The 55970-nt window shown below is 67.8% G+C and carries 56 protein-coding genes and 3 pseudogenes (1 of these 59 cut by a window edge); 33 read left to right on the forward strand and 26 right to left on the reverse strand.

The features are described 5' to 3' along the window. Positions 1–1927 carry the 5' portion of a transglycosylase domain-containing protein gene (locus tag CIW48_RS05805; RefSeq protein WP_149309902.1) on the reverse strand. The gene continues 1094 nt to the left of window position 1, outside the view, so 1927 of the gene's 3021 nt are visible here — the first part of the coding sequence; it begins with the start codon at positions 1925–1927; its stop codon lies beyond the left edge, outside the window. 152 nt (positions 1928–2079) lie between these two features. Between CIW48_RS05805 and CIW48_RS05810 the strand changes: the two genes are divergently transcribed. From CIW48_RS05810 to gyrB, 5 genes are all read left to right on the forward strand, one after another. Then, on the forward strand, positions 2080–3747 hold the full coding sequence (locus tag CIW48_RS05810) for an alpha-amylase family protein (RefSeq protein WP_149309904.1): 1668 nt from the start codon (positions 2080–2082) through the stop codon (positions 3745–3747). 67 nt (positions 3748–3814) lie between these two features. After that, the gene (locus tag CIW48_RS05815; RefSeq protein WP_149309906.1) at positions 3815–4198 is read left to right on the forward strand and encodes a hypothetical protein; all 384 of its coding nucleotides are present in this window, start codon (positions 3815–3817) and stop codon (positions 4196–4198) included. An 89-nt stretch (positions 4199–4287) separates the two neighbouring features. After that, positions 4288–4932: an MBL fold metallo-hydrolase gene (locus CIW48_RS05820; RefSeq protein ID WP_091777362.1), complete on the forward strand. Its 645-nt coding sequence runs from the start codon at positions 4288–4290 to the stop codon at positions 4930–4932. A gap of 5 nt (positions 4933–4937) precedes the next feature. After that, a complete protein-coding gene (locus CIW48_RS05825) occupies positions 4938–5900 on the forward strand; it encodes an aldo/keto reductase (protein ID WP_149309908.1) in 963 nt (320 codons plus the stop codon). Between the two features lie 179 nt (positions 5901–6079). Continuing rightward, complete coding sequence (gene gyrB, locus CIW48_RS05830; RefSeq protein WP_149309910.1) at positions 6080–8524, forward strand: DNA topoisomerase (ATP-hydrolyzing) subunit B; 2445 nt, start codon at positions 6080–6082, stop codon at positions 8522–8524. A 40-nt stretch (positions 8525–8564) separates the two neighbouring features. Here gyrB and CIW48_RS05835 read toward each other — a convergent pair whose 3' ends face one another. The 3 genes from CIW48_RS05835 to CIW48_RS05845 form a co-directional block, all read right to left on the reverse strand. Continuing rightward, positions 8565–9146: a hypothetical protein gene (locus tag CIW48_RS05835; protein WP_149309912.1), complete on the reverse strand. Its 582-nt coding sequence runs from the start codon at positions 9144–9146 to the stop codon at positions 8565–8567. A gap of 194 nt (positions 9147–9340) precedes the next feature. After that, the gene (locus CIW48_RS33150; RefSeq protein WP_173009185.1) at positions 9341–9493 is read right to left on the reverse strand and encodes a hypothetical protein; all 153 of its coding nucleotides are present in this window, start codon (positions 9491–9493) and stop codon (positions 9341–9343) included. Further along, the gene (locus CIW48_RS05845; RefSeq protein ID WP_246695142.1) at positions 9493–9729 is read right to left on the reverse strand and encodes a hypothetical protein; all 237 of its coding nucleotides are present in this window, start codon (positions 9727–9729) and stop codon (positions 9493–9495) included. Before CIW48_RS05845 ends, CIW48_RS33150 begins: the two co-directional genes overlap by 1 nt. A 491-nt stretch (positions 9730–10220) precedes the next feature. Here CIW48_RS05845 and CIW48_RS05850 point away from each other — a divergent pair, with 491 nt between their 5' ends. Beyond that, positions 10221–11357, forward strand: a complete 1137-nt coding sequence (locus CIW48_RS05850; RefSeq protein ID WP_149309917.1) for an S-(hydroxymethyl)glutathione dehydrogenase/class III alcohol dehydrogenase — start codon at positions 10221–10223, stop codon at positions 11355–11357. A gap of 214 nt (positions 11358–11571) precedes the next feature. Continuing rightward, complete coding sequence (gene fghA / locus CIW48_RS05855; RefSeq protein ID WP_149309919.1) at positions 11572–12405, forward strand: S-formylglutathione hydrolase; 834 nt, start codon at positions 11572–11574, stop codon at positions 12403–12405. Between the two features lie 415 nt (positions 12406–12820). Here fghA and CIW48_RS05860 read toward each other — a convergent pair. Together CIW48_RS05860 and asd are read right to left on the reverse strand one after the other, a co-directional pair. Continuing rightward, positions 12821–13009, reverse strand: a pseudogene (locus CIW48_RS05860) (IS3 family transposase); the annotation flags it as partial. A 220-nt stretch (positions 13010–13229) separates the two neighbouring features. Then, complete coding sequence (gene asd / locus CIW48_RS05865) at positions 13230–14132, reverse strand: archaetidylserine decarboxylase (RefSeq protein WP_149309921.1); 903 nt, start codon at positions 14130–14132, stop codon at positions 13230–13232. A 32-nt stretch (positions 14133–14164) separates the two neighbouring features. Here asd and CIW48_RS05870 point away from each other — a divergent pair, with 32 nt between their 5' ends. Then, positions 14165–15853 carry an aminotransferase class III-fold pyridoxal phosphate-dependent enzyme gene (locus CIW48_RS05870; RefSeq protein ID WP_149309923.1) on the forward strand — a complete coding sequence of 563 codons (1689 nt, stop codon included), beginning with the start codon at positions 14165–14167 and terminating at the stop codon, positions 15851–15853. A gap of 32 nt (positions 15854–15885) precedes the next feature. Here CIW48_RS05870 and CIW48_RS05875 read toward each other — a convergent pair whose 3' ends face one another. Both CIW48_RS05875 and CIW48_RS05880 read right to left on the reverse strand, forming a co-directional pair. After that, the gene (locus tag CIW48_RS05875; protein ID WP_149309926.1) at positions 15886–16497 is read right to left on the reverse strand and encodes a hypothetical protein; all 612 of its coding nucleotides are present in this window, start codon (positions 16495–16497) and stop codon (positions 15886–15888) included. Positions 16498–16547: 50 nt separating this feature from the next. Next, the gene (locus CIW48_RS05880) at positions 16548–17234 is read right to left on the reverse strand and encodes a methyltransferase domain-containing protein (protein ID WP_149309928.1); all 687 of its coding nucleotides are present in this window, start codon (positions 17232–17234) and stop codon (positions 16548–16550) included. A 684-nt stretch (positions 17235–17918) separates the two neighbouring features. Here CIW48_RS05880 and CIW48_RS05885 point away from each other — a divergent pair. From CIW48_RS05885 to CIW48_RS05900, 4 genes and pseudogenes are all read left to right on the forward strand, one after another. Continuing rightward, on the forward strand, positions 17919–18713 hold the full coding sequence (locus CIW48_RS05885) for a lytic murein transglycosylase (RefSeq protein WP_149309930.1): 795 nt from the start codon (positions 17919–17921) through the stop codon (positions 18711–18713). 230 nt (positions 18714–18943) lie between these two features. Next, positions 18944–20050: a tlde1 domain-containing protein gene (locus CIW48_RS05890; protein ID WP_149309932.1), complete on the forward strand. Its 1107-nt coding sequence runs from the start codon at positions 18944–18946 to the stop codon at positions 20048–20050. A gap of 168 nt (positions 20051–20218) precedes the next feature. Further along, the gene (locus CIW48_RS05895) at positions 20219–20743 is read left to right on the forward strand and encodes a lipocalin-like domain-containing protein (protein ID WP_246695143.1); all 525 of its coding nucleotides are present in this window, start codon (positions 20219–20221) and stop codon (positions 20741–20743) included. 498 nt (positions 20744–21241) lie between these two features. After that, positions 21242–21484, forward strand: a pseudogene (locus tag CIW48_RS05900) (malate:quinone oxidoreductase); the annotation flags it as partial. Positions 21485–21516: 32 nt separating this feature from the next. Here CIW48_RS05900 and CIW48_RS05905 read toward each other — a convergent pair. The 3 genes from CIW48_RS05905 to CIW48_RS05915 all read right to left on the reverse strand — a co-directional run bounded on the left by CIW48_RS05905 (position 21517) and on the right by CIW48_RS05915 (position 24379). Next, positions 21517–22251, reverse strand: coding sequence for a DUF3750 domain-containing protein (locus tag CIW48_RS05905; protein WP_149309934.1), 735 nt, complete (start codon positions 22249–22251; stop codon positions 21517–21519). A 96-nt stretch (positions 22252–22347) separates the two neighbouring features. Continuing rightward, positions 22348–23166, reverse strand: coding sequence for a triphosphoribosyl-dephospho-CoA synthase MdcB (gene mdcB, locus CIW48_RS05910; RefSeq protein ID WP_149309937.1), 819 nt, complete (start codon positions 23164–23166; stop codon positions 22348–22350). Between the two features lie 370 nt (positions 23167–23536). Continuing rightward, entirely contained in the window at positions 23537–24379 is an 843-nt protein-coding gene (locus CIW48_RS05915) for a glycosyltransferase family 2 protein (RefSeq protein WP_149309939.1), read from the reverse strand. Between the two features lie 80 nt (positions 24380–24459). On the opposite strand from CIW48_RS05915, the gene CIW48_RS05920 reads away from it, so the two are divergent. After that, entirely contained in the window at positions 24460–25872 is a 1413-nt protein-coding gene (locus CIW48_RS05920; protein WP_149309941.1) for a methyltransferase domain-containing protein, read from the forward strand. Positions 25873–25960: 88 nt separating this feature from the next. Here the strand turns inward: CIW48_RS05920 and CIW48_RS05925 are convergent, their stop codons facing one another. Then, positions 25961–27943: a malonate decarboxylase subunit alpha gene (locus CIW48_RS05925; protein WP_149309943.1), complete on the reverse strand. Its 1983-nt coding sequence runs from the start codon at positions 27941–27943 to the stop codon at positions 25961–25963. 735 nt (positions 27944–28678) lie between these two features. Between CIW48_RS05925 and CIW48_RS05930 the strand changes: the two genes are divergently transcribed. Continuing rightward, complete coding sequence (locus CIW48_RS05930) at positions 28679–28999, forward strand: hypothetical protein (protein WP_149309945.1); 321 nt, start codon at positions 28679–28681, stop codon at positions 28997–28999. A gap of 50 nt (positions 29000–29049) precedes the next feature. On the opposite strand, the gene arsH is transcribed toward CIW48_RS05930, so the two are convergent. Continuing rightward, complete coding sequence (gene arsH, locus CIW48_RS05935; RefSeq protein ID WP_149309947.1) at positions 29050–29826, reverse strand: arsenical resistance protein ArsH; 777 nt, start codon at positions 29824–29826, stop codon at positions 29050–29052. Between the two features lie 50 nt (positions 29827–29876). Between arsH and CIW48_RS05940 the strand changes: the two genes are divergently transcribed. Genes CIW48_RS05940 through CIW48_RS05955 form a run of 4 tightly spaced genes read left to right on the forward strand, consistent with a single transcriptional unit; the run spans position 29877 to position 33200 of the window. Continuing rightward, entirely contained in the window at positions 29877–30236 is a 360-nt protein-coding gene (locus tag CIW48_RS05940) for a metalloregulator ArsR/SmtB family transcription factor (RefSeq protein WP_149309949.1), read from the forward strand. Further along, positions 30229–30666: an arsenate reductase (glutaredoxin) gene (gene arsC / locus CIW48_RS05945; RefSeq protein WP_149309951.1), complete on the forward strand. Its 438-nt coding sequence runs from the start codon at positions 30229–30231 to the stop codon at positions 30664–30666. The genes CIW48_RS05940 and arsC overlap by 8 nt, the downstream gene beginning before the upstream one ends. Before the next feature lie 34 nt (positions 30667–30700). Next, complete coding sequence (locus tag CIW48_RS05950) at positions 30701–31996, forward strand: arsenic transporter (protein ID WP_149309953.1); 1296 nt, start codon at positions 30701–30703, stop codon at positions 31994–31996. Positions 31997–32036: 40 nt separating this feature from the next. Then, positions 32037–33200, forward strand: a complete 1164-nt coding sequence (locus CIW48_RS05955) for an MFS transporter (RefSeq protein WP_149310095.1) — start codon at positions 32037–32039, stop codon at positions 33198–33200. Positions 33201–33240: 40 nt separating this feature from the next. Here CIW48_RS05955 and CIW48_RS05960 read toward each other — a convergent pair whose 3' ends face one another. The 4 genes from CIW48_RS05960 to CIW48_RS05975 are packed head-to-tail and all read right to left on the reverse strand — an operon-like array spanning position 33241 to position 36712. Next, on the reverse strand, positions 33241–34530 hold the full coding sequence (locus CIW48_RS05960; RefSeq protein WP_149309955.1) for an FAD-binding oxidoreductase: 1290 nt from the start codon (positions 34528–34530) through the stop codon (positions 33241–33243). An 8-nt stretch (positions 34531–34538) separates the two neighbouring features. After that, a complete protein-coding gene (locus CIW48_RS05965) occupies positions 34539–35270 on the reverse strand; it encodes an amino acid ABC transporter ATP-binding protein (protein WP_149309956.1) in 732 nt (243 codons plus the stop codon). Continuing rightward, entirely contained in the window at positions 35267–35920 is a 654-nt protein-coding gene (locus CIW48_RS05970) for an amino acid ABC transporter permease (protein ID WP_149309957.1), read from the reverse strand. Before CIW48_RS05970 ends, CIW48_RS05965 begins: the two co-directional genes overlap by 4 nt. 18 nt (positions 35921–35938) lie before the next feature. After that, a complete protein-coding gene (locus tag CIW48_RS05975) occupies positions 35939–36712 on the reverse strand; it encodes an ABC transporter substrate-binding protein (RefSeq protein ID WP_149309958.1) in 774 nt (257 codons plus the stop codon). A gap of 140 nt (positions 36713–36852) precedes the next feature. Between CIW48_RS05975 and CIW48_RS05980 the strand changes: the two genes are divergently transcribed. Continuing rightward, positions 36853–37476: a cupin domain-containing protein gene (locus tag CIW48_RS05980; RefSeq protein WP_149309959.1), complete on the forward strand. Its 624-nt coding sequence runs from the start codon at positions 36853–36855 to the stop codon at positions 37474–37476. Positions 37477–37573: 97 nt separating this feature from the next. On the opposite strand, the gene CIW48_RS05985 is transcribed toward CIW48_RS05980, so the two are convergent. From CIW48_RS05985 to CIW48_RS05995, 3 genes are read right to left on the reverse strand one after another with little or no spacing between them, the layout of a single operon-like run. Beyond that, positions 37574–38887: a TadE/TadG family type IV pilus assembly protein gene (locus tag CIW48_RS05985; RefSeq protein ID WP_149309960.1), complete on the reverse strand. Its 1314-nt coding sequence runs from the start codon at positions 38885–38887 to the stop codon at positions 37574–37576. A 17-nt stretch (positions 38888–38904) separates the two neighbouring features. Beyond that, on the reverse strand, positions 38905–39519 hold the full coding sequence (locus CIW48_RS05990; protein ID WP_149309961.1) for a TadE/TadG family type IV pilus assembly protein: 615 nt from the start codon (positions 39517–39519) through the stop codon (positions 38905–38907). Then, complete coding sequence (locus CIW48_RS05995; RefSeq protein WP_246695144.1) at positions 39519–40052, reverse strand: TadE/TadG family type IV pilus assembly protein; 534 nt, start codon at positions 40050–40052, stop codon at positions 39519–39521. The genes CIW48_RS05990 and CIW48_RS05995 overlap by 1 nt, the downstream gene beginning before the upstream one ends. A gap of 395 nt (positions 40053–40447) precedes the next feature. Between CIW48_RS05995 and CIW48_RS06000 the strand changes: the two genes are divergently transcribed. The 8 genes and pseudogenes from CIW48_RS06000 (at position 40448) to CIW48_RS06035 (ending at position 47242) form a co-directional block, all read left to right on the forward strand. Continuing rightward, complete coding sequence (locus tag CIW48_RS06000) at positions 40448–41113, forward strand: protein phosphatase CheZ (RefSeq protein WP_246695145.1); 666 nt, start codon at positions 40448–40450, stop codon at positions 41111–41113. 23 nt (positions 41114–41136) lie between these two features. Continuing rightward, positions 41137–42213, forward strand: a complete 1077-nt coding sequence (locus CIW48_RS06005) for an HD domain-containing phosphohydrolase (RefSeq protein ID WP_149310097.1) — start codon at positions 41137–41139, stop codon at positions 42211–42213. 197 nt (positions 42214–42410) lie between these two features. Then, positions 42411–42942 (forward strand): annotated as a pseudogene (locus CIW48_RS06010) (response regulator); the annotation flags it as partial. Positions 42943–43036: 94 nt separating this feature from the next. Then, entirely contained in the window at positions 43037–43273 is a 237-nt protein-coding gene (locus tag CIW48_RS06015; protein WP_149309962.1) for a hypothetical protein, read from the forward strand. A gap of 344 nt (positions 43274–43617) precedes the next feature. Then, entirely contained in the window at positions 43618–45543 is a 1926-nt protein-coding gene (locus CIW48_RS06020; RefSeq protein ID WP_149309963.1) for a heavy metal translocating P-type ATPase, read from the forward strand. A gap of 97 nt (positions 45544–45640) precedes the next feature. Beyond that, complete coding sequence (locus CIW48_RS06025) at positions 45641–46453, forward strand: universal stress protein (RefSeq protein WP_149309964.1); 813 nt, start codon at positions 45641–45643, stop codon at positions 46451–46453. A 121-nt stretch (positions 46454–46574) separates the two neighbouring features. Continuing rightward, complete coding sequence (locus tag CIW48_RS34690; protein ID WP_348645122.1) at positions 46575–46775, forward strand: hypothetical protein; 201 nt, start codon at positions 46575–46577, stop codon at positions 46773–46775. Between the two features lie 47 nt (positions 46776–46822). Continuing rightward, entirely contained in the window at positions 46823–47242 is a 420-nt protein-coding gene (locus CIW48_RS06035; RefSeq protein WP_246695146.1) for a BLUF domain-containing protein, read from the forward strand. Between the two features lie 39 nt (positions 47243–47281). On the opposite strand, the gene CIW48_RS34460 is transcribed toward CIW48_RS06035, so the two are convergent. Together CIW48_RS34460 and CIW48_RS06040 are read right to left on the reverse strand one after the other, a co-directional pair. Next, positions 47282–47410 carry a hypothetical protein gene (locus tag CIW48_RS34460; RefSeq protein ID WP_281407329.1) on the reverse strand — a complete coding sequence of 43 codons (129 nt, stop codon included), beginning with the start codon at positions 47408–47410 and terminating at the stop codon, positions 47282–47284. A gap of 100 nt (positions 47411–47510) precedes the next feature. Beyond that, positions 47511–48371 carry a universal stress protein gene (locus tag CIW48_RS06040; RefSeq protein WP_149309965.1) on the reverse strand — a complete coding sequence of 287 codons (861 nt, stop codon included), beginning with the start codon at positions 48369–48371 and terminating at the stop codon, positions 47511–47513. Positions 48372–48637: 266 nt separating this feature from the next. Here CIW48_RS06040 and CIW48_RS06045 point away from each other — a divergent pair, with 266 nt between their 5' ends. The 3 genes from CIW48_RS06045 (at position 48638) to CIW48_RS06055 (ending at position 50376) form a co-directional block, all read left to right on the forward strand. After that, positions 48638–49294: an ATP-binding protein gene (locus CIW48_RS06045; RefSeq protein WP_149309967.1), complete on the forward strand. Its 657-nt coding sequence runs from the start codon at positions 48638–48640 to the stop codon at positions 49292–49294. Next, on the forward strand, positions 49284–49892 hold the full coding sequence (gene fixJ, locus CIW48_RS06050; RefSeq protein WP_149309969.1) for a response regulator FixJ: 609 nt from the start codon (positions 49284–49286) through the stop codon (positions 49890–49892). The genes CIW48_RS06045 and fixJ overlap by 11 nt, the downstream gene beginning before the upstream one ends. A 91-nt stretch (positions 49893–49983) precedes the next feature. Then, complete coding sequence (locus CIW48_RS06055; protein ID WP_173009186.1) at positions 49984–50376, forward strand: response regulator; 393 nt, start codon at positions 49984–49986, stop codon at positions 50374–50376. 187 nt (positions 50377–50563) lie between these two features. Here CIW48_RS06055 and CIW48_RS06060 read toward each other — a convergent pair whose 3' ends face one another. Together CIW48_RS06060 and CIW48_RS06065 are read right to left on the reverse strand one after the other, a co-directional pair. Further along, a complete protein-coding gene (locus tag CIW48_RS06060) occupies positions 50564–50836 on the reverse strand; it encodes a hypothetical protein (protein ID WP_149309973.1) in 273 nt (90 codons plus the stop codon). Positions 50837–50915: 79 nt separating this feature from the next. Then, complete coding sequence (locus CIW48_RS06065) at positions 50916–51233, reverse strand: phasin family protein (protein WP_149309975.1); 318 nt, start codon at positions 51231–51233, stop codon at positions 50916–50918. Positions 51234–51719: 486 nt separating this feature from the next. Between CIW48_RS06065 and CIW48_RS06070 the strand changes: the two genes are divergently transcribed. The 3 genes from CIW48_RS06070 (at position 51720) to CIW48_RS06080 (ending at position 53932) form a co-directional block, all read left to right on the forward strand. Next, positions 51720–52412, forward strand: coding sequence for a helix-turn-helix domain-containing protein (locus CIW48_RS06070; protein ID WP_149309977.1), 693 nt, complete (start codon positions 51720–51722; stop codon positions 52410–52412). 384 nt (positions 52413–52796) lie between these two features. Continuing rightward, entirely contained in the window at positions 52797–53447 is a 651-nt protein-coding gene (locus CIW48_RS06075; RefSeq protein WP_091777447.1) for a BON domain-containing protein, read from the forward strand. An 11-nt stretch (positions 53448–53458) separates the two neighbouring features. Then, on the forward strand, positions 53459–53932 hold the full coding sequence (locus CIW48_RS06080) for a hypothetical protein (RefSeq protein ID WP_173009187.1): 474 nt from the start codon (positions 53459–53461) through the stop codon (positions 53930–53932). 169 nt (positions 53933–54101) lie between these two features. Here CIW48_RS06080 and CIW48_RS06085 read toward each other — a convergent pair whose 3' ends face one another. Both CIW48_RS06085 and CIW48_RS06090 read right to left on the reverse strand, forming a co-directional pair. Next, the gene (locus CIW48_RS06085) at positions 54102–54797 is read right to left on the reverse strand and encodes a VIT family protein (protein WP_149310100.1); all 696 of its coding nucleotides are present in this window, start codon (positions 54795–54797) and stop codon (positions 54102–54104) included. Between the two features lie 5 nt (positions 54798–54802). Then, a complete protein-coding gene (locus tag CIW48_RS06090; protein WP_246695147.1) occupies positions 54803–55390 on the reverse strand; it encodes a cytochrome b/b6 domain-containing protein in 588 nt (195 codons plus the stop codon). Positions 55391–55970: the final 580 nt, after the last annotated feature.

The raw sequence follows: 55970 nt of genomic DNA on the forward strand, positions 1-55970 counted from the left end.
TGGGGCCGGACCCGCCGCCCTCGTAGTTCTTCGGCGACCAGGAATCGCCGGTCGCGCCGATCGGCGGCAGGGTGACGGCCGAATCCATCACCAGGGTGTTCGGCTGCAGGCCGGCATTGAGGGCCGCGAGATAGGTCAGCGGCTTCAGGGTCGAGCCCGGCTGGCGCACCGTCTGGGTGACGCGATTGAGCTGGCTCAACGGATAAGAGAAGCCGCCGGCCATCGCGAGGATCCGGCCGGTCTGGTTCTCCAGCACCAGCGCCGCGCCCTGGACGGTGGGGCGCACGCGAATCTGCGCGCGCAGGCCGCCCTTGCCCGAAGCGACCTTCACGCGGATCACGTCGTAGAGCTGCAGCTTGCTCCGGGCGATGCCGGGGTCGAGGAGAGCGGTGCGGCCGTCGGAGAGACCGACCTTCATGCCGCCGCGCCCGGTCTCCAGCACCACCGCCATCGGCCAGTGGACGTCGTAGAGGACCGGGCGGGCGCTCTCCAGCGCCAGGAGCCAGGCCGGCTTCTTCTGGGGCGCAGCCGCGACCTTCTCGCCGCGACGGGCCTTCGCGTCGGGCCGAGGCGGTTCCGCCCGTGCCCCGGTGACCGCAGGCGCGGCCTGGGCCGTCGCTTCCGGCGCCGGGGTGGCGGCCTGGATCCGGCGGATGCTGTCGGCGAGGTTGAGTTCCGGCCCCGTGAACACCTGACGGCCGGTGGAGCGCTCGTAATTGGCGAGCCCGTCCTGAAGCGCCTCCTCGACACCGCGCTGCAGGCCCGCATTGATCGTCGACCGGACGGTCAGCGAGCCGGAGGTCAGGGACTCCACCCCCGCGAAGGTGCGCGCCTCGCGGTTGAGGAAATCCACCACGTAGAAGCCGGAATCGCGCCGCGCGGTCTCGATCGGTTTCAGCCCGAGATCGGCCTTGATCGCCGCGGCCATCTCGGCTTCCGTGATGGCGCCCTCTTCCTTGAGGCGGGCCAGCACGTAGGCGCGCCGCTCGCGCGCCCGGTCCGGGTACTTGTCGGGGCTGTAGAAGTTCGGCCCCTTGGGCATGCCGGCGAGCAACGCCGCCTCCGGCAGGGTGAGCTGCCCGACCGGCTTCCCGAAATAGCTCTGCGCCGCCATCTCGATGCCGTAGGCGCCGCGGCCGAGATAGATGCCGTTGAGGTAGAGGCCGAGAATCTGCGGCTTCGTGAGAATCCGCTCCAGGCGCGACGCGACGATCATCTCGCGGATCTTGCGCTCGTAGGTGACGTCGTCGCCCACCGAGAGATTCTTGACCACCTGCTGGGTGATGGTCGAGCCGCCGGCCGGCCGGCCAGGCGAGGCGAGGTTGGCGATGAAGGCGCGGATCACGCCGCGCTCGTCGATGCCGTGATGGGTCTCGAAACGCTTGTCCTCGGCGGCGATGAAGGCCTTCTGCACGAGGGCCGGGACTGCGGTGATCGGCACGACGATCCGACGGCCGTTCGCCTCGGAGGCTTCGGCAAAGGGTTTGCCGGCGCCGTCGAGAATCCGCGTCATGCCCGGCAGCGCCTTGTCGCGCAGGGCCTCGGCGCTGGGCAGGTCCTTGGTGGCGTTGTCGTAGAATTCGATCACCGCCTTGGCGTCGAACGGCGAGTTCGCCGGGTTCTCACCCTTGCAGAACTGCTTGTAGCTCGTATTCAGCTCGTTCAGGTCGAGCCCGTGGAGGATCTTCGGCGCGGCCGGACCGGCGACGGTCGACGGATCCTCCATGGCGGTGGTGATCAGCTCGTCGAGGTTGATGTCCTCGATGTCGAAGGACTTGCGCATATGGGCGCAGCCGTCGCGCAGGAGGCGCACCACCTCGGGCCCGTCCGTGGCGGGATCGAACCGCGTCCGGACCGCATCCGGCCGGGTCGTCACCTGGCTCAGCGTCAGGGCGGTCGCGAACAGCTTGATCAGAATGGCGTTCATACGGGCCGGGATCGGGGGACGCGACGGGGTGCGGACCTTTCGGGTGCGCGCCTGAACAGGGCGTGCACAACGCGGCTGATTTAAGGAGATTCCGAACGGCAACGCTTTGGCCGGGTCCCACGTTCGTGAGGCGTGACGACGCCGGGGGGCTCATGATCAACGACCTGTGGTACAAGAACGCGATCATCTATTGTCTGTCCGTCGGCACCTTCATGGATGCCAACGGAGACGGAATCGGTGACTTCGCCGGCCTGGAGCGCCGGCTGGACTACATCCAGGGTCTGGGCGCCACCGCGATCTGGCTGATGCCCTTCCAGCCCTCGCCCAAGAAGGACGGCGGCTACGACATCGCCGACTATTACGGCGTCGATCCGGATTACGGCTCGCTCGGCGACTTCGTCGCCTTCACCCACGCCGCCAAACAGCGGGGCCTTCGCGTCCTCATCGACCTCGTGGTCAACCACACCTCGGATCAGCACCCGTGGTTCCGGTCGGCCCGGTCCGACCCGGACTCGCCTTTCCGTAACTGGTACGTCTGGTCGAAGGATCGGCCGGCCACCGCCGACGAGGGCATGGTCTTCCCCGGCGTGCAGAAGACCACTTGGACCTACGATTCGAAAGCGAAGGCGTGGTACTTCCACCGCTTCTTCAACTTCCAGCCGGATCTCAACACCGCCAATCCGGAGGTGCTGGCCGAGATCCTGAAGATCATGGGCTTCTGGATCCAGCTCGGCGTCTCCGGATTCCGCATGGACGCGGTGCCGTTCGTCATCGCCGAGAAGGGCGCCCATGTCGGCGGCAAGCCCCGCGAGCAATTCGAGATGCTGCGCGACCTGCGCGAGTTTCTCCAGTGGCGCCAGGGCGACGCCATCATCCTGGCCGAGGCCAACATCCTGCCGAAACAGGACCTCGACTATTTCGGCGACGACGCCGACCGCATGCACATGATGTTCAACTTCCAGGTCAATCAGGCGACCTTCTACGCGCTGGCGGCCCATGACGCGCGGCCCCTGGTCAAGGCGATCGAGCAGACGAAGCCCCGCCCGCTCTCCTGCCAGTGGGGCATCTTCCTGCGGAACCACGATGAGCTCGACCTGGGACGCCTGACCGGCAAGCAGCGCCAGGCCGTGTTCGATGCCTTCGGGCCCGAGAAGGGGATGCAGCTCTACGACCGCGGCATCCGCCGCCGCTTCGCGCCGATGCTGGCGGGCGATCCGCGCCGCATCCGGCTCGCCTACTCATTGATGTTCACCCTCCCGGGCACGCCGGTCCTGCGCTACGGAGACGAGATCGGCATGGGCGACGAGTTGGCGTTGCCGGAGCGCGACTGCGCCCGCACGCCGATGCAGTGGACGAGCGAGCACAACGGCGGATTCTCGACGGCCCGGCGAACCGTGCTCCCGCTCATCGACCACGGGCCTTACGGCTACACGCACGTGAACGTCGCCGACCAGCGCCACGAGGCGGGCTCGCTGCTCAACTGGATGCAGAGCATGATCCGGCAGCGCAAGGAGGTGCCGGAGATCGGCTGGGGCGACGTCGTCGCGATGGAGACGGAGCGCCCCACGGTCCTGGCGCTGCGCTACGCTTGGCGCGGCAACGCAGTCCTGTGCGTCCACAATCTCGCGCCGGAGCCCGTCGAGGTCGCGATGGCGTCCGGATCCGACGATCCGGAGCACGACATCCTCGTCGACGTGCTCACCGGCTCGCGCAGCGAGGTCGGCGACGACGGCCGCCACTGCCTGTTCCTGGAAGGATACGGCTATCACTGGTTCCGCGTCGGCGGGCTCGACGCGCTGCTGAAGCGGCGGCCGGCGTGAGGAAAACCGGCGCCCGGCTCGCCCTCGGCCGGCGAAGACGGTAGGACACGCCTGAGCAAGGTGTAGCATGGCCCGGACGAAGCATTATCCCTCGGACGCGACGATCGCCGAAATCCTGCCGGATATCGTTGACGGTGAAGACTACCTGCGCCAGGTCCTGGTCACCATGCGGATGTGCCAGAAGCATTACGGCGACGCCTGGGTGCGGATCGGCGTGACCGGCCGGTCGCCGACGCCGTCCTACCGGATCGACCGGCCGGACGAGGCGGCACGGGGCGAAGCTGCCGTCGAGGCGGGCAGGACCCTGTTCGGAGCCTACGGCGGACGGTCCCACGACCGATTCACGCAGGTCAACACCGCGGAGACCCGCTGGAGCTCGCGGGCGCTCGGCATGGCCGAAATGCTGGCGCTTCACGACGGCCTGCGCCGCCCCAAGGGCGACGCGGCCTGAGCGTGGCGCACAGGGTGCCGCCCACCGGCGTTCTGCGCTAAACTGCGGTCGAGGGCGTCCGGAGCGGCGCTGCCAACACGCGGGACGACATGCCAGGTACGCCACGGGCCGGGATCATCCCGGTCACGCCCTTCCAGCAGAATTGCACCTTGATCTGGGACGACGCCACCAAGGTCGGCGCCGTGGTCGATCCCGGCGGCGATCTCGACCGGATCGAGGCGGCGATCCGCGAGCAGGGGGTCACCGTGGAGAAGATCCTGCTGACCCATGGCCATGTCGACCACGCTGCTGGCGCCGACGAGCTGCGCGAGCGGCTCGGCGTGCCGATCGAGGGCCCGCACCAGGCCGACAAGTTCCTGCTCGATTCCCTTCCGGAGACGGCGGCGAATTACGGGCTCGGCGCGGCCCGTCCCGTCACGCCCGACCGCTGGCTCGACGAGGGCGATGCCGTGACGGTCGGCGGCCTCGGCTTCGACATCCTCCACTGTCCCGGGCACTCGCCCGGCAGCGTCGTGTTCGTGAGCCGGGACGCGCGCTTCGCGCTGGTCGGCGACGTGGTGTTCAAGGGCTCGGTCGGCCGCACTGACCTGCCTGGCGGCAACCACGAGCAGCTGATCCGGGCCATCAAGGACAAGGTGCTGCCGCTGGGCGACGACGTTTCCTTCATCCCGGGCCACGGACCGACCAGCACGCTCGGCGAGGAGCGGGTCTCGAATCCGTTCCTGCAGGACTGACGCCCATGGACAAGCGCCGCATCGGCCGCTCCGACATCACGGTGGCCCCCTTCTGCCTCGGCGGCAACGTCTTCGGCTGGACTGCCGACGAGGCCACCTCCTTCGCGATCCTCGACCGGTTCGTGGAGTGCGGCTTCGACTTCATCGACACCGCCGACGTCTATTCGCGATGGGCCCCCGGTCACGTCGGTGGAGAATCGGAGACGGTGATCGGCCGGTGGCTTGCCGCCCGTCCCGGCGTGCGGGACCGGATCGTGCTGGCGACCAAGGTCGGCATGGATATGGGCGAGGCCGGCAAGGGGCTCTCGGCGGCCCATATCGAGCGGGCCTGCGAGGCGTCGCTGCGGCGGCTGCGCATCGACCGGATCGACCTCTACCAGTCCCATATCGACGATGCGGATGTGGCGCTGGAAGAGACGCTGCGGGCCCATGAGCGCCTGATCGCGGCCGGCAAGGTCCGCGCCGTCGGCGCCTCGAACTACAATGCCGCCCGGCTGAAGGAAGCGCTGACGATCGCGGCCTCGGCGGGACTGCCGCGCTACGAGTGCCTCCAGCCGGATTACAGCCTCGCGCAGCGCGGCTACGAGACCGAGCTGGAACCGCTCTGCCGCGCCGAGCAGATCGGCGTCATCGGCTACTTCTCGCTGGCGGCCGGCTTCCTCACCGGCAAGTACCGCACGCCTCAGGACGCGGCGGGGCGCGCCCGGGAAAACCGGGTCGCCAAGTACCTCAACCCGCGCGGCCTCGCTCTGCTCGACGTCCTCGATGCGGTCGCGCAGGCCCACGGCGCAAGCCCGGCCCAGGTGGCGCTCGCCTGGATCATCGCCCGCCCCGGCATCACCGCACCGATCGCCAGCGCGACCTCGGTGGCACAGCTCGACGAACTCCTCGGCGCCGCCCGGCTGACCCTTTCGACAGAAGCGGTCGGCCGGCTCGATGCGGCGAGCGCAGGCGGGATCGAGGGCTAACGCGGCGTTAAGCGGGGAGCGTCACAAAAGCGACGGGACGGGTCCGCCGCGGGCCCGTAAAATCGTGCAATCTCAACGCGGAACCCCTATATCAGGCGGACCAAGCGAGAGTTCAGGCGCGGGCCCCCGACGGCGCATCTGCCACCGACGCGATCAGGCCCGCCTGCCCGAGGAAGTTCATGGCCGACACCCCCCAAACCGAGCCCGCCGATTACGGCGCGGAATCCATCCGCGTGCTGAAGGGCCTCGACGCCGTCCGCAAGCGGCCCGGCATGTATATCGGCGATACGGACGACGGCTCAGGCCTCCACCACATGGTGTACGAGGTCGTGGACAACGCCATCGACGAGGCGCTGGCCGGCCATGCCGACCTCGTCACCGTGACCCTCAACGCCGACGGGTCCTGCACCGTCTCCGATAACGGGCGCGGCATCCCGGTCGACATCCACAAGGAGGAGGGCGTCTCGGCGGCCGAGGTCATCATGACCCAGCTGCACGCCGGCGGTAAGTTCGACCAGAATTCGTACAAGGTCTCCGGCGGCCTGCACGGCGTCGGCGTCTCGGTGGTGAACGCGCTGTCGTCGTGGCTCCGCTTGCGCATCTGGCGCAACGACAAGGAGCACGCGATGGAATTCCGCCACGGCGATGCCGTGGCGCCCCTGGACGTGGTCGGGCCCGGCAACGGCCGGCGCGGCACGGAAGTCACCTTCCTGCCCTCGACAGACACCTTCACGATGATCGAGTTCGACTACGGGACGCTGGAGAAGCGCCTGCGCGAGCTGGCCTTCCTCAATTCCGGCGTGCGCATCGTCCTGACCGACGCCCGGCACGCCGAGAGAAAGCGCGAGGAGCTGTATTACGAAGGCGGCATCGAGGCCTTCGTCCGGTATCTCGACCGCTCCCGCAAGCCGATCGACGGCATGGCCAGCCCGGTGGTCGTCTGTTCCGAACGCGACGGAATCCGCGTCGAGGTCGCGTTCTGGTGGAACGACTCCTTCAACGAAACGGTCCTGCCCTTCACCAACAACATCCCGCAGCGGGATGGCGGCACGCACATGGCCGGCTTCCGCGCCGCGCTGACCCGCCAGATCACCGGCTATGCCGAGTCGAGTGGTGTGGCCAAGAGGGAGAAGGTCTCGCTGACCGGCGAGGATTGCCGCGAAGGGCTCACCGCGGTGATCTCCGTCCAGGTTCCGGACCCGAAATTCTCCTCCCAGACCAAGGACAAGCTCGTCTCGTCCGAGGTTCGGCCCGCCGTCGAGAACGTCCTCAACGAAGGCCTGTCGACCTGGCTCGAGGAGAATCCGAGCCAGGCCCGGTCGGTCATGGGCAAGGTGGTCCTCGCCGCCTCTGCGCGCGAGGCGGCCCGCAAGGCCCGCGAGACCGTGACCCGCAAGGGCGCCCTCGACATCGCCTCGCTGCCCGGCAAGCTCGCCGACTGCCAGGAACGCGACCCGACCAAGTGCGAGATCCTGCTGGTGGAGGGTGATTCCGCCGGCGGCTCGGCCAAGCAGGGCCGCGACCGGACCTTCCAGGCGGTGCTGCCGCTGCGCGGCAAGATCCTCAACGTCGAGCGCGTGCGGGCCGACCGGATGCTGTCCTCGGCCGAGATCGGGACGCTGATCACGGCCCTCGGCGCCGGGATCGGGCGCTCCTCGACGGATCGCGAGGGCTTCAGCCCGGAGAAGCTGCGCTACCACCGCATCATCATCATGACCGACGCGGACGTGGACGGCTCGCACATCCGGACGCTGCTCCTGACCTTCTTCTTCCGGCAGATGCCGGAGCTGATCGAGCGCGGCCACCTCTACATCGCGCAGCCGCCGCTCTACAAAGCCGAGCGCAGCCGGAAGGCCATCTACCTGAAGGATGAGCGCGCCCTCGAGGATTACCTGATCGATCAGGGCACGGACGGGGCGGTCCTGCGCCTGTCCACCAGTGCGGAATTCGCCGGGCCTCAGCTCAAGAGTCTGGTCGAGGAGGCCCGGACATTCCGGAACATCCTGCAGGGTCTGCACACCCGCTACGACCGCGCCGTGGTCGAGCAGGCCGTCCTGGCTGGCGCCTTCGATGCCGAAGCGGCGTCGCGGGCCGGCGAGGCCGAGGTGCTGGCCGACATGACCGCTCGCCGGCTCGACGCGATCGCGGACGAGATCGAGCGCGGCTGGCAGGGCGAATCCTTCGAGGGCGGCTACCGCCTCAGCCGGACGCTCCGCGGCGTCCGACAAGTGGCGACGCTCGATGCGGGGCTGATCGCCTCGCAGGAAGCCCGCCGCCTGTCCGAGCGGGCCGAAGCTTTCCGGGAGATCTACGGCGAGCCCGCCACCCTGATGCGCAAATCCGACGAGACCGTGCTGCACGGGCCCGTGGCCTTGTTCGAGGCGGTGATGGCCTTCGGCCGGAAGGGCCTGCAACTCCAGCGCTACAAGGGCCTCGGCGAGATGACGGCTCAGCAGCTCTGGGAGACGACCCTCGATCGCGACGTGCGCTCGCTGCTGCAGGTGAAGGTCAAGGACGTGACCGACGCCGACGACCTGTTCGTGAAGCTGATGGGCGACGTCGTGGAGCCGCGGCGCGAATTCATTCAGGAGAACGCCTTGAGCGTCGCCAATCTGGACGTCTAAGGGCGAGCGGCGTCGTTTTTCGATGAAGGTTGTCCTTAGGTCAGGATTTTCTGTCCCGGTTTACTGAGAAACCTGGCGCTGGCGACCGCGCGGCATACTGTCCACCGTCGCGGTTGCAGCCCGCACCAAGCCCGGCGGCCGCGACGTTCTCATGTCGTGCCGCATGAAGTTGACCCCGGCCTTCGAGCGTCAACACGGTCGCCGGCATGATCGGGGCACGCTCAAATATCCGCTTCTCCCATCCGGAGCAGATGTGCGGCGACAGCCTCGGGAGGCAGCTGAAGACGTACTTCCAGCGATGCGCTCGCCGTAGGGCAACCTCGACCGGGTCGATCCAATCCGCGATCGCGACCGAGACGACCGTCGCAAGGTGCTGGCCGCGCTCGATCGGCCGGCGGAGCACCGGCGTCAGCGCCTCGTACAACATCGACGCCGCCAGTACCGACGGTACCGTCAGGGCGCGGGCAAGGTCAGCCCGGGGCAGCTTCTGCCGGCCGTGGCAGACGCCAGGGGCCGCGAACGCCTGATCGAGATGGTCGAGGTCATCAGCGCGGCGGTCCGTCTTGCGCAGACCCTCAATGCAGCTTGGCGTCTTGGGTGCTGGGGTTTTCTTGGAACTCACGGCAGCGTCCACCGCAAGGCCGCCGTGCGCATCCAGGCGCGCCGGTCAGGCCCCGCAGGCGACTGCCACAATGTCCTTGGCCAGGTTCGGGAAGATCGCGCCACCGCGATCGCGATCGGTGGTCATGACACAGCGGCATCGGACGCGCGGTTGCAGATCGTGCTCCCGCATGAGGCGGCGGACCGTCTTATGGTTTACCACCAGTCCTGCTGGCGCAGGACCGCCTGGACGCGTCGCCAACCGTACGCTTCGAACAGGTCGCAGATCCCGGCCATGGCTCCGACGAGCGCGGTGTCGTCCGCAGCCTGGGGCGGAGCGTCGTAGTAGGTGGAGCGCGCGAGGCCCATCAGCCGGCATCCCGCTGCGACGGAGAGACCATCGGGCCGGTGATCACGGACGTAGGCCCGCTTCTCGGCAGCGGCGTGCTTCGCAGCGCCCCCTTTGCAAACTCAAGCTCAAGCGCCTGTCGGCCGACAAGGCGATCGAGCGCGGCGATCCGCGCCTCATAGGCCTGGATCGTGTCGGCGGCTGCCGCATCGTCGTCGAGCGCGCCAGCCTCGTACTTCTGCCCCCAGGCGCGCACGAGGTTGCGCGAGAGGTCGGCGCTTGGCCGAGCCGCAAAGCGTCTCGCCAGACAGGGACTCCTGTACGACCTGACGCTTGAACGCGATGCTGTGGTAACGAGGTCGGGCCATGGCCTTCATCCTCCGAAGACCCGGCGAATCAGTCAATCAGGCCCAGCCAATCCGTCCACCCCCAGGGGCCCACTCCAAACCGACGCTCCATTTGGCCCCCAATACCGCTGTGAAGCTCACCCGACTGCCTACGGCGATGTGGCTGTTAGCACACTCCGGAGTCAGCGCGTCAGGGGGTGCGGATGCCACCCACTCCCCGGACCTGCCGAACGCTGGAGCCATGCACTCAACACGGGGGCAGGACGTTGCATCTTGACGTCAGAAGCAGCACACACGCGGCAGATTTTCGGACCGTTCGGTGCGCTGCCCTTGAGCGAGGTGCGCCGAAGAGTCGGCAGTTCGGCGCCGTCCGTGATCTCCCAGACAATAGGAAGACGTGATGAAGACGCGCGCCGCGGTCGCGTGGGAGGCTAAAAAGCCTCTTACGATCGAGACCATCGACATCGAGGGGCCCAAGGCCGGTGAGGTTCTGGTCGAGTTGATGGCCACCGGCATCTGCCACACCGATGCCTACACCCTCTCGGGTCTCGATTCTGAGGGCAAGTTCCCGGCGATCCTCGGCCATGAGGGCGCGGGCATCGTCCGTGAGGTCGGAGCCGGCGTCACCACGCTGAAGCCCGGCGACCATGTGATCCCGCTGTACACGCCGGAGTGTCGCAACTGTAAGTCGTGCCTCTCACAGCGCACCAACCTCTGCACGGCGATCCGAGCGACCCAGGGCCAGGGCGTGATGCCGGACGGCACGAGCCGCTTCTCCTGCGTCTCCACCGGCGGCAGCCCCGGCAGTTCGAGCACGGTGTTCCACTACATGGGCTGCTCGACCTTCTCGAACTTCACGGTCCTGCCGGCTATTGCGCTCGCTAAGATCCGCGAAGACGCCCCCTTCGATAAGATCTGCTATATCGGCTGCGGCGTGACCACAGGTATCGGCGCTGTAATTTACACTGCCAAGGTCTGGCCTGGTGCCAACGTGGTGGTGTTCGGTCTTGGTGGCATTGGTCTCAACGTCCTCCAGGCCGCCCGGATGGTCGGGGCCGACAAGATCATCGGCGTCGACATCAATCCGGAGAAGCAGGCTATGGCCCGCAAATTCGGCATGACCGATTTCATCAATCCGACCGAGGTTGGAACCGACAAGGTGGTTCAGGCCATCGTCGATCTCACCGGCGGGGGCGCCGACTTCTCCTTCGATTGTACCGGCAACGTCCACGTGATGCGGCAGGCTCTCGAGTGCTGCCATCGCGGCTGGGGCGAGTCGATCGTCATCGGCGTGGCCGAGGCCGGCCGCGAGATCTCGACCCGTCCGTTCCAGCTCGTCACCGGTCGCGTCTGGAAGGGCTCGGCTTTCGGTGGCGCGCGCGGTCGCACGGACGTGCCGAAGATCGTGGACTGGTACATGGAGGGCAAGATCAACATCGATGATCTGATCACCCACACCATGCCGCTCGAAGAGATCAATCACGGCTTCGACCTGATGCACGAGGGTAAGTCGATCCGGTCCGTCGTCGTCTACTGAGAATGATGGACGCGGATCCTTTCCTTTGGGTCCGAGGATCCGCGTCCCATCAAATCGTTCCCCTCGCGGGGGACGCCGGCGTCCTGCCCTTCGCCCACGCGCGACACCGGCACGACGCGAGCGATCCAACCGTCGCCGGGCTCTGTCGAAGCCCGTCACATACCATCCAGCCCCGGTGCGGGGCTTTCGCCTCCCGAGCAGGAGAACAAAGCTGATGGAAACCATCTCGAAGGCCCGCGCTCATGGCGGCACGCAGGGCGTCTACAAGCACGATGCGCAGACCACGGGATGTACGATGACGTTCGCGGTGTTCGTGCCGCCCCAAGCCGAGAACGGCCCGGTCCCGGTGCTGTGGTACCTGTCGGGACTGACCTGCACGCACGCCAACGTCATGGACAAGGGCGAATACCGGGCCGCAGCCGCCGAGCATGGCGTCATCATCGTGGCCCCCGATACCAGCCCGCGCGGCCCCGGCATCCCGGACGAGGACGGCAATTGGCAGTTCGGCTCCGGCGCCGGCTTCTACCTAGACGCCACGCAGGCGCCCTATGATACGAATTACCGGATGTGGAGCTACGTCACGGAAGAGCTGCCTGCGCTCATCGCGAAGGAATTCCCCGCCGATATGACCCGCCAGGGCATCTTTGGGCATTCCATGGGCGGCCACGGGGCGCTCACCATCGCGCTGACCTACCCGGAGCGCTTCAAGTCCTGCTCCGCCTTCGCGCCGATCGCCCAGCCCTCCACGGCCGGCTGGTCGAAGCCGGCCTTCGAGAAGTATCTCGGTTCCGACCCGGTCGCCTGGCGCGCCCACGACGCCACCGCGCTGATCGAAGACGGCAAGCGTTTCCCCGAGTTCCTGGTAGATCAGGGCACTGCCGACAGCTTCCTTCAGGACGGCCTTCGCCCCTGGCTGCTGGAAGAGGCCTGCGAGAAGGCCGGCATCGCCCTAACCCTCAACATGCGCGAGGGCTACGACCATTCCTACTTCTTCATCTCGACCTTCATGGCCGACCATATCGCCTGGGCTGCCGCGCGCCTGAAGTGATATTGTCAGCACCCTCAGCGCAGTCGGGGAGCAATGCCTCGCGCCATCGGGTGCAGGATGCCGTCCAGGGCGCTTGCCGGCGGGAGGCGATCCGACCGCTTTCGGGAAGCCCTGGCGGCTTTCAGCATGCCCGAGATAGATCGGTTGGGGCTCGTCCGCTTGTCCAGCAAGCTCTCTCCGAAGCGGACGTCCTACTTCCGGCCAGCGTAAGTCACGCCAGGTCGCTATCCTGCTCCAAACCGGACATTCGGCTTGGCGCCCATCCCGGTCATTAAGATGGTCCTGATGACGTCCCGTAAACGGACGCTACCGGCTGCGATCGGCCATTCGCATGAGGCTCGGCTCCATGATGTAGCCGCCCGTCACACGGTCGGAACGCCTACGGGGATCACCTCCGCTGCTGAGTCGTTTCTCCCTCAGCCACGAGCCGCCGCAACCGAGCATTCTCGCGCTCCAAGTCCCTCATCTTCCTGGCCTGATCGGCTCGGAGGCCGCCGCACTCCTTGCACGCCAGCGCCAAACTCTTGCCCTGCGTCGTCTGCACCTCGATCTGGCGCAGCTTCAGCACAACCTGCTCCGCGCTCGTCTTCTGACCTCGCAGCATGTCCCACTTGCTCAATCCTTGGCTGATCCTCTCAAGCAGCCCGGTCCAGAGCCAGCCGGTGAGGTCACTCGGAAGAGGCCGGCGGTGTTTCGTTTCAAGCCTCGGCTTGAGCGGAACGCCGGCGTGGTTGCCGTTTCGAGCGCGGTGTCAGAGGCGCAGGACCGCGGCGCTGGCAACGTTCCAGGCAGCAATCCAGGCGGACCGATAGGGCTGCGGCCACTCAGGCCGAGGGCAGATCCGGCAGCCGCATCAGGGGCTCGCCGACTCGCAGGGCCGTCCCCACGGAGAGCCCCGGGCAGAGCGTGAAGCCCGGCGGCGCCAGCACCACGATCGTGGAGCCGTGTTCGAACCAGCCCATCTCCGCGCCCTTCGCCATCCGCACCCCGCTCGGCAGGGTCTGCCCCCCGGTTGCGCGCAGCGCGAGCCCTTCGGGCAGGAAGCCCAGGCGCAACCCCGCGACGAGGATGGCCGCCACAGGCACCAGCGTCACCGCGTGCCCACCCTCCGCGACGCACAGGCGCAGAATCGCGCGCTCATTCCGGCAGAACAGCGCCTCGACCCGTTTCAACGCGATCGGGTTCACGTTCCAGGTGTCGCCCCAGATGTGCCGGACCGACTCGACGCGCAGGTCGTGCGGGGCGTGGAAGCGATGGTACATCCCGGCCGTCAGACGCAGGGTGGCGTAGCAGCCTCCCTCATGGGCGCGCGCGAGCGCGACATCCCCACCGAGCAGATTGATGAGTGGGTAGGACAGGCCCTTGATCTGGAACAGGCGTCCGGCCTCGATGCGGCCATGCGCGCCGAGGATCGCGTCGCTGGGACTCGTGAGCACGGCGGGATCGGCCGCGATCGGCCGGGCGCCGGGGCGCAGGGCCCGCACGAAGGCGGCGTGCAGGCTGGAAAAGTGCGTCTCCTGCGCGTCGCGGAGATCGACGTCACAGAACAGCCGCCAAGCCGCAATCGAGAGATCGCGCACCACGGGCTGCTCGATTCGGCTGAACCAGCCCATGAAGCGGGTGGCGAGCCGGCGCGGCAGGCGGTTCGTGAGGAGGAAGTTGAGATCCTCCTGCGCGCCGATGCGCGCCAAGGCTTTCCGCAGCGGCGACCCAGAAACCGTCATCATGCCGTGAATTGCCTCCGATAGGGCGCGGGGCCATGTCCGCCCTCCTTGTCGCCCTGTCCGCCACCACCGCAGCGGTCCTCGCCCTGCCGCGGGCCGCGCAGCGTCTGCAATTGTCCCGGGCGAAACATCCCTCGCTCACCGGCCATGCCCGGATGGCGAGGCGCGTCGCCGGGCTGATTCCGCACTACGCCTATTCCGAGCGCGCATTCTTCCGCTCCGATAATCCGGACGCGGCGGTGGCGACCCGGCGCGAGAACGGCTTCGCCCGGCTCTCCGACCTGTTCCGGACGCGCTACGCGCGCAGCCGCGCCGAGACCGAAGCCGTGCGGGACGGCCTGTCGGATCTGCAGTTCACCGGCCTCTACCGGGTGCCGTTTCAGTACGCCCGCCACGTCCGCGCGCATCTCGGAACCGGCGCCTTCGCGGCCACGTCCCAAGGCGTGACCCTCACGGATCTCGACGGCAACGTCCTCTACGATCTCGCCGGGTCCTACGGGGTGAACCTGTTCGGTGTCGATTTCTACCGCAGCTGCCTGGAGGAGGGCGCCGCGCGGGTCTCGGCGCTGGGCCCCGTGCTCGGGCCGCTGCACCCGGTCGTCACCGGCAATGTCGCGCGGCTGAAGGCAATCTCGGGCCTCGACGAGGTCTCGTTCCACATGTCCGGCACCGAGGCGGTGATGCAGGCAGTCCGGCTCGCCCGCTACCATACAGGCCGCCGCCGGATTGTGCGGTTCTGCGGCGCCTATCACGGCTGGTGGGGCGAGGTGCAGCCCGGCATTGGCAACCCGGTCCCGACCCGCGACACGCTCACCCTTGCCGAGATGTCCGAGCGGACGCTCCAAGTGCTCGCCTCCCGGCGCGACGTCGCCTGCGTTCTGGTCAACCCGCTTCAGGCCATGCACCCCAATGCCGGGGCGCCGGCCGATTCCGCGCTGGTCGACAGCGGCCGGCGGGCCTCCTTCGACCGCGCCGCCTACACGAAGTGGCTCCGCGATCTGCAGGCGGTCTGCAGCGCCCGGGGCATCGTGCTGATCCTCGACGAGGTCTTCCTCGGCTTCCGCCTCGCACGCGGCGGCGCGCAGGCGTATTTCGGCCTGCGCGCCGATATGGTCACCTACGGCAAGACGCTCGGTGGCGGGCTGCCCGTCGGTGTCCTGTGCGGGCGCGCCGACCTGATGCGCCGCTACCGGGACGACCGTCCGGTCGACATTTGCTTCGCCCGCGGCACTTTCAACGCCCACCCCTACGTGATGGGCGCCATGAGCGCGTTCCTCGATCGGCTGGGCACCCCTGAGGTCGCCGCCCTCTACGCCGATCTCGACGCGACCTGGGATGAACGCGCGCAGCGCCTCAACGCCGTTCTCGCGGACGCGGACCTCCCGGTGCGCATCGTCAACCTGTCGACGGTCTGGACGGTCCTGTACACGCGGCCGTCGCGCTACAACTGGATGCTGCAATTCTACCTGCGCGCGGAGGGGCTGGCCCTGTCATGGGTCGGGACCGGCCGGATGATCTTCAGCCTCGCCTACGACGATGCGGCCTTCGAGGCCGTCGCGACCCGCTTCGTGGCCGCGGCGCGGGCGATGCACGCGGATGGCTGGTGGGAGAGCGGTGCGCCGAGCGACAAGGCGATCCGCCGGTCGATCCTGCAGGAGGTCGCGGCGGTCCGCCTGGGCCGGCTCGGCACGCTGCTGGGCCTGCACGGTCCGGATCACGCCTGATCCGGCGCGCCGGCCCGGCGCGCGCGTCCGGCTCAGGCGCCGCGCTCGTGCGGCTCCTGCTCCTCAACCAGTTCACCGTGCAGCAGGGCGAGCGGCGCCTTGTGGTAGAGCTTGATGTCGTGGAACGGGTCCGTGAGGATCTTGGTGACCCAGACGAGTCCGGTCTGGACGTCGCGCTGGACGAAGAGCTGCACCATCCGGAACAACAGGCCGGCCAGCGCCAGCCACAGCCAGATCCAGCCGACGTTGCGGATCAGGCCCGCAGTGCTCTGATGGGGCGAGATCAGGCCGAACAGGCTCGGATCGAAGTAAAGCGGCAGCGGCGACAGGGCCCAGATCGCCAGGAGGACGACCTTGCGCTGCAGGTTGTAGCCGACCTTGATCTCCTCCTTGTGCTCGTGCGTCGCGTCGTTGACGTGATCATAGCCCTTGGGCTCGAAAAACAGGTGTCCGGCCTGCCGGGACGTCATCGCCACGAGCCAGCCGATAAGCGCCGCCGTGGCCGGATCCTTGAACGCCAGTGCGTAAGCCACGAGGAAGCTGATCGCGCTCACCACGTGCAAGCTCTGGTTGATGCGGTTGTGATGGTAGTAGCGGTGATCGTCCCAGCGCTGCACGCGCAGCGCCTCTATAAAGCTCGCCATGATGTGCGTCCCCGATCGAAGGTTGTCGGCTGGTCGAAGGTGATCCGCGCTCAGGCCGCCCGCTTGCGCAGGCGGAGGAGGGAGAAGTGGCCGAGGGGCGGCAGCGCCCGGCGCTCGACGATCTCCACCGGTGCGCCGGCCGCCCAGGCGGCATAGCGCCCCCAGGCGAATTCGGTCCGCCAGCCGAGGCGGCTCGTCACGGGCGCCAAGACATGCTCCACCGCGCGCCGCGGGCCGGATTCGGCACCAATCCGCGTTGTGATCACGATCTCGCCGCCGGGGCGCAGCACCCGGGCGAACTCGTCCAGCGCCCTTTCGGGATTGGGGACCGCCGTGACGACGTACTGGGCCACCACCACATCGAAAGAGGCGTCGGCGAAGTCGAGCTGCTCTGCGTCCATCACGGCGAGGCGCTCGACGTTGCGCAGCCGCAGCCGCGCCACGCGCTGGCGCGCCTTCTCCAGCATGGGCGCCGAGATGTCGATGCCGACGATGCTGCGGGCGCGCCGGTAGGCGGGCAGGGACAGGCCTGTGCCGACGCCGACTTCCAGGATCCGCCCCCCGATCCGTTCGGCCGCCGCCGCCGCCAGGGTCCGGCCCTGTGCGAAGACGGGCCCGAAGACGAGATCGTAGACCGGGGCCCAGCGGCCATAGGCCTTGGCGACGCCGTCACGGTCGAGATCGGGGCCGAGCGTTCCCGCGCGCGAGGAACCGGCGTCGTGCATTCCGAGGGCCATGGGCGTCCTGTCTCGTTGTCGGCAAGATCAGCGCAGCGGCGGCTTGGTCATGCCGCCATCTGCAGGGTTCGGTCAGAAGGTCCGGATCGGATTCACATCAGCGGCGTTCGAGCCGGACACGCCGTGGTCCAGCGGCGGGCGCGCTCACACGCGCACCACACACCCGAAGACCGGTGGCGGCCACCGCGCGGCACCGCGCGCCGATCAGGAGGGGCGAACATGCGGGCGGCGGGGTCTTGGTGCATGCCACGCGGCCCCGACCAACAACGACCCCACGCTGCCTCTCCGCAGAAGTCTTTCCGCCGGCAAAGCTATGTCCAGCATTTGACAAGGTTGTGACAGGACCGTCAATGCTGCTGCTGCGCAACCAGTTTGTTGGCAAACTACAGATGATCGGCGCGAAAGATCCTTCTCAGGTGCGGGCCACTCGAGCCGTTCGGTCATCGATCCCTGACCGCCTCCCCGGCGGACGATTGCGACGGCGCGCGCCGCTCACGCGGCGTTCACGATGCTCGGAACGCGTCACCGTCGCGGCCTCGTCGCGGAACCCCGGATGCGCGATGATTTGAGGGCAGGAGGCCTCAAGGTCGCTCCTTCGACATCTTCTTGCCCTGATATCGACGAGATGTGACCCGGTATCCCCAGCTGGACAGGGCGCGACGACGCGCCGAAGGAGTGTTTCGCGTGATCGACAATTTGCGGCGTCAGACTATCGCGGTCGCGGCCATCGCCGGGATTGCCCTCAGCGCCGGACAGGCGCAGGCCGCGCAGTGCGGCAACACCGCAGCCGGGTTCGAGGCGTGGAAGCGGCAATTCGCCGAGGAGGCGCGGGGCCGGGCCAGCGCGGCGAGCCTCGCGGCGCTCCAGAACACCACCTACTCGACCGCCACGATCTCGGCGGATCGCGGACAGCACAGCTTCAAGCTGTCGCTGGAGCAGTTCCTCGCCAAGCGCGGCGGCCCGACGATCGTGTCGAAGGGCCGCGCGCTCAAGCGGCAGAACGCGGCCCTCTTCGACTCAATCGAGCAGCGCTACGGCGTTCCGCCGGGCCCGCTCCTGGCGATCTGGGGCATGGAGACCGGCTTCGGGGCCGTACGCGGGAACGTCAACACGCTCTCGGCTGTGGCAACGCTCGCCTACGATTGCCGTCGCTCGGAATACTTCACCGACCAGCTCTACGCCGCCCTGACCCTCGTCGATCGCGGCCTGCTGACGCCGAGCACCCGCGGCGCAGCGCACGGCGAGGTCGGCCATACCCAGTTCCTGCCGAAGAACGTGCTCACCTACGGCACGGGTGACCTCAACAATGTCGGGGCGGCCCTGTCGTCCACCGCCAACTTCCTCAAGGCGCATGGCTGGCGGGCCGGTGCGGGCTACCAGCCGGGCGAGCCGAACTTCGCGGCGATCCAGGGCTGGAATGCGGCCCCGGTCTACGAGAAGGCGATCGCGCTGCTCGGGCGCCAGATCGACAACGATTGACTGCATGGTGGCCTGGAACAGGCCGCCTAAGCTTGCGAAGACTGGCTGCGATGCGCCCGAAAATGGTCTCGATCGATCCAAGATCGACCATCGCGTCGCCCCAGAAAAGCCGGCCCCGCCCCGCTGTCTCACGCTGAGCGGGGCCGGGCCGCCCGCCGCGATTCCTCCGCATGACTCGGGGGGCGGCAGCCGGTGCACCCCGTCTCGCCACGAGGAGCATGGGCAACCTGATGGCTGTCGATTCCGTGCCGCTGGACGGCCCCAAGACCCGCAATTCGCGCAACAACTGGCTGCCGCCCCTGACGGTTTTGACCGGCGTCGTGGCGATGGCCGCTCTGGGCGGCAGCATCCTGCACCGAGCCCCGATCACGGCGCCCGCCTTGGAGAGCGCTCGATCGGAAGCGCCGACGCCCGCAGCGGACGCGGCGGGAAGTACCGAAACCGCCACCGCTGAACCGGATGCCATCGCGCCGTCCGATCCGTCGCGCGAGGCCACCGGCGGCTCCCTGTCGCGCTGGGCCTGGAGCCAGATCGCGCCGCCCGCTCTGACGCCCGAACCCGCTCCTGAGGCTGGCTCCGAGGCCGGCCTGCAAGCCGCCGAGACGCCGCCGAGCGCGATGGTGGTCCCGCTGCCGATCCCGCGCCCGCCTGAATTCCGCGCCCCCGCCGGCGGCGGCTTCGCCCGACGGTCCGAGCGGCGCATGGCCCGCCGCGAACTGCCGCCAGCGGCACAGCCCACAGTCCAGCCCGAGGAGCGCTCCTTCCTCGAGAAACTTTTCGGCATCGAGCGCGGTCCGGCCCTGGCCTACGCGGCGCTGGAGAGCAAACCCGCCGACGTCGCGCCGCGGCAGCGCCTCTCGCCGCCCCTGAGCCTCTCGCGGGAGCCGAGCGCCACGGCCGGCATTGCCGTGTACAACATCGCCGCCAAGACGGTGACCCTTCCGAACGGCGAGCGCCTGGAGGCCCATTCCGGCCTCGGCGAAGGTCTGGACGATCCCCGCCTCGTCAACATGCGGATGCGCGGGCCGACGCCGCCCGGCACCTACGACCTCACCGAGCGCGAGCGGCCGTTCCACGGCGTGCGGGCGATCCGCCTCACGCCGGTGGGCGGCACCGAGGCGGTGTACGGTCGCGTCGGATTGCTGGCGCATACCTACATGCTGGGCCCGCGCGGTGACTCGAACGGCTGCGTCTCGTTCCGTGACTACGAGCGGTTCCTGCAGGCCTTCCTGCGCGGCGAAGTCCAACGGCTCGTGGTGGTCAGCGGCACGCAGGATCCGCTGCCGAGCCTCGCCGCCGGCACTGGCACGACCCGGATGGCACGCAACGGCGGCTGAGGCCGGATCGCCGGCAAGAGCGGCCGGAATCGCCCTCAGCGTCTACCAGCTTTGCTCCCGCCGCGCTTGGAGCGCGCCGCGACCGACCGAAGAACGCGGCGCGGCGCGATAAGGCGCGCATCACGCGAGACCTGGGTGCAGACCATGCCCGCAAGACGATCGGCCATCATGGCCCGCCGCGCCCTCGTTGCGCTCCCCCTCCTTCTGGCCGCCGATCAAACGATGGGCGCCTCGGCGCCGGATCATGGCGGAGCGGCCAGGGTCGACACGCGCTTGGAAGATCGGATCGTCGGAACCTGGGGACTCGTCTCGTACAAGGTCGAGGACGAGGAGACCGGCAAGCTGATCGACACCATGGGCGGCACGCCCCGCGGACGGGTGATCTTCACCAAGGACGGCTGGGTCGCCTTCCACCTCGAGGGCAGCGAGCGCAAGGCTGCGACCACGGACGCGGAGCGGGCCGCTCTGATGAAGACCCTAGTCGCCTATATCGGCCGCTACCGGATCGAGGGAGACGAGTGGGTCACCAGCGTGCAGACGGCTTGGGCGCCCGAATGGGTCGGCACCGAGCAACGGCGCTCCATCCGGATCGACGGCGACTACGCCGACGTCACGACACCGTGGCGCAAGATGCCCAATTGGGATGACGGCCGCCTGTCGCGCAGCATCATCCGGTTCAGGCACCTTCCGTAGGACCAATCGCTCCCTCGGACGCGCCGCCGGCGGCCTTGAGGACCCGTGCAGGCGCAGGACGCCCTCCGGAAAGTCTAGCGGCGCATCGCGGCGGCGGTTCCCGGTCGTTGCCCGAATGGTCGTCCGAGTTGTCCGAGACGACGCGCGGACGTGACAGGCAGACAGTAATTGCAACCTGTGCAGCGATTGTCCTTGCGAGCCTCGTCCTCTATGACGCCGCCATCAATCTGCTGAGCCAAGCCAGCCAGCGTCTTCCTGCTCACTCGGCACGCGCGCCTTCGCGCGATCGCGATCTTGGACCGGAGTTTTGTGCTCCAACCGGAACGCGCGCCCGGACGGGGGCAGGCACGCGCGTGTCAGCGATGCGCAAAGGCACATGACCGTCGTGCCGGGTCGAGCGAGACCGCAGACGTATCGCGACGGGAACGGGGAAACGATCCGGAAGGCCGGATGAGCGGGATTCTCGCTCGTCCCATCGAAACGTCTTCCATACGCGGGGAGAAGGTCGCCACGCCGGAATGGCAGGCCAAGATCCGGGAGATCGTCCGGAGCTACGGCAGCAAGCTCAACGACGATCCCGAGCGCATCGCGCGGGAATGGGCCGACACCAGCGCCCAGCTCCAGTTGCCGACGCCGCCGCAGATCGACCGGGCCGTACTGAAGCCGGTTCCGACCGGCAGCAGCGTGCTCAACAGCAGCGCCACCCCGGTGAAGGAGCCGGTCCACGACCTCGCGCCGTAGGTCGCGCCGGCGGCCGGTCTTCCGGGCGCCGCTCAGATTCCCAGCCGTCCCAGAGCCGGCAGCTTGATCCCGGGCCGTCGCAGATCGATCCCCGCGACGCCGCCGAACAGGTTCAGTTCGAGCCCCTCGACCCAGCCGAGCGTCAGCCCGACATAGCCGCCGAGGTTGATGCGGATGCCCGTCTGGGAGGGTGTCAGACCGATCCAACGTCCATCATAGGGAAAATCCTTGCCGATCGCGGTCGCCGGCAGGCTGGCGCGGATTTCCGGCACTGCCGCCATGACGGCGGCCACGAAGGTGTTCGAGTTCGGGCCAGGCCAGACGACGTAGTCTCCGGGCCGGTTGTAACGGTACTTCGCCACGGCCTGCCGGATCCGCGGCAGCATCGCTTCGGCCTCCGGTCCGTCCGCGGCGAACACGACCATCGGCAGGTTTCCGAACCAGAATCCGTCAGGCACGAACCGGTCCACCCAGATCGGCTGCCCCCATGCAGTGTAGTCGAACCGGCTGTAGGCGCGTGCGCCGTACTCCTTGACCACGATCCAGCTGTGGGTCGCGACGATGCCGCGCCAGCTGACGGTTTGTGCCGAGAAGATGCGCAGCACGGCTTCGGGATGCGCGTGAGCCGGCGGCAGCAGGCCGGCGCTGGACCGGTCGGCCATGCGCCAATCGCCGCGCGCCCGCGTCGCATAGAGCAGGGCGGAAATCGCCACCGGGACGAGGAAGAGCATGGCGAGCGCGAGAAGGGCGATCCTGATGAGGGTCACGGGCGGTCCGGCGGGGAGGGCGGGGGAGTTGTCGGGATGTAAGCATCGACCGCGCCAGGAAAACTGCGGCCGAAGCGACCCGGGACTGCCCACGGGTCAGGGCAACGACCCCAGTGAGTCCAGCAGCAGCGTTGCGGCGAGGAGATCGGCACAGCCACCCGGACTGAGGCGCGCGGCCACGAAGGCGCGGTGGACCGCGGCCGCGCGATCCCGCCAGGCCGGAGCCGAGACCCCGCCGGCATCGAGGAATGTCGCGGCGGCCGCGCGTGCTTCCAGGAGGCCGTCAGCCCCGCCGCGGTGCAGGAGGTTCGTGTCGTCGACCACCGCCAGGAGGGCGAAGAAACATTGCACACGCGCTGCATCAGGGTCGTTCGCCGCGCAGGATCGGCCGAAGCGCAAGGCGGGAAGGCCGACGGCGCGGACAGTCGGGAAGCCCGCCGCAGCCTCGGCGCTGGCGCCACCGACACCGAAGCGGCGGGCCGCCCGGCCACCGTGGGTCACGGTCGAGACAGGCGCCCGGGCGATCGCGGCCCCCCAGAGATGTCCGACCGCCTCGGCATGCGCTTCGGCACTGGCGCCTCCTGCACTCGGTATTCCGGCCGCCGCGCAGATCAGGCCCAGGGAGAAGATGGCGCCGCGATGCGCGTTGACGCCGCCGGTCGCCCGCATCATCGCGGTCTCGGCGCGGAGGCCGATGGCGCGCAGTTCCGCCATCTCCGGATTGCGGGCGCCCGCCGCGACCAGTTCGGCGAAGAACGGCCGGATTGCCGCCGCGCTCCGCCGGAGCGTGGCCGCATCCATATCGTCGTGGCTGCCGGAATCGACCAAGCTGACGAGGCCGGGCTTCGGCCAGGTCTCCAGTTCCGCGATGAGTGCCGCGTGCGCGAGATCCGCAACGAACTCGGCCCAGCGCAAGCCGGCAAGGCCGCGATCGGCGTCGGATGTGGTGAGGCAGGGATCGTTGCGCAGGGTCGGGTCTCGTCACATGGTACGCCGGCGCGGCGGGAGCGGCGTCGGGCGGACCGACCTATACCGGAAGGCAGCGCCTCGGCATCCGGAGCGGACCGGGTGAATTCGACCTTTGAGCGGATGCACGCTGTGTCGGCTGAAGAGATGAAGGTCGGCGTCCGAAGCCTGGCGCCGGCGGAGCCGCGATTGGAAGCCGTCCCGCCTGCGCTCTGGACGGCGCGCTCCGGTGCTCTCCCCGCAATGGCCATCACGGATGGCGAGGCTCGCTTCGTCCGAGCGACGACGAAACGGACCTGGCCCGTACTGACGCTAAGCCCTAGAACGATCCAACGAAACGATCGGGCAGCTGCCACAGATCCGGGGCCTGGATGGCGCTCTTGCGCTCGATGGCGTCGGCGAAGATCCGCTTCGTGGTTTCGAAGACCGCTTCACCGCGGCGCATCTGCACGGGACGTCGCGCGATCCGGCCGATATCCGCCTTCACGAAGGCCAGGAACTCCGTCGGATCGATGGCATGATGCGAGTTCGGGATGCCGATCGGCGCGGCTGCATTGCGCTTCTGCTGGCGTCTGAAAAGGACGTCGTGGTCCAGATACGCCAAATGAAACAGGAACAGGTCACGGAATTCCGGGCGATGATCCTGGATCAGGCAATGAAAGCCGACATGCCAGTCGACGCGTTCCGATACGATGGTGGCCTTGCACAAGGTCGAGATCGGGCGGATGAACCGTCTCTGACTGGAAATGGGCACCGCGACATCGATGGGAGCCTCGTCCGCGACGTGCATGACATCGGACCCGAACAGATCGAGGATCGGCGGCAGCGTTCGCGCGGCGATATAGTCCGAAAGGTTCGGCGCCACCTCAGGGTCCGGAACGACCAGCTCGTCGGCATCCGCATAGAGAACATATTTGAAGCCGATGAAGAGGGATGCGCAGAAATCCCTGACCGTATGGGCGCGCTCCCATTCGTTCAGGGGCAACCGCGGCAGCCGGATGACGTTAGCGCGAAGTCCAGTCGTCGAGCCATCGTCGGAGCCGTGGTCAAGAATATAGCAGTTTTCCGCACCGACCTGTTGCTCATAATGCTTCAGCCAAAGTGGCAACATGGTCGCTTCATTGTATGCCATGGTGACAGCGGCAAGCGGCTTCTTCTGCAACGAATTTCCTTCCCACCAACGCCGTATTCACGGCGCTTCTACAGCGCATTCGCGAAGCGTCTGTTCGGAGCTTAGATGCAATGGATCGTGCGCAGCAACTCCTAAGGTCACTGACCAGGGAGGCCCGTATCGTCGAGGTTGGCCCGAGCTTCAGTCCGCTCGCGCCGAAGCGCGATGGCTGGAACACGTTCGTCATCGATCACGCGCCACGCGCGGAACTCATCAAGAAGTATCACGATCAGACCGTCGACCGGATCGAGGAAGTCGATTTCGTGTGGATGGGCGGCTCGATCGCAGATGCGGTACCGGTCGATCAGCACGGAACGTTCGATGCATTCATCGCCAGCCATGTGATCGAGCATACGACCGACATCGTGACCTTCCTGCGCGCCGCCGAGATCCTGCTGCGCCCCGATGGGGTCGTGATCCTGGCCGTGCCCGACAAGCGCAAATGCTTCGATTTCTACCGGTCCCTCACCGGGACGGCCGACGCCGTTGCGGCCTTCCTTGAGAAGCGGGACCGCCACACGGTGCGTACCCATATCGATTACGCCCTGAACATGGCGCTCAAGGCGAACGGGACGGTCGGCGCCTGGTCGGGCGGGGACACCCGGCCGGCCATCCCTGCCAATCCTCTGACCGACGAGGCGCAATGGCTCAGCGCCGTGCAGATGCCATACTACACCGATGCGCATGCCTGGGTGTTCGTGCCGTCGAGCTTCAACCTGATGGTCCTGGAGCTGTCGCAGCTCGGCTATATCGATCTGCGCGTCGAGGACTCGCTCGAGATGGACGCCACGGAATTCTTCGTGTGGCTCCGCAAAGGGTGCCAGCGTCTGACGCCGGACGCTCTCCGCGACCAGCGGACCGCACTGATGCAGCGTGTCATCGTCGAACTGGCGGATCAGGTGCAGCAACTGCCGGAGACTACTTTCGCCCAGTCGGCCTCGGCGGGCGCCCTGCGGGACCAACTCCTCAAGGCAACCTATCGGACCGACGCCCTCAGCACGGTCCTGGTCGCGCTCCGGGCCAGCATCGGTCGCTTCGGGCTGGATCGGGACAAGTTCAAGCGCCTCATCGGCACAGCCAGCCAGAAGGTCCCGGCCAATCTCTCGGCGGCAGTGCAGCACAAGATCCTGTTGACCGAGGCGACCAGGATTCTCGACGGCGTGACGGATTCCGCCGCAGAGGCGGATGATCGCGACCCGGCCGTCGTCGACGGTGCCGTCCTGGTCGCGCCTCTGGCTGCGACCCAGTTCGGGGATCCGCTGCTCGCCGCCGAACTCGAACGTGAGCGCCAGCGCGCCCGGGCCGTCCGCATGGTCTTGGACGCCGTCCTCGGAAGCCTGCGCGGGCGCGCCCTCGACAAGAAGCGGTTTCGCGATCTCGTCACGCGGGCGGCCGCGCAAACACCGAATGACGGCCCCGAAGCCGTCCGGCACGCGGTGCTGTCCGAGGAGTCGCGCAGAGTTCTTGGTCTGCCGGTCAGCTGATACGGATCACCGCGACCGGCCTTAACCGCGCGGCAGCGACGGCCGCGCTCAAGGCCGCCCGCAGCGTGGGCATCGAACCGACCGCTCCTCAGGCCGCCGACGCGACCGCCGGCGAGATCCGCTTGCGGGCCTTCTTGTCCTCGGTGCTGCTCACGAAGGCCTGCGCCTCCTCTTTGCGCTCGAAGACGTGCGGCGCGACCCCGCGATTGTTCAGGGCCTCCTCCATCTTCAGGCGCAGGAACGCGCTCGTGGCGTATCGGGTCGTGGTGGCGTAGTAGTTCGCCTGCAGGTACTGGACCATGCCGGCGTAATCATCGACGAGATTTTCGTTGAGCCGGAAACCGTCGTGGTTGATCACGGCGTTGACCCGCTGACCGGCCTTCCGGCAGGCCTCCACGATGGTCATGCGCAACTCGTCCATGTCGCCCTTCACGCGGCAATACCAGCCTTCCAGGTTGACGAATAGGATGTTGCGCTCGCCATCGTAGCTGACGCGGGATTTGAGATCGAGGTTGAGCAGATCCGAGATCAGCTCCATCGGCTCGTCACGGAAGATGCGCGGGTCCATCGGCACCGGATTGCGCACCACGGGCGCGAAATCCATGTGGGCAAGGATGTCGCGCTCGATATCGATCCCCGGCGCGACCTCGATCAGCTCCAGGCCGTCCGGCGTCAGCTGGAAGACGCAGCGCTCGGTGACGTAGAGGACAGGCTGCGAGCGCTCGACGGCGTAGGGCCCCGAGAAGGTGTTCTGCTGCACCTGGGTGACGAACTTGCGGGATTTCCCTTCGCTCACGACACGCACCTGACCGTCGTTCACCGCGATCTCGAGACCGCCCGCCGTGAAGGTGCCGGCGAACACGACGGTTCGGGCATTCTGCGAGATGTTAATGAAACCGCCGCAGCCGTTCAGCTTGCCGCCGAACTTCGACGTATTCACGTTGCCGGCCGCGTCGCACTCAGCCATGCCCAGGCAGGTCATGTCGAGCCCGCCGCCGTCGTAGAAGTCGAACATCTGGTTCTGGTCGATGATGCAGTCGGCGTTGGTCGCGGCGCCGAAGCTTGAACCCGAAGCCAGCACTCCGCCGACCGCCCCCGCCTCGGTGGTAAGGGTAATGTAGGGGGTGATCTTTTCCTCGTTGGCGACCGACGAGATGCCCTCCGGGGCGCCGACGCCCAGATTGACCACACCGTTCGGCGGCAACTCGAATGCGGCGCGGCGCGCAATGATCTTGCGCTCGTTGAGTGGCATGCGCTTGATGCCGGTCACCGGGACCCGGATCTCGCCCGCGAGGGCGGCGTCGTGCATCACGCCGTAATTCATGCGGTGCATCTCGGGCTCGGCGACCACCACGCAGTCGACGAGAATGCCGGGTACGCGCACGTCCTTCGGCAGCAGGTAGCCGTCATCGACGATGCGCTCGACCTGCGCGATGACGATGCCGCCATTGTTGCGCGCCGCCATGGCCTGCGCGAGACAATCCAGGGTCAACGCCTCTTTCTCGTAGGAGAGATTGCCTGAGGGATCGGCCGAGGTCGCACGGATGAAGGCCACATCGATCTTGGTCGCCGTGTAGAACAGCCATTCCTCGCCGTCGACCTCGACGAGCTTGACAATATCCTCGGTGGTCAGCTCGTTGACCTTGGCGCCACCATGGCGCGGATCGACGTAAGTCTTCAGGCCGACCTTCGAGAACAGGCCCGGCTGACCGGCGGCGCAGGCCCGGTAGAGCTGCGAGATCACGCCCTGTGGCAGGTTGTAGCCGCGGATCAGGTTGTCCTGGGCGGCCTTGGCGACCTTCGGCATGCGGCCGAAATTGGCCGCGATGACCCGCGAGAGCAGGCCGTCATGGTGAAGGCGGCCGGTACCGAGCCCTTTGCTGTCGCCGGCGCCTGCCGTCATGATCAGGGTGAGGCCGCGTGGCGATCCGGTCTCGACGAAACGCTTCTCGAGGGCGGCATGCAGGGCCTCCGGGATGCAGCTCTGGACGAACCCCGTAGTCGTCACGACGTCGTTCTCGCGGATCAGCGCGATCGCCTCTTCCGCCGAGATGACCTTGTTCTTCCTCATGGAGCCCGTGATCCTCCCCGGCATTCGCAAGAGCGACCGGACGTGATGTCCGTCGTCTCCGACTTTGCCATGCGTTGCTCCCGTGGTGCCGGGACATGTCGGCCCCGGGAGTCGACTGAGTTTTGAATACGATCTTTATTGCACCGCATCAATATTTGCGGCACCGCATGATGGCGCGTGCCGGCTGAGCGACAGTACTCCAGGAATGCAGACCAGCGCTGCTGAAAAACTCTTCGATCCATGCTCAGAAAAATTGCGCGGCGCCCCAGGCCGCCCTGGGCATGTGCTCCGCCGCACGGGGTTTGCGCGATCCGCGTGTGCCGGCTCACCGCGGCACGACCGGATCCGGTGTCTGTCTGTCACGGGACGACAGGGAGGCGATCATGAACCGAGATCCGAGAGCCTGGGGCGCTCAGGCCGATGGCAAGGCGCGACCGGGTGAGTCGAACCGGAATTCCGATTCCAGGGCGCGCGACGTCGTGGTCGCCGCCTGGCGACGCGCGCTTCGCAGGATGCGGGAGCGACGGGCCGCGCAGGGCCCCGCGGATGCGGGCCCCTGAAGCCGGCAGCAGTGGCCTTCGGGCCCGGCGCGGCGCCCGATCCCGGCGCAGGGCCGGGAGGCCGGTTCGGCCCCGACGTCGCCCGAATGGTGACGGGGACCGACCCATTTTCTCTAATTTACGCGGCGCGGCGACCGCGCGACACCGTGAGCAGCGGACGGGAGTGGATGAGCCGATGGACGACGACGTCGCAGACGGCACGGACGGCGGCGACGCGAGCTCCGCGGCGGCCCAGGAGGCGAACGGGATCGCCTTCCTACTGGCGAGCGCAGCCTACCTGACGCTCGCCGACGCGCATCTCCGGCGGGAAGGTCCGGAGGGACTTGCCCTAATGGACGAGATCGAGGACCGGATCACGGAGGCGCTGCAGAGCTTCGTCGAGGAGACGTCCTACGAGGACGCGCGGCCGGACATCCTCCTGCACGCGACCCGCAAGGTCCGCGCCCTGCTCGAAGCGGGGCGCTCGCTGGCGCCGGAGATGCGGCGCTTCCAGTAGGCCCCGGTTTGGACCGGGCCGAGCCGCGACGCGTTCCCGGCAGACGGGGCTCAGGCGCCAGGCCGCGACGGCCTCGCGAAGCCGATATCGGCTGCCACCCCGGCGAGCCGATCCGGATCACGCTCCTTGCGCTCGCTGTAACGATCCACGAGGTAATCGGCGCGTCCGCGGGTCAGCAGCGTGAACTTCATCAATTCCTCGCACACGTCGACGACACGGTCGTAGAGCGGCCCCGGCTTCATCCGGCCAGCCTCGTCGAACTCCTTGTAGGCCATCGGCACCGAGGACTGGTTGGGGATGGTGATCATCCGCATCCAGCGGCCGAGGACGCGCAGCGCGTTCACGGCGTTGAAGCTCTGGGAGCCACCCGAGACCTGCATCACCGCGAGGGTCCTGCCCTGTGTCGGCCTCAGGCTACCCTCCGAGAGGGGCAGCCAGTCGATCTGGCTCTTCATCACGCCGGTCAAGGCGCCATGCCGCTCGGGCGAGACCCACACCTGCCCCTCGGACCAGACCGAGAGGGTGCGGAGTTCCTGAACCTTCGGATGGTCCGCCGTCGTGTCGTCGGGCAGGGGTAGGCCGTCAGCGTCGTAGATGCGGACCTCACCGCCCATGGCCTCCAGCAGCCGGGCGGCCTCGTAGGCCAGGAAACGGCTGAAGGACCGGTCGCGGAGCGATCCGTAAAGGATCAGGAACCGTGGTGGGTGCGGGATCGGCACGGCCCGCGAAGCCTCCACGGCCTCCACACTCGGCGCAGCGAAATGTGCCGCGCTGAGGTTCGGCAGGCCGTCACGGACGGAGGGGGCAGGAAACGGGCTCTTGCTCAACGGGGCGCTTTCTCATACGTTCAAATTGTCTTTTGAAGATTGTAATGGAAATGGACGACGCGCAAGCCCTGGCGGCCTTCGCGGCACTCGCGCAGGAGCATCGCTTGCGGCTGGTGCGGGCGCTTGTGACGGCTGGTCCAGACGGCCTCGCCTCCGGCACCCTGGCCGACGCCGTCGGCGTGTCGGCCGCCACGGTCTCGCATCACCTCAAGGAGTTGAGCCGTGCCGGGCTGGTCGTCTCGCGGCGCGACGGCCGCTCGATCATCTACAGTGCCGCCTATCCGACGCTCTCCGATCTGATCGCGTTCCTGATGCGCGATTGCTGTCAGGGGCGCGCGGAGATCTGCATGCCGGCTGCGGAGACACTGGCTGCCTGCCTCTGCCCACCCGGAGACAATACCCATGCCTGAGCCGTTCGACGTCGTGATCTACCACAACCCGGCCTGCGGCACGTCGCGCAACACCCTGGCGATGATCCGCAACACCGGAATCGAGCCTCACATCATCGAGTATCTCAAGACACCACCTGCCCGTGCGCTGCTGGGGCAGCTGCTCGCCCGCGCCGGGCTGTCGGTGCGCGACGTGCTCCGGGAGAAGGGCACGCCCTACGCCGAGTTGAATCTCGGCGACCCGGCCCTGACGGACGGGCAGTTGCTTGATGCCATCGCGGCGCATCCGATCCTGCTCAACCGACCGCTCGTCGTGACACCCAAAGGGGTCCGTCTCTGCCGCCCCTCGGAAGCGGTGCTCGATCTCCTGCCACCGCAGCAGGCCGAGTTCGTCAAGGAGGACGGGGAGCGGGTGGTCGACGAGCACGGCCGCCGCGTCGCCACCGCCTGAACCGGACGCAGAAGCACAAGAAGACACCGCCCGGATGCTCGCGCTCGCCATCTTCCTAATCACGCTCGTGTTCGTCATCTGGCAGCCGAGAGGGCTGGGGATCGGCTGGAGCGCCCTGGCCGGCGCGGCCGCGGCCCTCGCCACCGGCGTGATCCAGCCGGATGACATTCCGACGGTCTGGCACATCGTGTGGGACGCGACCTTCACCTTCGTCGCGCTGATCATCATCTCCCTGCTCCTCGACGAGGCCGGGTTCTTCCACTGGGCTGCGCTGCACGTCGCCCGCTGGGGTGGTGGCAGGGGCCGGCGGCTCTTTCCCCTCGTCGTGCTCCTCGGAGCGGCGATCGCGGCGGTGTTTGCCAATGACGGCGCGGCTCTCCTGCTGACGCCCATCGTGCTGGCGATCCTTCTTCGGCTCGACTTCCCGCCGCCGGCGGCCCTCGCCTTCATCATCGCCTGCGGCTTCGTGGCGGACAGCACCTCCCTGCCGCTGGTGATCTCCAATCTGGTCAACATCGTCTCGGCCAATTACTTCGCCGTGACGTTCGGCCGATACGCGGCGGTCATGGTTCCGGTGAACCTCGTCTCGCTAGCGGCGACGCTGGCGGTGCTGGGGGCGTATTTCCAGCACATCATTCCGTCGACCTATCCGATGACCGTCCTCGAGAGCCCGGCAAGCGCCATCCGTGACCGGCTCGTCTTCCGCGCGGCGTTCCCGCTGCTGCTGATTCTCCTGCTGGCCTATTTCATCACTGCGCCCTTCGACGTACCGGTGTCGGTGGTGACTTGTGCCGGCGCGGCGGTCCTGCTGCTGCTCGCGAGACGCGGGCGCGTCATCGGCGTCCGCGCGGTGCTCGCCGGCGCGCCCTGGCAGATCGTCCTGTTCAGCCTCGGCATGTACCTCGTGGTCTACGGCCTGCGGAACGCCGGCCTGACCCGGGAACTGGCTCTGGGCCTGACGTGGCTCGCGGGCCACGGTCCCTGGATCGCCACCCTCGGAACCGGTTTCGCCGCCGCCGTTCTGTCGTCGGTCATGAACAACATGCCGAGCGTGCTGATCGGCGCGCTCTCCATTCAGCAGGCCCCGGACCTTTCGCCCCTGACCCGTGAGCTGATGGTCTACGCCAACGTCATCGGCTGCGATCTCGGGCCCAAATTCACGCCGATCGGCAGCCTCGCGACCCTGCTCTGGCTGCACGTCCTTGCGGCCAAGGGGCAGACGATCACCTGGGGTCAGTACATGAAGGTCGGCCTGATCATCACACCGCCCGTGCTTCTGATCACCCTGCTGGCGCTGGCAGCCTGGCTGCCGCTGATCAGCCCCCGCTAGATCGGGCATGGCCTCTGAAGGTCCGACCGCTATCATGGCCATGCCAACAGCCCGCCGCTGGCCGGTGATCGCGGCCCTCGGCATCGTCGAGATCCTCGCCTGGGGCTCGTCGTTCTACCTGCCGGCGGTGATGGCTGGACCCATCGCTGAGAGTACCGGCTGGCCGCTCGCCTGGGTGGTCGGCGGACTGGCCGTCGGCCTTCTCGTCGCAGCTCTCGCCTCGCCGCATGTCGGGGCGGCAATCCACCGACGCGGCGGGCGGCCGGTCCTCGCTCTGGCCGCGCTGCTGCTCGCCGCGGGACTGACCGTCCTGGCCCTGGCGCCGATCTTACCGGTCTACCTCGCCGGCTGGCTGATACTCGGCGCCGGAATGGCCTGCGGGCTGTACGACCCGGCCTTCGCGACCCTCGGACGCCTCTACGGCGCGACGGCGCGGCCGGCTATCACAACCCTGACCCTTTGGGGCGGGTTCGCCAGCACCGTATGCTGGCCCCTATCCGCATTCCTCGTCGCGCATGTCGGCTGGCGGGCCGCCTGCCTCATCTATGCCGCCCTGCATGTTGTGGTGACGCTGCCGCTCGTGCTGGTGATGATCCCGACGGCTCCGGCGCTTCTGGTGGCCGACGAGCGGCACGCCTTGGATTCCGGGCCCCTGTCGGCCCGGGAGCGCCGGGCCTTCCTGGTGTTCGCAGGCGTCCTGGTCCTCGGCGGCGCGATCATGTCCCAGGTGTCGGTTCACCTGCTCACCCTGCTTCAGGCCCGGGGCGTGTCGGTGGCCACCGCCGTCTCCTTCGGAGCGCTGATCGGTCCGGCACAGGTCGGCGCGCGCGTCGCCGAGATCTCCCTGAAGGAGCGACATCACCCCCTTTGGACCCTGACGGCGGCCTTCGGCCTGATCGCTCTGGGGCTGTGGCTACTGGCGCTGGGACTGCCGGGGGTAGCGCTCTGGCTGGTGCTCTATGCGGGCGGCAACGGGATCTACTCGATCGCGCGGGGGACGGTACCGCTCGCCCTGTTCGGTCCCCTGCGCTACCCACTCGTCGTCGGCCGCCTCGCCCGACCGGCGCTGGCGGCCCAGGCGCTGGCGCCACCGGCCGGAGCGGTGGTGTTGACCCATGCAGGTCCGGAAGCCCTGTGGTGGCTGCTGCTCGCGCTGGCGCTTGCCGCCATCGGCCTCATCGGCGCGCTGTGGCGGTTGCGATGAGGACCGAGCCCGGCCTCAAGCCGTGCCAGCCTTCGCCCAATTAGCGTATGCCGCCGTCGCTCAGTCGGTACCAGGCGATGATCGCCGAGACGTACAGCCGGTGCAGGGCGTGCAGCGGCAGCGGCGCGATCGGCGTGAGCGGAAAGGGCAGGCTGTCGGCATTGCCGGTGGCGATGTAGGCGGCCATCGCCCGGCCCATCGCCGACTGGAGACCGACGCCGCGACCCTGGCAGCCGATATCGATGAGGAGTCCGGGCGCCGGCTCATGGAGATGGGGCAAGTAGTCCCGGGTGATCGCGACGCGGCCGCACCAGCGATGGTCGAAGCCTATCCCGTCGAGCTGAGGGAAGAGCTTGCCGACGATCCGTTCGAGATGGGCCCAGTCGGCGGGACTGCGCGGCTCCCGGAACGGCCCGCGGCCACCCATCAGCAGGCGACCGGTATGGTCGAGCCGGAAGTAGAGCAGGAGCTTCCTCGTGTCCGAGGAGACGTGGCCTTCGGGCAGGATCGAGCGCCGCAGGTTGTCGGAGAGCGGTACCGTTGCGACCTGGAAGGAATTCGCGGCGATCACCGTCTCGGCGAGGTCCGGCCAGAGGCCGCCGGTGTAGCCGTTGGTGCACAGCACGACCCGATCGGTGGCCAATTGTACCCCCTGCGCCGTCGTGACCGTCCATCGAGATCCGGTGCGCGCGAGGGCGGTGACCGGCGATGCCCCGTGGATCGACGCTCCGGCCTTCAGGGCCGCCCGGGCGAGCCCGCGGGCGTAGCTCAGGGGCTGGATGGCGCCGCCGCGGCCGTCGAGCCAGCCGCCGAGATAGCGTTCAGTCCCAAGAAGCCGTCCGGTCTCGGCCTGATCGAGGACGCGGGTCGGCGCGCCGAGATCGGCCCATTGGGCCGCGCGCCGCGCGACTTCGGCGAGACCGGCCTCGGTATGGGCGCCCTGGATCCAGCCGGCGCGCCGGTGCGGGACATCCATCCCGTGCCGCGCGATCAGGTCGAACACGACGTCGGCCGTCTCGCCAGCGAAACGCGCGAGCCGCTCGCCGCGCTCACGTCCGAAGCGCGCGACGATGTCGGCGGGATCGTATTTCAGGCCCGGGATGACCTGGCCGCCGTTGCGGCCGGAGCCGCCGTAACCGACTTCCCGCGCCTCCAGAACGACCGGCCGGATTCCGCGCTCGGCCAGATGCAGGGCGGTGGACAGGCCGCAGAAGCCACCGCCTACGATCACCACGTCGGCCGCGCCGGATTCGGCAAGCGGCGGCGTGTCCGGCGCGGGCGCCGCCGTGGTGGCCCAGAGCGAGGGGGCGAGGGGGAACGGTTCGGCCACGGCGTGTCCTAGAGCGGGTGCAGCACGCGCTGCAGGAAGTCCTGGGTGCGGGGGTTCTGCGGGCGGTTCAGGACCTCGCTGGCCGGCCCCTGCTCGACGAGGCGGCCGCCGTCGAGGAACAGCACCCGGTCGGCGACCTCGCGGGCGAAGCCGATCTCGTGAGTCACGACGATCATCGTCATCCCCTCGTCGGCAAGGCCGCGCATGACCCGCAGGACGTCGCCGACCAGTTCGGGATCGAGGGCCGAGGTCGGCTCGTCGAACAGGATCGCCTCCGGTCGCATCGCCAGCGCCCGGGCGATCGCCACGCGCTGCTGCTGGCCGCCGGATAGCTCGTTCGGCCGGGCATCCTCCTTGCCCGAGAGCCCCACCCGCGCGAGGAGGGCGCGCGCCCGCTCCTCGGCCTCCCGACGGGGCTCGCCCTTCACGTGGAGCGGACCCTCGACGACGTTCTCCAGAGCGGTCCGGTTGGCGAACAGGTTGAACCGCTGGAAGACCATGGACACCCGGGTGCGGATCGCCTTGATGGCGCGCTTGTCCCGGTCGACCCGCTGGCCGTCGACGCGGATCTCCCCACCGTCATAGGCCTCCAACCCGTTGATGCAGCGCAGGAGGGTCGACTTTCCGGAGCCCGACGGCCCGATGATGCAGACCACCTCGCCCTTGGCGACCTCGGCCGAGACGCCCTTGATCACCTCCAGGGTACCGTAGTGCTTACGAACATCCTCTAGGACGATCATCGATGCCGTCCCTTCGCCTCGAGGTGTCGGACCAGCAGGATCAGCGGCAGGCTGAGCGCGAGGTACATCAGCGCGACCATCGTGTAGACGCTGGTGTTCTTGAAGGTCGACGACGCGATCAGCTTGCCCTGGAGCGCAAGTTCCGCGACCGTGATGGTCGAGGCCTGCGACGAATCCTTGAGCATCATGATCATGATGTTGCCGTAGGGCGGCAGCGCGATCCGGATCGCCTGTGGCAGGATCACCCGCCGCATGGTCAGGCCCCAGCCCATGCCGATCGACAGTGCCGCCTCGACCTGCCCGCGATCCACCGCCTCGATGCCGGCGCGGAAGTTTTCGGCCTGGTAGGCCGAGTAGGCGATGCCGAGCCCGATGATCGCCGCCTGAACCGCGGTGAGCGACAGGCCGAAATCGGGCATGACGAAGTAGATGTAGAACAGCTGCACGATGATCGGGATGCCGCGCAGGATGTTGATCATCACCGCGCTGAAGCCGGCCAGCACCGCGATGCCGGAAACCCGCATCACCGCCCAGACCAGGCCGAGCAGAGTCGAGACCACCAGGGAGGCGAGGGTGATCAGGACCGTGAGCTGCACGCCCTGGAGCAGGATCGGCAGGTATTCATGGGCGTCGGCGAGGAACTCGCGCATGGAGTTCAGGGCCGAAGCTCAGGACTTGTCCGCCGAGGGCGGAAGGCCCCACTTGGTCAGGATCGCCTGAAGCGTCCCGTCGGACTTCAGCTTGGCGAGCGCCTTGTCGATCTTGGCCAGAAGCTCGGAATCGGTCTTGCGGACGCTCAGGCCGACCGAGGCGACGACGGTCGGCTTGAAGGTCTCGACCAGGCGGACGCCGGGAAACAGCCCCTGTTTGACGTAATAGGCGAGGATTGGGGCGTCGGCGAAGCCGGCCTTCAGGCGCCCGGAATTCACGTCCCGGATAATGTCGGGGATCGTGTCGTAGATCTTCACCTCGCCGAACAGGCCAGACTTCTTCAGCGGTTCGACGAAGGCGGTGCCGACCTGAGCGCCCACGGTCTCACCCTTCAGGTCGGCGAAGGATGTGTAATCCTTCGTGTCGGTCTTCGGGACGATCAGTCCCTCGCCATAGGTGTAGACGGGGGCCGAGAAGGCTACGACTTCCTTGCGCTGCGGCGTGATGAACATCGCCGCCGAGATGATGTCGATCTTAGAGGCGGTGAGCGCCGGGATCAGCGTCGAGAATTGCAGCGGCTCCACCGCGACCGTGAAACCCGCCTCCTTACCGACGGCATTGACGAGGTCGACCATCACGCCCTGAATGGTGTTCGTCTTGGTGTCGAGGAAGGTGAAGGGAAGGCCGGTTGGCGTCGCACCGACCTTCAGGGGCTGCGCGCTGACGGGACTCCCGAGAAATCCGAGGAGCAGCGCCGACGACAGACACAGCTCGGCCAACCGTCTTCTCATCATGCCGCTCCCATGAGGTGCCCGGGTCGTACGGCGAGAGCCTGCGCCCGATTTCATTCTCGTGAAGAATACCGCACGTTTTCGATATCGACGCAAGCGACTTTCACGTGCATGAAGGGACACCCGAGAGGCAGACTGGTGTGACGGTGAGCATCCCCCAAGGCGCAGCAACGGGTCCGGAACCGGTCGACCGGGCCGTGGGTCAGCGCCTGCGCAGCCTGCGACGGGCGCGGGGGCTCTCGCTCGAAGCGGTCGCGTCCAGCACGGGCCTGTCGATCGGCTTCATCAGTCAGGTCGAGCGAGGCCTGTCGTCGCCTTCGCTCCGGGTGCTCGCGTTGCTCGCGGACACGCTGCAGATCGGGATCGGCGGCCTCTTCGAGCCCGGCCCGGACGCGCCCGATCCGGACCCGATCGTGGTGTTCCGGAAGGACCGGCCTGAACTTCAGCTCTGGCGCGCCGGCATCACCAAGCAGTTGCTGACCCCGCCCGGAGGCGCGCAGGGGATGAGCCTGTTCCATATGGTGCTGAAGGCCGGGGCGAGCACCGGCGACGAGTTGTTCAGCCACGATGGCGAGGAAGCCGGTCTCGTCCTGGAGGGGCGCCTGACCCTCGTCGTCGAGGCACGCACGCTCCAGCTCGCGGAAGGAGACAGCTTCCGCTTCGAGAGCCGGCGGCCGCACCGCTTCAGCAATCCCGACCAACGCGGCCGGACTGTCGTGCTGTGGGTCAACGTCCTCGGTCCAGCGTCGTCGGCGCAAAACTGACCGCGTTTCGCCCGGTCGTCGCCCCACGAGAACAGCTGCCAGAGGGACCGGCGCCCTCGCTGTCGCGAAGCCTCTGTGGCCGGAACTGTGGAGCGCGTCAGTTGCTCAGCCGGACAGAGGCGAGGGTGGTGCTGAACAGCTTCAGCATGGCTGCGGTGATGTCGCCGCCCGACGCAACCGGGAAATACATATTGTCGGATGCGCAGGCCTGTAGCGCCGGGCCGATCTTCGATTCGTAGGGTTTGACGTATCGATTGTAGAAATCATTATCGTACAGTGGCAGATACTGCGTGTAAATAATACCGATTTTGACGTTCCTGTTCTTCAAGGCCGTACAGGTCGAAGGGCTCAGAGGGCCGATGAAACGGTCGCTCTGGTATTGGAATCCGGCGCTCTGATTGGTGACGCTGCCCCCCGTATCCTCGACACCGTCGGTGACGAGGAACAGGAAGCGGATCGGCTTGTCCGGCGTGAGACCGTTGCCGCTGTCCGGTATGGTCGTATTCATCTTGGCGATTGCGCGTTCGAAATCGGTCTGATTATCCGACTGATTGTAGTAAGCGTAGGCAATATCGATATTTGGTGTAGCGTTCTTGATGTTGTTCAGGGTCGGCGTCATCGTCTGGAGCCTCGTCTGAGACACAGAATCGTTGAACGTCCACATCTCCATCTGAAATTGCTGCGGCAGCAGCATACTGGCATTCGCCCGGTCGACGAGCGCCGAGACCGCATCCCGCAAAACTTGAATGCGAAGCTTGATATTGTTCTTGAGAGCAATATGGTAATTGTCGGATAGATTGTCCCCGGTGATGTTGCCCTTGCTATCGAAAGTATGCTGATGGCACGCGAAGGCGCATCCATTGGTGGCGATCTTCATATTGCGCACATCCGCATCGGTCGCGGCGAGGCCCATCGACGGCGAATTGTCGAGCAAAAGATAGTAGTTTATGTACTGTGAGATGTTCCGGGTCGCCGCAGATGTCCCGTTGATGGTCATGGCTGGGATCTGCATCATCGATGCCAGACCCGTCTTGACGGTCGCCGTGTAGCTGGCGGTCAGACTGAGGCTGGACGCCGTGTTGACCGGTGCTCCCGGCGTGAATGAGGTCACCGTGACGCCCGGGACCTTCGCGGCCTCCGCGCGGAACTGCGTCTCCATGTTCTGCAACGTCGTCGTCGGGATCGTGTTGGTCTTCTGTGACATCACCGCCAGCACGGCGCCGTCGAGGGCCGTGTCGAGCTGGGTCTTCGCGGCGTTGCGCCGGCCGTAATCGACAGCCGCCGCCGCCGCGAACATGACCGGTAGCGTGACGAGCGCGAAGGTCACCGCAACCTGACCGGAATGCGCCCGCGGAAACGCCGTCGCGGGCCGCTTAAGAATGCGCGTCAACCGGCTCTGGAACACCGACACGGGCCATCCCTCGAACATCAGTTGTAGACCGGGCAGGCCGCGCCGCCCGGCATGACGATCTCGTTGGGGGTACGTTCCGACCACGGGACCTGCCGCGTGAATGTCAGCCCCTGACCACCGAAGATCCACCGGTAGAGCGAGCTTCCGATGATTGGCGTGTAAGTCATCGTGACCTCGGCCAGGATGTAGCGGGCGCCGTCGAACTGATAGGCGGCCGGCGTCGCGGGCAATCCGTTGGTTCCGCTGGCCTGCTTGGCCGGGCGCCTGGTCGCGTTCTGAGGCCAGCTGGAGCAGACGAAACCGTTGAGGGTGCCGTTCACGGATTCGACGCCCATGGCGTTGACCACGATCTGGAGGCCGGATGCGTCCAGCGGGCGCAGGATCGCGGTCGCAGCACCGGCGATCTTCGCCATACCGTCCTGCGTGGTCAGGGCGTTGTCCATGCGCCCGGAGAGGTCGCCCAAAGTGCGGGCGAACAGCGTCAGCTTGCGGCTTGTGTCGACGATGCGCGTCAGCTCCGTTGTCCCGAAATACAGGACGATCAGGAGAGGCAGGACCAAGGCGAACTCGACGGCGGCGACGCCACGCTCATCCTGTCGAGAATGCCTCAGGCGCTTGAGCACACAATCCATCAGGAGCATCCTGACGGAGCCGGATACGGCTCGACCTTGAACACCGTCGCGGCCTGGAGCACGCGGCGCTTGTTCGGCAGGTTGGGCACCGCCGCACCGAGCAGGGGGAAAAAGACCGGGATGTCCACGGCAGCCTGCACCACCACGATGGCTGAGGCCCCCGCGCAGGAATAGCCGGCGAAGTTTGCGTTCCAATCGCTCGCCCCGCTGGCATTGGTCGCCACCGGCGAGACCGGGGTCGCCGCGGTGTAGCTATCAGCCTTCGTGATGCTGACCCGAACGTTGGCGCAATTGAAGATCGTCACACGCGGGGTGCCGTTCGATTGCGTGCACATCGCCGTCCGGAAGCGGGCCATCAGCGTCGCGGTATCGGTGGTGCCTGCATTCGCCGTCTGGAAGGCGCCCGTGTAGATCTGCCGACCGGCATCGGCGACCGCCTGCTGGAGGATCTCCTGTTCCCAGAAGACGATGCCGTTCTCCAGGCAGGCCCCGACCAGTGCGAAGAACGGCACCGCCACCAATGCGAATTCCACGGCCGTCGCGCCCGCACGCGCCTGCGTGAACCGTGCGACCTGTGTTCGGAGATCGAGCCAGCGACGCGCCGCTCGGAATGCCGTGCTCACATTTCAGCTCGACCTTGGGACCATGTGAGCAAAGGAACATCAAAAGCTTACTTTTCTCGGCGCATCACTGCTCAAAATCGACGATTTCCCCGACGCGCACCTGTGCGGAGTGTCGCGGTAGCAACTTCGGTTTCGATCTGAGGCAGGACGGCGAGCCGACCGACACAGTCGGTTGCGCCGGCGTGCCGGAGCGCTGCCGCCTGAACCGAGAAATCAGCCCCGTGCGCGCCAAGCGGTGGCCTGCAAGTCGCTGGCCGCAGCCAGCACATCAATCGCGGCATCGGATTGGATAGCGTATTTTACAATTGTCGACTGCAGGTTATGCACCTTTCCGAGCCGAGATAAGCCGCATTAAGTGCAGCTTAAGACATCATCGTTATCGTTGCCGGCTGAAATTAAACCGCATGGCGATCCCGCTCATGGCCCGTGCTCTACCCGACGTTGTCGCAATCGAAGAAGGTGTCGGGCTTCTGCGAAGCCAGCTCCTGTCGATTTCGGATGCGATCGCCCGGACCCGTCAGGAGATTGCCGATCTCCGGCAGGAGCAGGAGACCAGTCGCGCCTGCGACGAACTCCAGGCGGTCGTGCAGGGCACGGAAGACGCCACCAACACGATCCTGACCGCGTCTGAGACGGTCGACGCGCTCGCGCGCGGTATCGTCCGGCGGTCGGGCGAGGACACCAACCGGGCCGACGCCGAGGCGATCCGGGCCGAGATGCAAACCATCTTCGAAGCTTGCAACTTCCAGGATCTTACCGGGCAGCGGATCTCGAAGGTCGTACGCACCATCGTCCTCGTGGAGGATCGGATCGGCGAGATGCTGCGTGTCTGGTCGGCGTCCGACGCCGCGCCATCGGCGCCGAATCCGCCGCCCGACAGGCGCAGCGGGGAGGCGGCCTTGCTGAATGGCCCCGTCCTGCCCGGAGAGGCCTCGGTTTCGCAGGACACCGTCGACGCGATGTTCCCGTAAGGGGCAGCCCGGAAGGCGTGCCGATGGGCCGGATACTTCTGATCACGGACGATCCCGCCCGCAGCTTGGGTTTGGCGCAGGAGCTCTCCGACGGGCTGGCCTGCGATATCCACGACCTCCGCGCCGCGGACGTGCCAGTCGGCGTCGCGACCGGGATCGTCGCCGATGTTCTCGATCTCGGCACCGCATCGGTCGAACGGCTGCGCCGCCTCCTGGCCGAGATCCGGCACGGCGCCCCCTTGGTTGTCCTGCGACATGCCGACAATCCGAGGACCCGGCTGCTCGGCATTTCGCTCAATGCGACGAACACGCTCGGAGCCCCATTCGACGCGGATCGTCTGCGAGAGGCGCTCGGTGCGCCGCGCGCGGCCGCGCTCGCCGCGCCGCACGATAAGGAGCCGGTACCTGCCGGCGCGGTAAAGACAGCCGCGGAACTGCGCGGATTCTACGCATCGGTCTTCGTGCCCGACCAGCCGATCACACCGGGCGTGATCGACAACGGTACCCAGGCCATCGACCTCGCCATCCGGGATACCGGAATCCGCGATTGGGTCCGTGCGGTTCGCCAGTTTGACGACGCCACCCATCAGCACTGCCTGCTGGTCGCCGGACTGGCGGCGGCCTTCGCGGCCGCCCTGGGACTCGGCGAGCAGGAGCGTCATCGCGTCACGAAGGCAGCCCTGCTGCACGACGTCGGCAAGATTCATATCCCGGCCGCGATTCTGAACAAGCCGGGTCGGCTTGACGACACCGAGTTGGCCGTCATGCGGCTGCATCCGGAGAAGGGATACAGCATGCTCGTCGATCAGGGCTTCGAGCAGCAGATGCTGCACGTCGTCCGGTCGCACCACGAGATGCTCGATGGGTCAGGCTATCCGGATCGCCTCAAGGCACACGAGATCCCGGATCTCGTGCGGCTCATCACCGTCTGCGATATCCACGCGGCCTTGATCGAGCAGAGGCCCTACAAGCCGCCGATGCCCAGTGAGTCGGCCTACGCGATCCTGGAGAGCATGGTGGGGCGGCTCGATCCCGCGATCGTCAGTGCGTTCCGGCCTGTCGTCGCCGCGTTCGCGCCGCAGATCCTGGAAGGCGCATAACGGCCGGCAACGGCAGCCCTGACGGCGATACCCGGACGCACGCATCGCCCGAGGACAATCCCGCCATGCCGTCCGGTACGACGCGGCGCGATGGGGCCTGTGCTTCGCTGAATCGTCGCAGGCTCCGCGCGCAGCCCACCACGACCAAGAAGGCTCACTCGGTCGGCTGCAGCGTTGGCGCGGGTGCGAGCGGCGCCGTGGTCTGGCCGGACAGGGCCGCCGCCGAGCCGGCTTTGGCGGCGATCCTGGCCGCGCCCCGACGCCGTGGTCACGGATGTGGGGCTGCCGGGCCTCGACGGCGTCGGCCTGCTGGCCCGGCTGCACCGGGTCGACCCGGACCTTCCGGTCATTCTCATCACCGGACACGGCGACATCGGCATGGCGGCGGTCGCCATGCCGGGCGGCGCCTACGACTTCCTGGCCAAACCCTATCCCGCGGAAGCGCTCATCACCTTGGTGCGTCGGGCCCTGGAGCGGCGGCGGCTCGTGATGGAAAATCGGACGCTACGGGCTCGTCTCGATGGGGCGATCGAGGAAGATCCGGCCTTCCTCGGCGCCTCGCCGGAGATTGCAGGCCTTCGCGCCCTCTTGCGCGAGGTGGCGAAGGCCGATGTCGACGTGCTCGTCTTCGGCGAAACCGGTTCCGGCAAGGAGGTGGTGGCGGGCGCGCTGCACCGATGGAGCCGGCGCGCGGAGCGGAAACTCGTGGCGATGAATTGCGGCGCTCTTGGCGCCGGAGCGGGGGCGGCATGCCGAAAAGCGGTACGCGGACCGGTGCGGAAACTGCTTAGCGTGGCCGACGCGCCAGCACCGCCGAGTCCCCATGCCCCGCTTCTTCATCGATCTGCACGACGGAACTGATATCGTCCGGGACAGGGACGGCTACGACCTGCCGAACCTCGAAGCCGCGCGCTCGCAGGCCGTGAAGATCATGACGCGGATCGCGCAGAGCCTTTCCGACGAACCCGGTCGGCAGGACTTCGTCGCCGCTGTCCGCGACGATGCTGGAGTTGTGCGGCTGCGCTTCCGTCTGTCCCTCGATGCGGGGCCGGTCGGATGACACTGGGCGGGGCCCGGCCGAGCCTCCCGCTTCTATATCGTGGCGGGCTGACGCGGTGGCGTGCGGCGGCGACCCTCCCACGTTCTTGAAGCAACGGTATTGAGTGACAGGCCGCCGCTGTCATGCCGGCACTGGCGTGGAGGATCGGCTCTTCAGCCACATCCCCCGCGGCAAGGCAGTCGACCGCACCGCCACGCCGCGGGGTCAAATCGGTGACCTCGGGCGCTCTCTGCTGGACTCTCGGTCAGTCTCCGTGGATCCCGGTTGAGCGTTGATCCAGCGCAAGGGGCCGCCGCTGAGACCGGCGCAAACGGAACGCGCAGCAATTGCGGGCGACCCCGACGATGACACCGGTAGCCTTGGGCTCAACCCAGACGGGATCGTCGGCTGTCGCCGGATGGGTGCCGCGCCTTCGAGGATGGTTAGTCCTCCTGCCGTTGCTCGGCCTCTGCACCGGCCTGTCGGCACAGGCGCTCGCGCAGCCTGAGGCTGCCGCTTGGGCCTTCATGCTGCCGACGCTGGCAGTGCTCGCCATCCTGGCGATTCAGATCGTCACGAGTCTGGCGCGGGGCGATGTCGGCCTCGACCTCGTCGCCCTGCTCTCGATGAGTGGCGCCCTTGCTCTCTCGCAGCCACTAGCCGCCGTCGTCATCGCCATGATGTATGCGGGCGGCCAAGCGCTGGAAGCCTATGCGGCCGGCCGCGCCGGCAGGGCCATGACAGCGCTGATCGCGCGCCAGCCGCGCAGCGCCCTGCGCGAGGATGGCGGCGCGTTGACGGAGGTGCCGCTCGCGGCGCTGGTTCCGGGGGACCGCATCCTGGTGCGCGTCGGCGACGTCGTACCCGTCGACGGACGGATCGCGGCGGGGCGCGCCGTGCTCGATCAGTCGAGCCTCACCGGCGAGGCGATGCCGGTCAGCATCGGAGCGAACGAGTCCGTGCTCAGCGGCACGGTCAACGCCGGCACGCCGTTCACCTTAGTGGCGGAGCGGCCTGCGGCCGAGAGTACCTACGCAGGCATCGTCCGGCTGGTCGAGGCGGCGCGGGCTCGCAAGGCGCCGATGGCACGCTTGGCCGACCGCTACGGGCTCGCCTTCCTCGGCCTCACGCTTTTGATGTCCGGCGGTGCCTGGATCGTCTCGGGCGATCCCCTGCGGGGCCTCGCCGTCCTGGTGGTCGCCACGCCGTGCCCGCTGATCCTGGCGGTGCCCGTCGCGCTCGTGTCCGGCCTCTCGCGCGCGGCCGGCATCGGCGTCCTCATCAAGGGGGGCGGGGCCTTGGAGATGCTGGCGAAGATCCGCGTCCTCATCGTCGACAAGACCGGCACCCTGACCCGCGGCATCGCCCGTCTGATTCGCGTCAGGACCCTCGCGGCGCCCGACGAGGCTGCGGTCCTGCGTCTCGCGGCATCCCTCGATCAGGCCTCCGGCCACCCGGTGGCACGCGCATTGGTTGAGGAGGCGCGCCGACGTGGCCTGACGCTGGCGCAGCCCGAGGAGGCCACGGAAACGGCGGGTGAAGGCGTGAGCGGCCTGGTGGAGAAGTTGCCCGTCGTCGTCGGAGGGCCGCGCTTCATGACGAGACTGGGAATCCACTTCGAGCCGGTGGACGGGGAACGAAGCCGCGCGACGGCCGTCGCGACGGTGCTGGTCGCCATCGACGGCACGCCTGCCGCCGTGCTCGAATTCGCCGATCCGCTGCGGACCGATGGCGGCAAGGCACTCGTGGCGCTGCGCGCTTGCGGGATCGAGCGGGTGGTGCTCGCGACCGGTGACCGGCGCAGCGTCGCCGAGACGCTCGTCGCCGGTCTCCCGATTGACGCCGTCGCGGCGGACCTCGACCCAGCCGACAAGTCCGGCATTGTGGGCGCCGAACGCCGGAACGGTCCCGTCATGATGGTCGGCGACGGGGTCAACGACGCCCCCGCCCTGGCGGCGGCCGATCTCGGCGTGGCCCTCGGCGCCAAAGGCGCGGCGGCGGCCGCAGAGGCGGCGGACGTCGTACTGCTGGTCGACAGTCTCGCACCGCTGCCCGAGGCCATCCGCATCGCCAGGCGCGCCCGCTCGATCGCGCTCCAGAGCGTGTGGGCGGGCCTCGGGTTCTCGATCGCCGGCATGGTCACCGCAGCCTTCGGCTACCTCTCACCCCTGCAGGGAGCGCTTCTGCAGGAAGTCATCGACGTCGCCGTGATCCTCAACGCCATGCGGGCCCTTGGCGGTTCGCCGGGCGAGCGCCTGCAAGCGGCGCAGGATGCCCCGTGCCGTTCGTGACGCCGGCCGCGCTCAGGGCTTGCGCTGGATCAAGGTGGGCCTCGCTGCCCCCGATAAGGCTGATCGACAGCGGCATCGATGCCCGATGGAGGGGATTGTGGATTACGCAAACATCCTCGTTTCCGTCGACCTCGGCGCGGCGGCACCAGACCGCGTACGTCTCGCCGCCGGGCTGGCCCGGCGCTTCGCCGCCACCCTCATCGGCGCGGCTGCCCACAAGGCTCCGGTCCCCATCCTGGCGCGCGACGTCTTCGAGGCCTCCCAGCACGAGGAACGCAACACACGGCAGCTTCGCGAGATCCTCGAACTCGCGCACGCCATGTTCGAGCGCAGCGCCGGCGAGGGGACCGGCACGGAATGGCACGCTGCCCTTGCCGGCCCGATCACGCACCTCGTCGAGGAGGCGCGCGCTGCCGACCTCGTGGTGGTGGGCCGGCACGGATCGAACGATGTCGATCCGGGCCCCCTCGGCGTGCCACCGGGTCCCGTGGTGATGGAGGCGGGCCGACCGGTGCTCGTCGTGCCGCCGCGGCTCTCGCACCTGAAGGCGGCCCGCATCGTCGTCGCCTGGAAGGACAGCCCGGAAGCGCGGCGAGCCGTATCGGCGGTGCTGCCCCTCATCCGCGGCGCCGATGAGGTCTCCGTCGTGACCATCGGCGCGGACGCCCGGCACCGGGGAACGGAGGATGTGGCCCGTCACCTCGCCCGTCATGGCGCCCATGTCACAGCGCATCGCCTGCCCGCGGCGGACGATGACAGCTCTGCAATCCTGCGTTTCGCCCTGCGTCAGGATGCCGATCTGGTCGTCCTGGGTGCCTACGGGCATTCCCGTTTGCGCGAGTGGATGTTCGGCGGCGTCACGTGCGACCTCCTCGACGGCTCGCCGATCTGCAGCCTGATGTGTCACTGATGTTGGGCAGGCACCTCCTCCTCGGATCAGCGGTCGCACGCCATCTGCTCGCCGTGCCCGCCGCGGCGCAGGATGTTTCGGCGGCGCGCGGCCGAGCACTTGCGGGCAGGGCCTGCGAACGGTGCCACGCGATCCGCGCGGCAGGAACAGCCCGACGCCCGCGGCACCGCCGTTTCGCACGCTCGCCAAACGCTTCCCGGTCGACGACCTTGCCGACGTGTTGAACGAAGGCGTCGAGCGGCGCCATCCCGTCATGCCCGACTCCCGGTTCGATCCGGATGACGCCATCGACTTCACGGCTTATCTCAAGACCGTGCGGTGAAGCTCGTTTTCGGATTGACGGCGAAGTCGAGGACTCGATGAACCGGATTGGGAGACAGGGCCATGGAAGGGTCGCTACTCTACGTCAGCCGTAGCCTGGCCACGCCGGCCGACGTCCTGGACATCGTCGAGATGTCGCGGTCCAGGAACGCCCGGCTTCAGGTCACGGGAGCGCTCGTCGCATCGCGAAGCCGGTTCGCGCAGATTCTGGAGGGTCCACGCGCCGGCGTGGACGCGCTCATGGACAGCATTCGTCGCGACTCGCGGCATGCGGGCGTCGAGGTTCTGCTGTACGACGACATCGCGCAGCGGCGCTTCGCCGACTGGACGCTGGCCTATTCCGGCGCATCCGTTTTCATCGATGGGCTGATCGCGACGCTGACCGAGCGGGTCCCGTCTCAACCGCATCCGGCCGACGTGCGCCGCTTGGTCCGTGGCATCGAGGAGCTTGCGCGAGCCCGGCTTTGATGCGCGGGGCTCACACGGCGCCGAGACCGCGGCGGCTCGTCACTCGACGAAGCCCCAACCGGCCTCCAGGGCGGCGAGTTCCTCATCGTTCAGCGGGCCGGGCCACGCGCTGCTGTTCGGCGCCCGCACCTGAGGCGGCATCTCCGCGGCCTCAGGCTTCGCCGGCACGGATTGGCTCGGCCGGCGCGCGGAGGGGCGGGTCTGCACCGCTTGGCCAGCCACATCTTTTCGCGAAGATTTTCGCTTAAGCATGGACGATCTCCGAAACTCAGCGGGCGAGGAACAGCGGTGCCGGGCTGCCCCTCAGGAAAGACCGCGTCACGCCGCCGAAGAAGTATTCGCGCGCGGGGGAATGCCGGTAGGCGCCCATCACGATCATGTCGGCCCGGAACAGCCCGGCCTGGGCTCGAAGCGTGCCGGCGACGCTCTCCCCCCTCGGAAGGTCGTTGACGCTGACATTCACCCCGTGCCGCGCGAGGTGCGGCGCGAACTCGGCCCCTGGAACCGCCTCGTCGATCTCAGCCTCGGTGCCGACCGAGACGATCTCCACGGCCTCGGCCGCACGCAGGAACGGCAGGGCGTCGTTGGCGGCCCGGGCGGCCTGGGCGCTGCCGTCCCAGGCGACGATGATCCGCCGCGCCGCGAAGGCATCGTGCCCCGGCGGGACAGCGATGACCGGGCGACCGCTTTGGAACAGCGCCTTCTCGATCATCTCGCGGTCGAGGTCATAGGTCCGCGGGCCTATATCCAGGATCGTCAGGTCGTGCAGGCGCGCGCGCCCGGCCAGCCGCTTCACGATCTCCGGATAGGGCAGGCTCGGCACCTCCGTCGTGCAGACCACCCCGGCCTGCACCGCGTCACCGGCCGAACGCTCCGCGATGGAGCGGGCGAGGGTGTCGAGGCGGCGGTCCATCACCGACACGCCTTCGCAGTCGAACTCGCCGAGCCACGCATCGTCGCCCGACAGGCGCCACGAGGCCGACTGGACGGTGAGGTGGGCGCCGGCGGCCTTCGCCAAAGTCAGGCCGTAGCCGATGGCCGAGGAGGCTTCTTCGCGTTCGCCCTCAACGGCGGTGCCGACGAGGACGTCGCGGATGCCCGCGAGCGAAGATGGGCTTGATCTGGACATGAGACACCTCCGATTCGGGTCGGCCACATGGTTCGTCCCGTCGCGGTCGGTCGGCCTTGATCCACCTCAAGCGCCGTGTTCAGAACGTGATGCGCTTGTGCACCGATCCAGGCGTTGTGGGACGCCGGAAGCGAGCGCCACCCGACGTCTATTGCAGGTTGAGAAATCGCTGTAGTTTCGCGCTCGCCTGACGCACGCGGTTCGAGACACGGCCACGGTCGGTTCCTGGCATCGCGGCTCGCCGGACGTTCTGGGGGCGAACGACGATGAACCCCATCGAGACGGCCATCGCTGCCCGGACCATGGGCTGCCACCCGCTGGCGCGGCGAGATGCGGACCCCATCGCCAGGACGGTGGGCGCCCTCGGCAGAACCGCCGAGCCGGCGGTGCGAGCCGGCCGGATCATCCGTCGCCTGCACGAATTCGTCACCCGTGGCGAGACGGAAAGGCGGCACGAGTCGGGCGCGAGGTCGATCGAGGAAGCCAGCGCCCTGGCGCTGGTCGACGCACGCGAGCGGGGCACCGTCGCGCGCCTCGTTGTGAATCGGGAGGGTGGTTCCATCCTGGCCGACCGCGCGCAGGTGCAGCAGGTGCCGGTGAAGCTGATTCGCAATGCGCGCGAGCCCATGCAGCCGGGCGACCGACGCGAAATGACGGTCGAAGCCGAGCCTGTCGAGCTGGAGGCCGTCGAGATCCCCGTCTCCGAGAGGGGTCCCGGCATCGCGGACGCGGTTGCCGACAGGCTGTTCCAGCCATTCGTCGCGACCAAGCCGAACGGGATGGGCCGCGGCCTCTCGATCTTCCGTATCATCGTCGAGGTGCATGGCGCCCGCCTGAGGGGCGAACGCAACGGCGCCGGCGGGGTCACCTTCCGGCTGCCCGTCCCGGCCGCGCACGACGGGGACGCGTCCCATGTCCACTGACCTCGTACACGTCGTCGACGACGAACCTGCCATTCTGGATTCGGTCGCCTTCCTGCTTGAGACGGCGGGCTTTGAGGTGCGGCTCTACGAGGCCGGTACGGAGTTGCTCGATCGACTGGCGAAATCGGCCGCCGGATGCGTCCTGACCGATATCCGCATGCCCGGCATCGACGGGCTGGAGCTACTCCGCCGCTTGAGATCGGCAGGGCACCGCTTGCCGGTGATCATGATGACGGGACACGGAGACGTTCCGCTCGCGGTAGAAGCGATGAAGCTCGGCGCCTGCGACTTCCTCGAGAAGCCGTTCGACGATGAGCCGCTGCTCCAGGCCCTGCGCACGGCTCTGGGATGCGACGGACCGGCCGAACCGGTAGAGCCTGCATTGCGGGACTTCGTCCGGCGTGTCGGCACGCTGAGCGAGCGCGAGCGTCAGGTGCTGGACCAACTGGTGGCCGGCGGTACAAGCAAGGAAATCGGGCGCACGCTCGACATCAGCCCGCGTACCGTCGAAATCTACCGCGCCAAGCTGATGGCCAAGACCCAGGCGGCCAACCTGCAGGAACTTGTGCGCTGGTCGGTGTTGGCCGGCCTGACCTGATCGGGGTTGAGGCAAGTCAAGGCCGGTGCCGGCCCGCCCCGACACAATCTCGGCCACGATCCAGACCTACCCAACGCCCATGTCGACTGTCATGCCATCTGCTGCTCCGGCCCTCATCTTCGTCGTGGACGACGACCCGGCCGTGCTGCACTCCACGCGCTTTCTCCTGGAAGGCGAAGGCCACGTGGTCCAGACCTTCGCCGACGGTCCCGAAGTGCTGGCCGCCTTTCCCGGCCGGAATCCCGCCTTCGTGTTGATCGACTACGTCATGCCGGGGATGGACGGCCTTGAAGTGTACGGCCGGTTGCGGAGTCTCGATGCCCACGTGCCCGTGATCCTGATCACCGGACATCCCGCCCCGGGGATCCGGAGTCGTGCCCGCGCGGCCGGCGTGCCTCTGTTCGAGAAGCCGCTCGCATTCGATGCCCTGCTGGGCATGATCGCCGCCCACAAAGTCGCCGGGGCCGGGATGCATCGGGTTTGAAGAGCTGATTCGACGGTCGACCGTTGCGGGACTTCGCGAGCGCGGCGGCGAGCCCGGCGGCGAGCGCGGATCGGCTCATAGCGCAGATCGAGGAGCCTCATGTGACGTCCCCGCTCCGACGGATTTCCAGAGGGGCGGAAGCGGGGCGGACTGACGTCGATCGGGCGTGCGCGCGATCAGGCAGCCCTCACGCCCAGCGGCGGGAATACCGCGGGGCCAGGGTCTCGCAGGGATGGTGGAACACGTAATAGCCCAATGTCTCGGTGGCCTCCCGCGCGGGGGCGGGCAGGAAGCCGAACGGCAGGCTGTCATCTTCGCGCACGGTCGCGCCGAAAATCCAATCGCCCGGTCGAACGAAGTTCGGGAGCGACATGGTCTCGCGCACGGCACAGCATAAGCCAGGTTGGCAACGGCGCTGGAACACCCAGTAGAGGGTCGGGGATACTGGCTTGGCCGGCATCAGGTCCGTCCTGGTGGTACCGCGTCGGACTGCGTCGAAGTGGGAGCGCCGGAGCCGCACGCGGTCCCGGCGAGCCGTGTCAGGCCGCCTTCACGGAGGCTGCCTCCGCGACCTCCCGAGAAAGCGTGATCGCCTCCGCTTGGTACGCGGCCACGCCCTGGGTCAGGAACGTCGTCTGAAGCGCGACGGCGGCCTTCAGCGAACTGCAGCCGCCCAGCGCCGCGAAATGATCCGCCTGAGCCTGGAGGCGGCGACTCGTGAAGCGTAGTGTCTCCGCGGCGATGCGCAGCGGCAGGTCGACCGCCAGGGTGCACCAAGTGCCGATGCCGGCTTCGATGGCCTCGGCGGGACCGGCGAATGCCGAGATCCGTATCGGTGTCGCGTGCTGCGAATGCATGGGGTTCTCCCTGATACTGGATGGCGGCCACCAGAGAGCGCGCCGGGGGAGATGTCTTTGATTTAGGTCAAGCAAGCTTAGCCGCAAGCGGACTCTACACTTCCGCGATACATAAACTAGACTGTCAAGCTCTTGCGGTTCGATGGCTGGCCAAGCTATTCAGCATCCTGAGCCAGAGAAGGGCTCCGTTTGACGGATTCGCGAGCCGTGGTGCGGCGGACCGTCTGCCGCCCGGGCCCCGGCGCCTGCGCTTCCGAGCGGAAGCCGATGACATGCCTCGGGAACAGGATGGAGGATATGGATCCAGAGCCTGCTCGGAGAGCCCGCTCCCGCTCGCGCGCCCGTCGCGAAACCGCAGGTCTGAGCCCGTCCTGCACCGCTACGTAGTTGCCCGTAAGCGGATCCCCTTAAGACACCGACCGGAATTTCGCCGATCCGCGATTGTCGCCACTCTCGCTGCTACCGACGCAGGTGAGGAGCGACGCGATGAGCACCGAGAATACGGCACGGACGACCACGCGGCTCCCGGCAGGCCATTCCGCTCGCGTTCCGTCCGTCACCGGAAGCGCCGTGTTCGCGGGTTGCCCCGAACTCATCGGCACACCCTTCTCCTACGCTCGCGAGGAGGAGATCTATGGCGAGGGCGAGGAGGCCGAGTTCGTCTACAAAGTGGTTGAAGGCGCGGTGCGCACCCACAAGGTCCTGAGCGACGGGCGTCGCCAGATCACCGGCTTCCACCTCCCCGGCGACCTGTTCGGGTTCGGTCAAGGCGAGACCCATCGTCAAACCGCCGAGGCTCTCGCCGACACCCATGTGCTGATCTTCCGGCGGCGGCAAATCGAGCGCGCCGCCAGCGGCAGCGCCGCGGTCGCCTGCCAGCTCTGGACCATGGCCACGAACGACCTGCGGCACGCCCAGGATCTGACGCTCCTGCTCGGGCGCCGGTCGGCCACGGAGCGTGTCGCCTCGTTCCTGATGGAGGTGGACGAGCGCCTCGGCGCCACCGGCACCTTCACCCTGCCGATGACCCGGCGCGACATCGCAGATTACCTCGGGCTGACCATCGAGACCGTGTCGCGCACGCTCTCGCAATTGGAGGAGGAGGGGGCCCTGCTCCGCGCCGGAGGCCGCCAAGTCAGCCTGCGCCGCGCTCGGCTTCGCCGCGTCGTCGAAGACTGAGCGGGACGCCACATCGCGCAACGTATCGGTGCACCGTCCGACCGTAGCTTCCCGGGTGCCGCGCCTCCCTTTCGGCCGGTGCGGGACTGCGGTTTCCGAAGCTGTCAAAGACCGCGGCCTCCGCCCGCCAGGCAACACCTTGCGACGACGTCCGCGCTTGATCTGCCTCAAGGCTGGCCGCGGCGGCCGGTCGGAGGATGGCTGATCCTCGGGCGACACCGTCGGGCACCGCTCTGGAGATGGATCGACGCGCAGCACTCACGCGGGCCGGGCAACGCACGGGCGTTGCGCTGGATCAAGGCTCCTTCGTCTCAACCGCGCAGGATCTCCAAGCCCGCCACATCGCACGACGAGAACGGGAGAGACATCATGAGGAAGGACGCCATGACCGACAAGGACCTGCGCCGCGCCGTGCTCGACGAACTCGATTTCGACCCCAGCCTCGACGCCGGCGACATCGGCGTGGCCGTGGCGGACGGGGTGGTGACCCTCACGGGCCATGTCGGCAGCTACGCCGAGAAGGTCGAGGCGGAGCGCGCTGTGCGCCGCGTCAGGGGTGTGCGCGCTATCGCGCAGGACATCGAGGTCCGCTACGCCGACGACAAGAAGGTCGCCGACGATCAGATCGCGGCCCGCGCCCTGGCGATCATCGACTGGTCCGTGCACCTCCCGAAGCAGGCCATCCAAGTGAAGGTCGCGGGCGGCTGGGTCACGCTGACCGGCACGGTGGATTGGCAGTACCAGATGGCCGGTGTCGAGGCGGCCGTCCGGAAGCTGTCCGGCGTGCACGGCGTGACCAATCTCATCGAGGTGCGGCCGCAGGTTCCGCCGAAAGCGGTCAAGGACAAGATCCTGGAGGCGTTCAAGCGGGGTGCCCTGTTCGAGGCCGACCAGATCAAGGTCACCGTGTCGGGCGACAAAGTCACCCTGGAAGGCGCCGTGACGGCCTGGGCTGAGCGGGACGCGGCCGAGCGCGCGGCTTGGTCGGTGCCGGGCGTGCGCGCTGTCGAGGACCGAATCGTCGCCCTGAGCTGAGGAGAGCCACCATGTCCCACGGAACGCACGCGCCGGCGGTCTCTCACCGCCAGCCATCGTCTCCCATCAAGCCGGGCGCTCATGCCGGGCTTCACCAGGTCATCCTGACGCTGGCCCGCTGCCCGGAGCATCCGGACGGCAGCGCCGGCCGCGGCTACGAGATCGTCGCGCCGCTCGGGCCGGACGGTCGCCTCGACGCGGCGCTCTGGCACACAACGCGCGATTATTGCCGCGTTCGTCGCTTCTGGACGGGCGAGCCGGACCGCCACGGCCGACTCGCGCACCGGGCGGGCGGAGAGGGCGGCGCGACCTGGCTGATCGACTACGACGACCGCACCGATGCGGACGACGAGCCCGGCTATCGATTCGGGTCACACACCTTCATCGAGGGCGAGTACGTCTCCATCCGGGATGCGGAGGAGGACGTCGATCACACGTTCAGAATCGTGCAAATCAGAGCGACGAGCGCGGGACACTCTGAATGAGTCCGACGTCGCGCGCGGAGCCGGTGCGTACGTTCCGGTTCAAGATCCCGCGCGCGCCGGTCGGCGAGATGGGTCGATCGCTGTCCCGGTAGCCGACGCCGGATGACGTTGCGGGTGGCTCATGAGGCCGCCTGCACGATCCGGCCTGTGAAGGACGCACCGCGACCGGTCAGACGGCCTTTCCGACGAGATGCCCGATGCCGGCGGTAACGGCCATTGCGAGGGCACCCCAGAAAGCCACCCGCGCGGTCGGTCTCCAGATCTCTGCGCCTCCGACTTTCGCGGCCAGGGCGCCGAGCACGGCGAGGAAGAGCAAGGCGGCCGCCGACACCCAGTAGATCGCAAGGTGGGCCGGCGAGATGGCAGCCACGACCAGCGGTAGCGCCGCGCCCGAAGAAAAGGTCGCCGCGGAGGTCAGCGCCGCCTGGATCGGTCGTGCCGTGGTGAATTCCGAGATGCCGAGTTCGTCGCGGGCATGCGCGCCGAGGGCGTCCTTTGCCATCAACTGCTCGGCGACCTGCACCGCAAGGTCACGGTCGAGGCCGCGGGCGATGTAGATCGCCGCGAGTTCCTCACGCTCGGCAGCGGGGTCCTGTTCGAGTTCGCGCCGTTCACGGGCGAGATCCGCGCGCTCGGTATCCGACTGGGAACTGACCGAGACGTACTCGCCCGCCGCCATCGACATCGCCCCGGCCACGAGACCGGCGCTGCCCGCGACCAGGATCTCGCCGGTGGACGCCGTGGACGCAGCGACGCCCACGATCAGGCTCGCGGTGGAGACGAGCCCGTCATTGGCACCGAGCACCGCTGCGCGGAGCCAGCCGATCCGTTCGATGAGGTGGTTCTCAGCATGGAGCCTGCGCACGGTCGTCATGGCCTCTCGAAGGGACGTTGCGCGGCGCGGCCGGGGAGGATGCGCCGCAGGATGCCGTCGTGCCAGAGGTAGTGGTGGACCAGGGCCGCCGCGGCATGGAACAGCGCCAATGCCATCAAGATGTTGGCGGCCAGCCCGTGCCAGTGGGTGAGTGGCCGGCGCCAGGCCGGGTCGCCAACGGCCGGCAACGCGAGGGGACCGACCAGGGTGACGCCGCGCACGAGGGCATTGGCGATGCCGAGCGCAGCGATCACGAAGAGCAGCAGGTACAGGGCGGCATGGGTCATCATTGCGAGCACATGCAGCGGGCCTGGATCATCGACGGGAAGCTGGCGTCCACCAGTATGGCGCCAGACCGGGAACGCGACGATGACGGCCGTCAGGACGAAGCCCAGGTCGAAGTGGACCGACCAGATCCCGGAGCGCATGGCACCCTTTGGGACGAGGTCTTCGAGAAAGGTGCCGATCAGCCAGAGCACCAGCACGAGCCCTGCGGTCAGCCAGTGCAGGGCGATGGTGCCCCGGTCGTAGGTCGCGGTGCCCCGCCTGCCGGGCATTGCGTCCACCGCCGTGTTCATGCGCATCGCGGCATCTCCGTTGCGATCGTCTTCAGAGCGGGCGGAGCCTCACGAGCCTCGAGGGTACCGCCCTCGACCGGCTGACGCGGGAGGATGCGCCGGACCTTCGCGTTCAGGATTCGTGGGGCCGGGGGCGCGCGGCCGGTCAGGCCCGGCAGCCCCGGTCTGACGAGCTCGCACTCGAGTCGCGGCCGCATCGCGCGCCGGACGAAGCCCGAGACGTTGGAGCACCCATCATGCTCGAGGCGGCGCAACAGCGCCTGCTGTCCCGAGCTGGGGGCATTCCACGGCAGCGATACCTTGATGTCGGACATAGTAGTTTGGAATTAATCTAAGCTTATGCCGCGACGCAAGCGGCCGGGTGTGGCGGAGCGCGATATCACCTGCCGGCTGCCGGTCTCATGCCGGTCCAGGCGCAGGCCCGTCGCGCGGAAGACGGGGGAGGCGAGGGCTGAGGTCGGCACATTCCGGAGTGCCGTCCTCGTGCCCTGAAGCCGCTCGACCCATCAGGCCGGCCCCTTGAGATGGATCAAAGCCCGGGTCACGGGCACGGGCGAGCATACCTCTGCCGGGCCGACAGCGCGGT

Origin of the sequence: Methylobacterium sp. P1-11, assembly GCF_008329595.1 — a bacterium.
In the GTDB taxonomy this organism is placed as follows: domain Bacteria; phylum Pseudomonadota; class Alphaproteobacteria; order Rhizobiales; family Beijerinckiaceae; genus Methylobacterium.

Bases quoted from the DNA above. Each gene is read 5' to 3' on its own strand.
- CIW48_RS05810 (WP_149309904.1), top strand. From the start codon at position 2,080: ATGATCAACGACCTGTGGTACAAGAACGCGATCATCTATTGTCTGTCC.
- CIW48_RS05815 (WP_149309906.1), top strand. From the start codon at position 3,815: ATGGCCCGGACGAAGCATTATCCCTCGGACGCGACGATCGCCGAAATC.
- CIW48_RS05820 (WP_091777362.1), top strand. From the start codon at position 4,288: ATGCCAGGTACGCCACGGGCCGGGATCATCCCGGTCACGCCCTTCCAG.
- CIW48_RS05825 (WP_149309908.1), top strand. From the start codon at position 4,938: ATGGACAAGCGCCGCATCGGCCGCTCCGACATCACGGTGGCCCCCTTC.
- gyrB (WP_149309910.1), top strand. From the start codon at position 6,080: ATGGCCGACACCCCCCAAACCGAGCCCGCCGATTACGGCGCGGAATCC.
- CIW48_RS33150 (WP_173009185.1), bottom strand. From the start codon at position 9,493: ATGGGCCTCGCGCGCTCCACCTACTACGACGCTCCGCCCCAGGCTGCG.
- CIW48_RS05850 (WP_149309917.1), top strand. From the start codon at position 10,221: ATGAAGACGCGCGCCGCGGTCGCGTGGGAGGCTAAAAAGCCTCTTACG.
- fghA (WP_149309919.1), top strand. From the start codon at position 11,572: ATGGAAACCATCTCGAAGGCCCGCGCTCATGGCGGCACGCAGGGCGTC.
- asd (WP_149309921.1), bottom strand. From the start codon at position 14,132: ATGATGACGGTTTCTGGGTCGCCGCTGCGGAAAGCCTTGGCGCGCATC.
- CIW48_RS05870 (WP_149309923.1), top strand. From the start codon at position 14,165: ATGTCCGCCCTCCTTGTCGCCCTGTCCGCCACCACCGCAGCGGTCCTC.
- CIW48_RS05875 (WP_149309926.1), bottom strand. From the start codon at position 16,497: ATGGCGAGCTTTATAGAGGCGCTGCGCGTGCAGCGCTGGGACGATCAC.
- CIW48_RS05880 (WP_149309928.1), bottom strand. From the start codon at position 17,234: ATGGCCCTCGGAATGCACGACGCCGGTTCCTCGCGCGCGGGAACGCTC.
- CIW48_RS05890 (WP_149309932.1), top strand. From the start codon at position 18,944: ATGGCTGTCGATTCCGTGCCGCTGGACGGCCCCAAGACCCGCAATTCG.
- CIW48_RS05895 (WP_246695143.1), top strand. From the start codon at position 20,219: ATGGCCCGCCGCGCCCTCGTTGCGCTCCCCCTCCTTCTGGCCGCCGAT.
- CIW48_RS05920 (WP_149309941.1), top strand. From the start codon at position 24,460: ATGGATCGTGCGCAGCAACTCCTAAGGTCACTGACCAGGGAGGCCCGT.
- CIW48_RS05925 (WP_149309943.1), bottom strand. From the start codon at position 27,943: ATGAGGAAGAACAAGGTCATCTCGGCGGAAGAGGCGATCGCGCTGATC.
- CIW48_RS05930 (WP_149309945.1), top strand. From the start codon at position 28,679: ATGGACGACGACGTCGCAGACGGCACGGACGGCGGCGACGCGAGCTCC.
- CIW48_RS05940 (WP_149309949.1), top strand. From the start codon at position 29,877: ATGGACGACGCGCAAGCCCTGGCGGCCTTCGCGGCACTCGCGCAGGAG.
- arsC (WP_149309951.1), top strand. From the start codon at position 30,229: ATGCCTGAGCCGTTCGACGTCGTGATCTACCACAACCCGGCCTGCGGC.
- CIW48_RS05950 (WP_149309953.1), top strand. From the start codon at position 30,701: ATGCTCGCGCTCGCCATCTTCCTAATCACGCTCGTGTTCGTCATCTGG.
- CIW48_RS05955 (WP_149310095.1), top strand. From the start codon at position 32,037: ATGCCAACAGCCCGCCGCTGGCCGGTGATCGCGGCCCTCGGCATCGTC.
- CIW48_RS05965 (WP_149309956.1), bottom strand. From the start codon at position 35,270: ATGATCGTCCTAGAGGATGTTCGTAAGCACTACGGTACCCTGGAGGTG.
- CIW48_RS05970 (WP_149309957.1), bottom strand. From the start codon at position 35,920: ATGCGCGAGTTCCTCGCCGACGCCCATGAATACCTGCCGATCCTGCTC.
- CIW48_RS05975 (WP_149309958.1), bottom strand. From the start codon at position 36,712: ATGAGAAGACGGTTGGCCGAGCTGTGTCTGTCGTCGGCGCTGCTCCTC.
- CIW48_RS05990 (WP_149309961.1), bottom strand. From the start codon at position 39,519: ATGGATTGTGTGCTCAAGCGCCTGAGGCATTCTCGACAGGATGAGCGT.
- CIW48_RS06005 (WP_149310097.1), top strand. From the start codon at position 41,137: ATGGGCCGGATACTTCTGATCACGGACGATCCCGCCCGCAGCTTGGGT.
- CIW48_RS06015 (WP_149309962.1), top strand. From the start codon at position 43,037: ATGCCCCGCTTCTTCATCGATCTGCACGACGGAACTGATATCGTCCGG.
- CIW48_RS06020 (WP_149309963.1), top strand. From the start codon at position 43,618: ATGACACCGGTAGCCTTGGGCTCAACCCAGACGGGATCGTCGGCTGTC.
- CIW48_RS06040 (WP_149309965.1), bottom strand. From the start codon at position 48,371: ATGTCCAGATCAAGCCCATCTTCGCTCGCGGGCATCCGCGACGTCCTC.
- CIW48_RS06045 (WP_149309967.1), top strand. From the start codon at position 48,638: ATGAACCCCATCGAGACGGCCATCGCTGCCCGGACCATGGGCTGCCAC.
- fixJ (WP_149309969.1), top strand. From the start codon at position 49,284: ATGTCCACTGACCTCGTACACGTCGTCGACGACGAACCTGCCATTCTG.
- CIW48_RS06055 (WP_173009186.1), top strand. From the start codon at position 49,984: ATGCCATCTGCTGCTCCGGCCCTCATCTTCGTCGTGGACGACGACCCG.
- CIW48_RS06060 (WP_149309973.1), bottom strand. From the start codon at position 50,836: ATGCCGGCCAAGCCAGTATCCCCGACCCTCTACTGGGTGTTCCAGCGC.
- CIW48_RS06065 (WP_149309975.1), bottom strand. From the start codon at position 51,233: ATGCATTCGCAGCACGCGACACCGATACGGATCTCGGCATTCGCCGGT.
- CIW48_RS06070 (WP_149309977.1), top strand. From the start codon at position 51,720: ATGAGCACCGAGAATACGGCACGGACGACCACGCGGCTCCCGGCAGGC.
- CIW48_RS06075 (WP_091777447.1), top strand. From the start codon at position 52,797: ATGACCGACAAGGACCTGCGCCGCGCCGTGCTCGACGAACTCGATTTC.
- CIW48_RS06080 (WP_173009187.1), top strand. From the start codon at position 53,459: ATGTCCCACGGAACGCACGCGCCGGCGGTCTCTCACCGCCAGCCATCG.
- CIW48_RS06090 (WP_246695147.1), bottom strand. From the start codon at position 55,390: ATGCGCATGAACACGGCGGTGGACGCAATGCCCGGCAGGCGGGGCACC.